General features: G+C 51.3%; 51 protein-coding genes and 1 pseudogene. 1 reads left to right on the top strand and 51 read right to left on the bottom strand.

Annotated elements, in window-relative coordinates:
* Window positions 1-1319: 1319 nt before the first annotated feature.
* The 51 genes and pseudogenes from IPG22_17005 to IPG22_17255 form a co-directional block, all read right to left on the bottom strand.
* Window positions 1320-1517 (bottom strand): hypothetical protein, encoded by a 198-nt coding sequence (locus IPG22_17005; GenBank protein MBK6589986.1) that lies wholly within the window; start codon window positions 1515-1517, stop codon window positions 1320-1322.
* Complete coding sequence (locus tag IPG22_17010) at window positions 1517-1708, bottom strand: hypothetical protein (protein MBK6589987.1); 192 nt, start codon at window positions 1706-1708, stop codon at window positions 1517-1519. The genes IPG22_17005 and IPG22_17010 overlap by 1 nt, the downstream gene beginning before the upstream one ends.
* Before the next feature lie 387 nt (window positions 1709-2095).
* The gene (locus IPG22_17015; protein ID MBK6589988.1) at window positions 2096-2350 is read right to left on the bottom strand and encodes an efflux RND transporter permease subunit; all 255 of its coding nucleotides are present in this window, start codon (window positions 2348-2350) and stop codon (window positions 2096-2098) included.
* The gene (locus tag IPG22_17020; protein ID MBK6589989.1) at window positions 2347-2637 is read right to left on the bottom strand and encodes an efflux RND transporter permease subunit; all 291 of its coding nucleotides are present in this window, start codon (window positions 2635-2637) and stop codon (window positions 2347-2349) included. The genes IPG22_17015 and IPG22_17020 overlap by 4 nt, the downstream gene beginning before the upstream one ends.
* Window positions 2638-2720: 83 nt before the next feature.
* The gene (locus IPG22_17025) at window positions 2721-2930 is read right to left on the bottom strand and encodes a hypothetical protein (protein ID MBK6589990.1); all 210 of its coding nucleotides are present in this window, start codon (window positions 2928-2930) and stop codon (window positions 2721-2723) included.
* Window positions 2897-3085, bottom strand: coding sequence for an efflux RND transporter permease subunit (locus IPG22_17030; protein MBK6589991.1), 189 nt, complete (start codon window positions 3083-3085; stop codon window positions 2897-2899). Before IPG22_17030 ends, IPG22_17025 begins: the two co-directional genes overlap by 34 nt.
* Before the next feature lie 235 nt (window positions 3086-3320).
* Window positions 3321-3533, bottom strand: coding sequence for a DUF305 domain-containing protein (locus tag IPG22_17035; GenBank protein MBK6589992.1), 213 nt, complete (start codon window positions 3531-3533; stop codon window positions 3321-3323).
* Between the two features lie 8 nt (window positions 3534-3541).
* Window positions 3542-3715 (bottom strand): DUF305 domain-containing protein, encoded by a 174-nt coding sequence (locus IPG22_17040; GenBank protein MBK6589993.1) that lies wholly within the window; start codon window positions 3713-3715, stop codon window positions 3542-3544.
* The gene (locus IPG22_17045; GenBank protein MBK6589994.1) at window positions 3699-3893 is read right to left on the bottom strand and encodes a hypothetical protein; all 195 of its coding nucleotides are present in this window, start codon (window positions 3891-3893) and stop codon (window positions 3699-3701) included. The genes IPG22_17040 and IPG22_17045 overlap by 17 nt, the downstream gene beginning before the upstream one ends.
* A 129-nt stretch (window positions 3894-4022) precedes the next feature.
* The gene (locus IPG22_17050) at window positions 4023-4241 is read right to left on the bottom strand and encodes a cupredoxin domain-containing protein (GenBank protein MBK6589995.1); all 219 of its coding nucleotides are present in this window, start codon (window positions 4239-4241) and stop codon (window positions 4023-4025) included.
* Window positions 4219-4377: a hypothetical protein gene (locus IPG22_17055; GenBank protein MBK6589996.1), complete on the bottom strand. Its 159-nt coding sequence runs from the start codon at window positions 4375-4377 to the stop codon at window positions 4219-4221. Before IPG22_17055 ends, IPG22_17050 begins: the two co-directional genes overlap by 23 nt.
* 248 nt (window positions 4378-4625) lie before the next feature.
* Window positions 4626-5885 (bottom strand): cupredoxin domain-containing protein, encoded by a 1260-nt coding sequence (locus tag IPG22_17060; protein ID MBK6589997.1) that lies wholly within the window; start codon window positions 5883-5885, stop codon window positions 4626-4628.
* 45 nt (window positions 5886-5930) lie between these two features.
* Complete coding sequence (locus IPG22_17065) at window positions 5931-7814, bottom strand: efflux RND transporter periplasmic adaptor subunit (protein MBK6589998.1); 1884 nt, start codon at window positions 7812-7814, stop codon at window positions 5931-5933.
* A 110-nt stretch (window positions 7815-7924) separates the two neighbouring features.
* Window positions 7925-8539: a hypothetical protein gene (locus IPG22_17070; protein MBK6589999.1), complete on the bottom strand. Its 615-nt coding sequence runs from the start codon at window positions 8537-8539 to the stop codon at window positions 7925-7927.
* Window positions 8536-10062 carry a TolC family protein gene (locus IPG22_17075; GenBank protein MBK6590000.1) on the bottom strand — a complete coding sequence of 509 codons (1527 nt, stop codon included), beginning with the start codon at window positions 10060-10062 and terminating at the stop codon, window positions 8536-8538. Before IPG22_17075 ends, IPG22_17070 begins: the two co-directional genes overlap by 4 nt.
* Before the next feature lie 31 nt (window positions 10063-10093).
* Window positions 10094-10750, bottom strand: coding sequence for a hypothetical protein (locus IPG22_17080; protein MBK6590001.1), 657 nt, complete (start codon window positions 10748-10750; stop codon window positions 10094-10096).
* Between the two features lie 295 nt (window positions 10751-11045).
* On the bottom strand, window positions 11046-11396 hold the full coding sequence (locus IPG22_17085) for a DUF3703 domain-containing protein (protein MBK6590002.1): 351 nt from the start codon (window positions 11394-11396) through the stop codon (window positions 11046-11048).
* A 156-nt stretch (window positions 11397-11552) separates the two neighbouring features.
* Entirely contained in the window at window positions 11553-12449 is an 897-nt protein-coding gene (locus IPG22_17090; GenBank protein MBK6590003.1) for a cation transporter, read from the bottom strand.
* 24 nt (window positions 12450-12473) lie between these two features.
* The gene (locus IPG22_17095; protein MBK6590004.1) at window positions 12474-12938 is read right to left on the bottom strand and encodes an MgtC/SapB family protein; all 465 of its coding nucleotides are present in this window, start codon (window positions 12936-12938) and stop codon (window positions 12474-12476) included.
* A gap of 809 nt (window positions 12939-13747) precedes the next feature.
* A complete protein-coding gene (locus IPG22_17100) occupies window positions 13748-14434 on the bottom strand; it encodes a thioredoxin domain-containing protein (protein ID MBK6590005.1) in 687 nt (228 codons plus the stop codon).
* A 3-nt stretch (window positions 14435-14437) separates the two neighbouring features.
* Window positions 14438-14845 carry a disulfide bond formation protein B gene (locus IPG22_17105; GenBank protein MBK6590006.1) on the bottom strand — a complete coding sequence of 136 codons (408 nt, stop codon included), beginning with the start codon at window positions 14843-14845 and terminating at the stop codon, window positions 14438-14440.
* Window positions 14845-15096, bottom strand: coding sequence for a zf-TFIIB domain-containing protein (locus IPG22_17110; GenBank protein ID MBK6590007.1), 252 nt, complete (start codon window positions 15094-15096; stop codon window positions 14845-14847). The genes IPG22_17105 and IPG22_17110 overlap by 1 nt, the downstream gene beginning before the upstream one ends.
* A 315-nt stretch (window positions 15097-15411) precedes the next feature.
* Window positions 15412-15606, bottom strand: a complete 195-nt coding sequence (locus IPG22_17115) for a hypothetical protein (GenBank protein ID MBK6590008.1) — start codon at window positions 15604-15606, stop codon at window positions 15412-15414.
* A gap of 65 nt (window positions 15607-15671) precedes the next feature.
* Window positions 15672-17529: pseudogene (locus tag IPG22_17120) on the bottom strand (cation-translocating P-type ATPase).
* 131 nt (window positions 17530-17660) lie between these two features.
* Window positions 17661-18023 (bottom strand): hypothetical protein, encoded by a 363-nt coding sequence (locus IPG22_17125; GenBank protein ID MBK6590009.1) that lies wholly within the window; start codon window positions 18021-18023, stop codon window positions 17661-17663.
* A gap of 138 nt (window positions 18024-18161) precedes the next feature.
* Window positions 18162-19127 (bottom strand): hypothetical protein, encoded by a 966-nt coding sequence (locus tag IPG22_17130; GenBank protein MBK6590010.1) that lies wholly within the window; start codon window positions 19125-19127, stop codon window positions 18162-18164.
* Window positions 19128-19157: 30 nt separating this feature from the next.
* Window positions 19158-19556 (bottom strand): hypothetical protein, encoded by a 399-nt coding sequence (locus IPG22_17135; GenBank protein MBK6590011.1) that lies wholly within the window; start codon window positions 19554-19556, stop codon window positions 19158-19160.
* Between the two features lie 87 nt (window positions 19557-19643).
* Window positions 19644-19943, bottom strand: a complete 300-nt coding sequence (locus IPG22_17140; GenBank protein ID MBK6590012.1) for a P-II family nitrogen regulator — start codon at window positions 19941-19943, stop codon at window positions 19644-19646.
* Window positions 19940-23059 (bottom strand): efflux RND transporter permease subunit, encoded by a 3120-nt coding sequence (locus IPG22_17145; protein MBK6590013.1) that lies wholly within the window; start codon window positions 23057-23059, stop codon window positions 19940-19942. Before IPG22_17145 ends, IPG22_17140 begins: the two co-directional genes overlap by 4 nt.
* A 79-nt stretch (window positions 23060-23138) precedes the next feature.
* Window positions 23139-24641 carry an efflux RND transporter periplasmic adaptor subunit gene (locus tag IPG22_17150; GenBank protein ID MBK6590014.1) on the bottom strand — a complete coding sequence of 501 codons (1503 nt, stop codon included), beginning with the start codon at window positions 24639-24641 and terminating at the stop codon, window positions 23139-23141.
* A gap of 13 nt (window positions 24642-24654) precedes the next feature.
* A complete protein-coding gene (locus IPG22_17155; GenBank protein ID MBK6590015.1) occupies window positions 24655-26043 on the bottom strand; it encodes a TolC family protein in 1389 nt (462 codons plus the stop codon).
* A 744-nt stretch (window positions 26044-26787) separates the two neighbouring features.
* The gene (locus IPG22_17160; GenBank protein ID MBK6590016.1) at window positions 26788-27432 is read right to left on the bottom strand and encodes a 4Fe-4S cluster-binding domain-containing protein; all 645 of its coding nucleotides are present in this window, start codon (window positions 27430-27432) and stop codon (window positions 26788-26790) included.
* Window positions 27429-27620 (bottom strand): DUF2997 domain-containing protein, encoded by a 192-nt coding sequence (locus IPG22_17165; protein MBK6590017.1) that lies wholly within the window; start codon window positions 27618-27620, stop codon window positions 27429-27431. The genes IPG22_17160 and IPG22_17165 overlap by 4 nt, the downstream gene beginning before the upstream one ends.
* Before the next feature lie 14 nt (window positions 27621-27634).
* On the bottom strand, window positions 27635-28033 hold the full coding sequence (locus IPG22_17170; GenBank protein MBK6590018.1) for a DUF1257 domain-containing protein: 399 nt from the start codon (window positions 28031-28033) through the stop codon (window positions 27635-27637).
* 14 nt (window positions 28034-28047) lie between these two features.
* Complete coding sequence (locus IPG22_17175; GenBank protein ID MBK6590019.1) at window positions 28048-29304, bottom strand: AAA family ATPase; 1257 nt, start codon at window positions 29302-29304, stop codon at window positions 28048-28050.
* A 131-nt stretch (window positions 29305-29435) separates the two neighbouring features.
* Complete coding sequence (locus IPG22_17180) at window positions 29436-29666, bottom strand: hypothetical protein (GenBank protein MBK6590020.1); 231 nt, start codon at window positions 29664-29666, stop codon at window positions 29436-29438.
* A gap of 21 nt (window positions 29667-29687) precedes the next feature.
* Window positions 29688-30104 carry a hypothetical protein gene (locus IPG22_17185; GenBank protein MBK6590021.1) on the bottom strand — a complete coding sequence of 139 codons (417 nt, stop codon included), beginning with the start codon at window positions 30102-30104 and terminating at the stop codon, window positions 29688-29690.
* 24 nt (window positions 30105-30128) lie between these two features.
* Window positions 30129-31505 carry a hypothetical protein gene (locus IPG22_17190; GenBank protein ID MBK6590022.1) on the bottom strand — a complete coding sequence of 459 codons (1377 nt, stop codon included), beginning with the start codon at window positions 31503-31505 and terminating at the stop codon, window positions 30129-30131.
* Between the two features lie 475 nt (window positions 31506-31980).
* Window positions 31981-32415 (bottom strand): hypothetical protein, encoded by a 435-nt coding sequence (locus IPG22_17195; GenBank protein MBK6590023.1) that lies wholly within the window; start codon window positions 32413-32415, stop codon window positions 31981-31983.
* An 803-nt stretch (window positions 32416-33218) separates the two neighbouring features.
* Entirely contained in the window at window positions 33219-33428 is a 210-nt protein-coding gene (locus IPG22_17200) for a hypothetical protein (protein ID MBK6590024.1), read from the bottom strand.
* Between the two features lie 226 nt (window positions 33429-33654).
* Window positions 33655-34146 (bottom strand): hypothetical protein, encoded by a 492-nt coding sequence (locus tag IPG22_17205; GenBank protein ID MBK6590025.1) that lies wholly within the window; start codon window positions 34144-34146, stop codon window positions 33655-33657.
* A gap of 28 nt (window positions 34147-34174) precedes the next feature.
* On the bottom strand, window positions 34175-34738 hold the full coding sequence (locus IPG22_17210; protein MBK6590026.1) for an SWF/SNF helicase family protein: 564 nt from the start codon (window positions 34736-34738) through the stop codon (window positions 34175-34177).
* The gene (locus tag IPG22_17215) at window positions 34642-35538 is read right to left on the bottom strand and encodes a hypothetical protein (protein ID MBK6590027.1); all 897 of its coding nucleotides are present in this window, start codon (window positions 35536-35538) and stop codon (window positions 34642-34644) included. The genes IPG22_17210 and IPG22_17215 overlap by 97 nt, the downstream gene beginning before the upstream one ends.
* Window positions 35502-35957, bottom strand: coding sequence for a DEAD/DEAH box helicase family protein (locus tag IPG22_17220; GenBank protein ID MBK6590028.1), 456 nt, complete (start codon window positions 35955-35957; stop codon window positions 35502-35504). The genes IPG22_17215 and IPG22_17220 overlap by 37 nt, the downstream gene beginning before the upstream one ends.
* 38 nt (window positions 35958-35995) lie before the next feature.
* Complete coding sequence (locus IPG22_17225; GenBank protein ID MBK6590029.1) at window positions 35996-36334, bottom strand: hypothetical protein; 339 nt, start codon at window positions 36332-36334, stop codon at window positions 35996-35998.
* A gap of 279 nt (window positions 36335-36613) precedes the next feature.
* The gene (locus tag IPG22_17230; GenBank protein ID MBK6590030.1) at window positions 36614-36976 is read right to left on the bottom strand and encodes a hypothetical protein; all 363 of its coding nucleotides are present in this window, start codon (window positions 36974-36976) and stop codon (window positions 36614-36616) included.
* Between the two features lie 56 nt (window positions 36977-37032).
* Window positions 37033-37278, bottom strand: a complete 246-nt coding sequence (locus IPG22_17235; protein ID MBK6590031.1) for a hypothetical protein — start codon at window positions 37276-37278, stop codon at window positions 37033-37035.
* Window positions 37278-37778, bottom strand: a complete 501-nt coding sequence (locus IPG22_17240) for a Mov34/MPN/PAD-1 family protein (GenBank protein ID MBK6590032.1) — start codon at window positions 37776-37778, stop codon at window positions 37278-37280. Before IPG22_17240 ends, IPG22_17235 begins: the two co-directional genes overlap by 1 nt.
* A gap of 817 nt (window positions 37779-38595) precedes the next feature.
* Entirely contained in the window at window positions 38596-39048 is a 453-nt protein-coding gene (locus IPG22_17245; protein MBK6590033.1) for a hypothetical protein, read from the bottom strand.
* Window positions 39023-39415: a hypothetical protein gene (locus IPG22_17250; GenBank protein ID MBK6590034.1), complete on the bottom strand. Its 393-nt coding sequence runs from the start codon at window positions 39413-39415 to the stop codon at window positions 39023-39025. The genes IPG22_17245 and IPG22_17250 overlap by 26 nt, the downstream gene beginning before the upstream one ends.
* Window positions 39416-39662: 247 nt before the next feature.
* A complete protein-coding gene (locus IPG22_17255; protein ID MBK6590035.1) occupies window positions 39663-39944 on the bottom strand; it encodes a hypothetical protein in 282 nt (93 codons plus the stop codon).
* A gap of 517 nt (window positions 39945-40461) precedes the next feature.
* Between IPG22_17255 and IPG22_17260 the strand changes: the two genes are divergently transcribed.
* Entirely contained in the window at window positions 40462-40821 is a 360-nt protein-coding gene (locus IPG22_17260; GenBank protein ID MBK6590036.1) for a hypothetical protein, read from the top strand.
* Window positions 40822-41569 lie beyond the last annotated feature (748 nt).

The raw sequence follows: 41569 nt of genomic DNA on the forward strand, positions 1-41569 counted from the left end.
GTGTTAGCCTGATTTTCTTATCAATATTCTATTTTCCTTTTAATTAAGATCGTGCGTCCGCGTCCCGAACGGCGGAAGATCGTTATTTTCGCCGAAGTCTTTGTCGCTTGGGCGCGTTTCCGCGATGACTCGCTCACCTGCAGGCCGTCCGAATTTATTGAAGATTGCCGGCGTAACAATTTGGTCCGAGCAGAGTCGAGGTCGGGATGCCGCCTAAAACGACGACCGCGAGTGGATGCGGGATCTCTTTGCCCGGGGGCCTCGGCAAGAATGAAGGGTATTAACGAGAGCCCCGCGGTCAGAGCCAGTCATCAAGACGAGGACGAGCCTTTCCAATGAACCGCGTACGATCATGTGTTCAGGTAAAATCCTCGCCCTCCTCTTTCATCAAGTGCAGATAATGCGAGATCATCATGATCCCGTTTCGCGATGTGATCCCAACCAGAGACGAATCCACCATCGTCGCGATGGAAAACGCGCATACTCCCGAGAGTTGCAAGGCCCGAACGGCTCCGATCAACGCTAGGGGATGTTTATCATCACCTGGGGGCTACTCGCCAGTCGCCAAGGCTTTTATCAGGAAAAAAGATCGCGACAGAGTGAGGAAGATCGAAAGCAGGATAAAGTTCTGTTAGCCTCCTGCGATGCCTGAAACTGCCTCCATATTCGAGAGTAGCCGGTCGGCAGTTGTACCTGTGTTGCGACGCTTACGGCTTTGAATGTCACTGGAGGCCAAAGATCACGTCCAGCGACGTTGCTCAATTACAATTCGGCGTTTTGTGTCTTCGCGTAAGATCTGGATTCCGGACCAGAAAATTCTCAACGGCAGCCACCGCCGAAATAGAATTTGCAGGTTCCTGCGGTGTATCGATCGTGACATTTTGGAAACATCCAGACTATGTTGCGAGACGCTTCATCAAAACGAACCACCACGTCATAACGCCGGGCTCCATCAATGGCTTGCGAGACGGTTCGCCCGTTCAATGCCGTTTCAATGTCTGCGTAACCTCGCCCGGCGAGCCCATATTAAGCCGCCTTGACGCGGTCAACATTAAATCGCACCTGCGGGATCAGCACCTGTCGTTCAACTGAAACGTCCGTTGCTCCTGACGGTTTGGATCGTATTGCGAATCTCCTCAGCCTTTGAACGCAGTGCCTCATCGTCGCCGAACAACCGGACGCGATCTGTGCCTAACACCAGACTGCAAATGATCCAACCGATGAGAGATCGGCTGTCCCTACGTTAGATAACTCCGGGAACGACCCGCGAGTTTATCTCGGATCGCCGAAAGGATCTCCTCACGCGAACGGACCGATTTTTAGATCAACATCGATCTCGGTGTAGTGAACACCCTCCCGGCATGTTCGTCGGAGCTCCGGCGGCCCTTCCCGTCCTTCGGCCGGGTCGAGATAACTTCGGGCACCTCTAAGTAGTTTCTCGGAAATTTGGCCGATGCGATTGGATTCAGCCAGAGAAGTACCGGGCGGGCCTGAACATTGACGGTACGTTCCTTCATTAAACTCCGGCAAGAATGATGTTTGGCCAACAAACGGGAAAGTCGCCATCGTCAGGATGAACACCTAGAGCCACCCCGACGATGACTTTGTAAGGATGACGGAGCGTCCAATGTAGAAGTCGTGTCGTATTTTTAACCAGCGAACTATGAAGCTGTCCTGGTGTTCCCTCGCCGACGAAGGTCGAAAACACCGCCACATTCTCGAGAAAATGGGAGGCACCATTCTCATCTTCGCGATCGATCTCAACCGGACCATCGACCGTCTTTGTCTCCTTTTCGCCTAAATGTTTGGGGCAACAGATACGACGCCAAGACGGGCGTTAAGGTTAAACCTTTACGAACAGAGATGCCACGAGTGCAGTAATGTACGCGAGGCCCAGGAGCGAGCAATCTGCCTTCGACACCCGATAAGGCGAAAAGCGGAATAAACACGAGGCGACGATCACCGTGGCATAAATGATGGATGAGCGCACCTCGAGCGAGGCGTGATAGATCACTTCAATAGAAGGACGCGGATTTTCAAGGTTCCGGTTTTCGCCGAGTCGACGGAAGATATTCTCAATGTCGACGATGCATCGTCAACCAACTCGCCGATCGCAACCGCCAAGCCGCCGAGGGTCATTGTTAACACTGATCCCGAACGCGTAGAGAATAAGAAAGGTAACGATGAAAGAAAGCGGGATTGCCGTGAGGTTATAAACGTGGTGCGAAAAATTCAGCAAAAACAGAAACAATACGATCGCGACAAGGATCGCACCGTCACGCAATCCTTCGGTAACATTGCCGATTGAAGCGTTGATAAAGTTGGCTTGCCGGAAGAGATTAGGGTTTATCTCAACGTCGGGGGCAGTGTCTTTTGCAGTTCCTTTACCGCTTCGTCAACCTGTTCTGTCAGATCTTGAGTGCTTGCCCCGGGCTGTTTTTGAACAGAAACAATGACGGCGGGCTTGCCGTTCGTTCCGGCCTCGCCCCCGCTTAATTTTGCGCCAAACTGTACTTCGGCTACATCACCTAAACGAATAGGGGTGTTGTTACGATACGCAACAACCGTTTGCTTCAGTTCGTCGATCGAATAAAACCTGCCAAGGTTCCGAACAAGAGTACTCCTGCGATTAAGCATCTACAAAGCCACCGGTGGAGTTGATATTGATTTCTCCAGCGACCGAAACATCCTCAATGGTGATGCCAAACTGCCTCAGCTTTTCAGGTGAAACAAGAGCCCGATACTGTTTGACGCCCTCCCCGATGGGAATAACCTGAGAAAACCCCGGTGATAGTCAATAGCCGAGGACGGATGGTCCAGTCTGCCAAGGTTCGCAGTTCTAAAGGGTCGGTCGTTCCGTCCTTGCTCGACACCGCGATCAGCATGATCTCGCCCATTATTGACGAGATGGGAGCGAGAAATGGTGACACTCCTTCCGGCAACTGCTCGCGAGCTTCGTTATCTTTTCCGAAACAAGCTGCCGGTTTCGGTAAATATCCGTTCCCCATTCAAACTCAACGTAAACGATGGACAACCCGACGCCGCTTACCGAGCGAACTCGGGACACGCCGGGGACACCATTCATCACGGTCTCGATCGGAAAGACACCTGCGTCTCGACCTCTTCCGGTGCAAGGCCGTTGGCTTCGGTAAGGACGGTGATCGTCGGTTTATTTAGATCCGAAAGACATCAACCGGCAAATTCAACGCCACGTAACTGCCCCAGACAAGCAAAGGGCAGAGATCGCGACGACGATCAACCGGTTCTGAAGGGACCATTTGATAACACCATTTAGCATTTTGAATCAGGTGCGGGGATTTCTATTTACTCCACTTCGCCTTCCACTCGCTCATCATCTTTATCTCAGCTTCTTGAGCTTTGATAATCTGACTGGCGAACGTTTTGATCTCTGCCTTTTCGCTCTTCTGCAACGCTTCTTTCGCCATCGCAACAGCTCCCTCGTGGTGCGGAGTCATCATGTCGATAAACGCAAGGTCAAATTCCTTCTCCTTGGAGTTTGTAAGCTTCGCCATATCCATATTCATGGGAATCCATCATGCCGGGCATTTCCATGTTCATGGCCGCTGGCTTTCCGCGAACCACTGCTCCGCCATCCTTTCATCTGACCGATCTCTTTTTCCTGATCGGCAATGATCTGCGCGGCGAACTTCTTGATGTCGGGATTTTGAGTTTTACCGTCAACCATCTTCGCCATATCGACGGCCCCTGTGATGGGCAGTCATCGTATCTATAAACTGCAGATCGTAAGGCTGACTCGCTGCATTCGGCGAGCTTTTCATCGACGAATGATCCATCGACATGTTCGAGTTCATCGGCATTGAATTGTAATCCATGCCGTTCATATTCATTGATGAATTTGAATTCTTCATCATCGAGTTATGATTCATGGAACTCGAGTTGCCCCCGCCTGACCGCACGCGGCCAAACCTACGGCGGCCAGCCCCAACGTGGCCGTTAACAATAGTGTTTTCATTTTCTTCCCCCTTTTAACTTAGGCGGTCTCAGCCCTCGCTAACGACGATGCTTCCCTTGTACATTCCCATTCCGCAGGCAAATGATATTTGTCCCGCCTCGGTCGGCGTGATGCTAACGACAACATCTTTGCCCACCGGCAGATTTTTGGTAATACCCAGCTTTGCAAATACGACCTTGCTGCCGCAGTTGTTCTTGTCAGCGCGGTTAAACACAAGATTTAGCTTATGTCCCGCCTCGGCGTCGATCGACGACGGCGAAAAGCCGCTTCTCCGAGACGCTAATTTTGACCGTTCTGGTGTGAGCCTCGACGTTCACCGCAACAACCCCGACGCCAACCACGCCGGTAACCAGTAAAAACAGGGCAATCAGTGATCTTTTCATATTTATCTCCTCTAATATTCGTCAATTTTTCTCAATTCTTTTCCAATTTACGTCGCTTAATCTACGATTAATGTCGTTTCTCTGCCCACAGACATCGCTTATTTAGCGTCCGATGTCACTTATTTCTCGTCCGACATCATTAATTTCCCGTCCGATGTCTCTTAACTAACGCCCGACATCGCTTATTTCTTGTCCGATGTCATGTAATTTGCAGCTGACATCAGCAGTTGTTCAATTGATGTCATCTCTCATTGCTCAACGACGATCAGCTTTCCTCGCAACATGTCCATCCCGCAGGCGAATGCGATCTCGCCGGCTTCGGTTGGCGTGAATTCGACCAGGACTGTCTCGCCGACGGGTAGTTTCTTTCGTATCTTTTGCTTGGCAAAGACGACCTCGTCGCCACAATTCTCCGAATCGGCTCGATAGAAAGCTAACTTAACAGGTTGTCCTTTGACGAACGAAACGGATGACGGCTCGTAGCCTTTAGATGAAACAGTGATCTTCGTCGCTCCCGCAGGAACGTTCGCGGCCTTCACCTGTTTAGCCGAACCTGCCGGAACATTCACGATAAACGGAACGCTGATAACCTTCCCGCCACGTTGAAACTGGGCCCAAAGCTTGTAAAGCCCCGCCCGTGGGAACGCGGTATGAGCCGAAACCTCGTAAGCACTTGGTTTTTTCGGGTCTTTCGAATCTGCCCCGTGCGAATGGCCGTCGGCGTTGTGATCTTTTTCCTTCTTATCGCCGTCCATCTTCATCCCGTCCATCTTTTCGCCCTTTGCCATCGGGTGTGCATGGACGAAATCGACCAGGTCTTCGCTGATAATGACGAAGTGCGCCAATTCGCCCAGGTAATTTTGCAGATCGGTCGCGGGCTTTCCGGTTTTCGCGTCAAAGACCGCGAAATCAAGCGTCAGTTCCTGTCCCGCCTCGATCTTCGCACTCGGCTTCATCGTCACCTTCACGCCATCAACCGATTTTTCCAGCTTTGTATCCGCAACGAGAGCGACCTTTGCCCTTTCAGTTCCCGAGACCTTCACATCAATGCGTTCGACCACTTGCTTCGCATTAGGCGGAGTGAAGTCTGCATAAAGTTTGAAATCGCCGCCGTTCGGAAACGTGTGCTGGACTCGATAGGACCCATCTGCGGATGGCTCGGGGTGCACATGATAGAACTCTGCGAGATCCTTCGACACGATCAGTAAATGCATTGGCTTTTCATGAACGATCTGCAGATCCTTCACGACCGAGCTCTTACTGTCTTTTACGGTAAAAACCAGCGTTGCCGGAGCACCGGCCTGAATCTGGCCCGGCTCCGTTTTGAAATCAACCTTAAAGGCCGAATCCGAAGCGGTCGTATTCGCAGAATTTGTTTCGCTGACAACCGTATTCGCGGCATTTGCGTTGTTAACGCCTAGCGAATCTGCCCCGACATTACATGCCGTTAAAAAAATGCCAAATGATGAAATTACTAAAACGGTTCCCAAAATCATTTTCTTTGTCATTATTCTTTCTCTCGATTATTTTCCTCGGCGATCACTCATCTTGATCTATTCACCAGCCTGCGTAGTGCGAAGCTGATAAACTCCTTCAATCACGATCCGCTCGCCCTCTTTCAATCCTGATACGATCTCGTAGAAATCCGCACCTTCGGCCCCCAGTGCGACTTGACGCCGCTCGAATGTCTCACCGCCGTCAAAGACGAACACAAAAGTCTCGCCTAGCTCGCGAACTACCGCCGATTTTGGCACTGCGAGCACCTTACGGTCTCCGCTGGTGTCAATCGTGATCTCAATAAAATTACCGTCCTTAAGCCGGTTGAATGGATTCTTGACCTCGTATATTACCGGCACGGTTCGGGTCTGCTCATTCACGGTTTGTCCAACCGAAACAAGTCTTCCGTCACCGTCAGCAGTACCAATTGTGTAGACCTCGCCGGCTAGGGCCGAAGATGTAAAACTTGCCCGTGTGGATTCTCGAACCGTCGTGAGGTCTTTCTCAAAAACCTGAGCTTCTAAAAGGACGGTGGACAAGTTGACGATGTTGAGTAATTCCGCCCCGCTCGCGACTTGCTGGCCGCTCGTGGCTTTGATCTGGTCGATTATTCCCGTTATGGGCGATATTAGCGGAAAATTCCGCATGGGCTGCCTGACCGTAGGCGAGCGGAAAATACTTTGTCCGGCCTGGGCGGATTTGATCTGCTCGCCCAATAAAACGACCTGCTTCTCGGCCGAAGTTACTTCATCGTCGATAACCCTTACGGCGGTTTGCGCTTCCTCGACACGTTTTCGCGGTACTGCCCCGACTTCCAAAAGGTTCTGCGATCTTCGAAGTTCACGCTGCGCCTGCGCGAGACGCGTCCTTGCTTGCCCGGCCGCAGCTCGTGACTGTGCCTGTTGCGACTGGAGCGAAAGGACAGTATTTCGGAGTTCCAACTTCCGCGCTTCAACCTCCCGCTGCTGCGCTTCGACATCCAGTCTTTGCGACTCGAGCCCGGTCTGTCCCGATACATCTAGCACTTGTTCGACGTATCCAATCTGTTCGCCGCGACCAACAGCAGAACCTAAAGATACCGCCTGATTAAGAACGATCCTTCCCGGCACCTGAGCCGTCACAACTCCTTTAGCGTCCGGTCGAGCCCTGACTACTCCCGTGGTTTTCAAACCGCTCGTAATTTGTCTCGTGTCGATCAACTGAGTCTTTATCCCAAACAGTAGCTGCGATTCTTTCGGCACGGTGATCGTCGTTCCCTTTGACAACTCGTTAACCGCTGCAGTTGAAAAGGCGTCTGGAGGAATCGCAGCCGTTTCGCGCGTCTGAGAAGGCGGAATAAGATACGCCAGTACAACCGTGCTCAATAGAAACACCGTTAGAACAATCGCACCTACCGGTGCAAGTCGCCGAAAAGACGTATCCCCTTTTCTTTTCAAGGCATAAAAGACAACCGCGAACGAAACGCCCGAAAGCAGAAGCAGGATCAGAAGACCGACCCAAAAAGATGTCCGGATCGGTGCTCGTGAAACTGTGACAGGGAAATCAGCCGAAAACGTCCTTTTGTCGTCGGTGGTTATCGAAAAAACTATTTTGTAGTCGCCCGCGCTGTCAAAAACATAAGTTCCCCGGTACAAACCGCCCGGCTCTTCCGTCGCCGCGATATTACCGGCAACCGCCGCACCGTCAGGTCTCGTTGTGCTAAACACGACGGCGGCCTTTTCGACCGGCAACGGCCCCGACCCGAACCCGCCCTGAACCGTCTCGCTCAGTGAGATAAGTACATGTCCAGTTTCACCGGAGCGCGGATCGCCGGGAAGACGTTTCATAATGACAGTCAGCTCGCCGCTGTCATTTTTCACATTCCGTTCGGAGGTAATCGTCGAGATCGCACCTGCCGCCGTCCCTGCAGGAGCTTGTCCGTTCGCAACGAAGGCTGTCACGAGACTTAACGCGATTACCCAGACGGAGGCTAAGAACGATATCTGAGATCGTCTCCCCCTTGGACAAACTGAACGAGCCCTGAGGATTAAGTTTTTGATGGACCTATACATTAATGTGCGTGTGCCTTACCGTACAGAGCCTGCATTGACAAAACATCGATCCTCACGGCGTCCGTGATCGCTTTAGCCAGATCATCCTTCGCACCGTTCGCCTTGATATCAGCCCCTAGCAGCAGATCGTCATCATGGCCCTTTCCGGCAAACTGGCTGAGAAAACCGGCCGGCACGCCCTCGGCCTTGATCTCTTTAATTGACGGCGACCCTTCCTTGTTCTCATAAATAACTATGATCTCCTTGCCTGCCGCCTTGACGATCGTGACCGATCCGATCTGCGTTTTTGTACCATTCGCAGTGGAAAATCCCGGATAGGAATGATGATTTTTTTCGGAGACTTTCCCGCCCGTGTCTTTTTCAATAGATGAGATCTGAGCATCGGTCAGCTCTTTGTGCATGGCCGAAAATGTCTGCGCTCCGGGAAGTGCCGCCTTGACGGAGGCCGGAATCTCATCGGTTTTTGCTGGTGCGGCGGCGTTATTTACTGTATTCGCGTTCGCAGGCGCTTTATTCGCGGAAGCTGTGTTGGCAGCAGGCGTTGTTGTTCCGCCCGAACACGCTAGTGATAATAGGCTCACGGTAATCAAAGTTACGAATATGAGTGTTTTCATTTTTTCTCCTCTTCTATTTTCCTTTTGGTCGTCTCTAACGAACCGATCCGTTCGGTTTTATTCTCGTTATTCGACTTCAAAAATTCTTCCCTGGTAAACTGTCTCGGCACTATCCTGGTATCGGGAAGGACCGATGTCGATCCCGGCATGAATGCGGATGGCGGCAGGGCCGCACCGACTGCTGCCTCGAGTGCTGTCAGGGTCGTGTAGTATTCTTCCAAAACCCGGTTGTAATTCGTGACGTTCTCATTCAAGCGACGCTGTTCGTTAACGACCTCGAACACCGAAAACTCGCCGGCATTATACGCCGCCCGAACGGTCTGTAGATTTGTCTCAGATCTCGGCAGGATTTGAGTTGTGTACAACACCAGCTTTTCCGCGGCGGCCCGATACTGGCCGTAAGCAACTGCGACATCACGCCGTATTGTTGCCTCTAAAAATTCCCGTGTCCGCACCGCTTGAACCTGCTCACCGACAGCGGCTGCAATTCCGCCTTGGTTGCGGTTGGACACCGGAAGATCTATCGACACGCCGAATGTCAGCTCGTTGTCTAAATTATTGGCACGCCCGCCGCCGGCCGATGCGGGCAGATCGGTAAATGCTTTGGTACGCGAAAAACGCACTGATGGCGTGATATCTGGAGCCGCCTGAGCCCGTGCCAAGCTTAGCTTAGCGGTTCCAAGGCGTTCGCCGATCCGAGCGGCCTGTAAGTCGGAGCGATCGCTCAGAGCCTTTTGGGTAAGTTCGCCAAGTCCCAGATCGAGGCGCGGCGGCCGGTCGGACTGAGGCGCCAAGCGAATCGGTTCAGCGACATCGGCTCCGATCAGCGTTCGAATTCTTAATAAGGCAGTTTCCAATTCGTTTCTTGCTTCGATTCTTTGAATTTTCAGGCGGTCGCTTTCAACCTTGACTAAATTCAGGTCGAGCGGTGCCACATCGCCCTCATTTAAGCGTGCTTCCGTCACCCGAACCAGTTCCGCGTCAGCCGCCAGGAGTCTTTCCAATACATCGAGCTGCCGCGCGGCCGATATGGCCCGAGCGTAATCCCGGCGAATTTCGACGGCGATATTCCGTTCGATAGCCGCGACCTCGGCCCGAACCTGTTGGAGCTCAAGTTCCGCGACGGCCCGTCGCTTTCCACGTTTCCCTCCAAGCTCGAAAGGTTGAGCCAACCCTGCCGAAAAGTCATATTCGCTTTCGCCGCCCAGAAAACGGGGGCTGCCGAATTCGGTACTAAAGACCGGATTTGGCCGAAGTCCGGCTTGAACTAGACGTCCTTCGGCGATCACGAGTCGCTGCCGCGCCGCAAGCAGATCCGCCCGACGGCTGCCCGCGCTCTCTACAAGCTGCTCGACACTCATGCCATCCTGACCAATGTATTGAAGCGACGGTGCCGGAGTCGGCACGGGCGAGGGATCAGTTTGCTGGGCCAATGCCGAATGAAAGCTGCCAAAAAGGAGGACGGCTAAACCGAGCTTTGCTGAATACTCAACTACGATCGCTAAAATATTCCTTATGCCCATGGAGTGTCGGTAAACGATGTTCGCTAGAATCTTACGCAGAAAGTGCTTCCTCGTTAACTCCGGGGCCAGCGGCGAAACGCCACACGAAAAACACAAGCCCGAAAAGCAAAATAATTACAATCAAAAAGACAACGCCGATCACCAATTGGGTGAACCAAGACGTTCCGCCCTCGGCCGTAACCGCGGGCGGCTTTACTTCGATTCCGGAAAAAGTGGCGGTGTCGGTTTCGCCATCGTGCGAGACGTTAGCCCGCATCTTGTAAACGCCGGACGGCATCGCCGGAAAGGTCACGCTGTATGTGCCCGCCTGTTCGCCAGCCGCAACCGTCGCATTAAAGACCGTACCGCTCGCCGATTCGACCTCGACCTTTGCATCGGCAAGCTTAAAAGGTTCATTGGTCTCAAATTTCGTAATAAAAAGAACCCCGGTCGTAGGCGTGTCCGGCTCCATCGAAGGGTGCTTTACCATTAGCTCGAGTTCGCCCAAACGAGTCGAATGGGATACAACGCCCTTCGCGTTCGCCGTGGACTTTGGCTTCGCGTCACCATGATCCTCACCGCCATGGGCGAGTATCGCAACAGGCGAGACAAATGTGAACAGGATGCTACCCAGAACGATAAATCCAAACAATCGCGCGATCTGACCTTTCATATACCAGAGACCAATTGCAATGGCTATGCCACTCATTTTTTCCGCACTTTATTGAATTTACTGGGAGTATTCTAGAAGACGATGCCGCTACCATGTATAAAAAGAGACAGGAGCTGTCTGTTTTCAAACAGCAACGGCGGGGCGGGGGACTTGTTTACACCAGCTAGCTGATTTCAAGAATGGAAGGTCGTGCTCATCGGTCAAAAAGTGAAGCACCGATCGGTCATGCCATACGTAGAAATTCTCGACCGGTAGTTCGGCGTCGACTAAACGGCAAAGTCTTGGCCGGATTCTGCGATCTCATACACGTCGTCCTATCTGAATAATCAGATCACTTTCTAATAAGAATCTTTGCTAAGTCTTCGGGAACAGGCATTGACTTGAAAAACCACACGTTCGCCCCGCCGGTGTTGCCAGTCGGATAGATACCCAAAGGCGTTTTTGTCGAGGCTCCGATAAGTCGAACGATCTGTCCCCATATCTCGCGGGGCGAACGCTGCCTGACCGCTAGCTTAAACATCCGCCAATGTATGCAAGTGTGTTGATAGGTCGATGCCTGACCTAGAACGTGAGCGCGTTCGAGGTGATGAAAGGCTAAATTCAAGTCGCCGCTTTCAACAAGCGATTCAGCCAATGCTAACTCTTGAGAAATTGCGGTTGCCAATACTTGATCGGGTTTCATTTTGAGCCTCCCTTCGAACGTCTCTCTGATCGCTTATTGAAAATAATGCCTATTCCTAATAACAGGATAATAATCAGCAAACTCGCACCTACGAAAATTATGAGCTGATGCTCCGTAAGAACATGAAAAAAGTTTGTTTCTTGTTCCATTGCGTTCTTAAATATGCGTCTCGTGACTCGCAAAGCCCTCGCGTTCGGTCTGCACTGTCACCTGTGTGATCTTTAGTTCCTCGACGCAGTGCTCATGAACACTTGTCAGGACGTCGTCATGTTCAGCGCCGTCCGCGAGCACGGCGTGAACGCTGAGGGCATTTACCCCCGATGTGAGCGACCAAACGTGTAGGTCGTGAATCTCGGCGACGCCTTCTAGGGCGGACAAGCTTTCGCGGAGTTTAACGATATTTACGTCAGACGGCGTGCCTTCGAGGAGAACGCCGACCGCATCTTTGAGCAAGATCCACGTTCGCGGCAAGATGAAGAGACCGATTCCAGCGGAAATAAGCGGGTCGGCATAGTACCAACCTGTCGTCAGCATGATGACACCCGCTATGATCACGCCGATGGAGGTGAGCATGTCCGAGAGCACTTCGAAATAGGCTCCCTTCATGTTAAGGCTTTCCTTCGAACCGGCACGCAAGATCATGACGCCCACGATGTTGATCACCAGTCCGACCGACGCCACCCCGAGCATCCAGCCGCTTTCCACTTCGGGCGGATTTTTAAACCGCTGGTAGGCCTCGTAGAGAATGTACAGCGAGATTAAGATCAGCACAACGGCATTGGTGAGCGCCGCGAGTATCTCGACGCGGTAGTATCCGTAAGTGCGCTCGGGCGAAGCGGGCCGCTCGGCAAACTTGATCGCGAGCAGGGCAAGCCCGACGCCCGCAACATCCGTCAACATATGCCCCGCGTCGGCGAGCAACGCCAAACTTCCGGTCCAAAATCCCCCGATCACCTCGACGACGAGGTAAAAGAACGTCATGAAAAAGACGATCGTCAGTTGTCGCTTATTCTTACCGGCCGCCGAAACCCCGTGTGCGTGTCCGCTTCCCATAATTTCTCCTTATAACGCTTGGGCTTATTTTTCCTCTGCTTTGTGATTAGCCCGCCCAATGAAGGAAAGGATAACAACAGTTAAAACCGTGGCGATCAATGCCAGGCCGAGCGTTCCTAAACCGACAGTGACGCCGATGGCTGAGGTCATCCAAATTCCGGCTGCCGTGGTCAATCCTTGAATATCGCGTTCTTCATTTAATTTGAGAATCGAACCCGCGCCGAGAAAGCCGATGCCGGTGACAATTCCCTGAATGACACGCGACAAACCGTCCGAGGACATCCCGTAACCGGAGCAAGCCAACACAAAGACGCAAGTGCCCAGAGCCACCAGAATGTGCGTTCGCAAGCCTGCCTCTTTGCCGGCCTTTTCACGCTCGAAACCGATGACCGCACCGAGTATTACGGCGGCGATCATACGAATAACGACGTGCGCCAACTGCCGCATATCGGGCAATCCATAGGTTAGCTCCTGCCAAAAAATGTCCATTCTCGTTCCTAATCGTTCCTTGTTGCGTTTCGGAAATGAGGTTGACTCAAATGTTCACGTGCATGAATAAAGTTCATAGAGCCCCAGCGGCCGGCGAACTTTGTGTCCCTGTCCTTGTCCCATAGGTTTTTGTCCTAGCTTCCTTTCTTCGCCAATAACCGCCATCGTCTCTGTCGAAATCTGTAGAATAACTGCGCAAATAACCAAACAAATGGCGTCAGGAGGCCCGCCTTGATTTCAACTTTGTCCGAATATCTGCAACTGACCGACGATTCTTCTTCGACCTCGATCAAATGGTTCCAGACTGAGATCACTCCACCACTTTCGCTCGTCGCTAGCTCCATTCGGACATCATCAATTCGCTCAAACTTCAAAGAGTGCATCCAAAGCGGCACTAGTCCAAAAGCGTATAATCGGGTCGTGACCAACTGTCCTTCCTGCCAGACCGCTGGAAAATCACCCGACCGGAAACCCAGGATTCCACGTGTGACAAATACTAGCGTCTGACTTCGCTTCACTAGCTGCCAGGCTATCTCAGCTGGAATGGGCAGGTTACTCTTAACTAAAACTGTCATATTTCAGATCGCATATATCGAAGATCGTCGTGATGCTGAAAGCGGCAACTGGTCAATTTCGATTATCTTCTCTACCAATGCTTTTCTTTCTTTCGGATCAAAACTGCTTTCTCGACCGGCGATACAAGAATGATGCCGTTCTATTCATATTTCTGCTCCTCAGAAACCCATCAAAGTATTTGGAGTTGCGATACACCCGCATGAGCTCAGCTGTAACTTCAACTTAATGCGTCATTACTTTGCCATCTCCTCGGCGATGAGGGATCTTAGTTCAGGCTCGCCGAAGCGGGCGAGCGGGCGGCCGTTGACGAAGAATGTCGGTGTTTGCCGAATGCCGAGGCCTTGGGCGTCTTTTTTGTCGCGTTCGATCTTGGCCGAGTACTGGTTTTGGGTCATCGCGGTCTTCATTTTTTGCAGATCCATGCCTAACGCCATCCCATATTTTTCAAACAACGCGTCAATATCAGATGGCGCCGCGGCGGGCTGTCCGTGTTTCTGGCCCCATTCAGACTGCTTTTGGAAAAGCAATTCCTGAGCCTGCCAGTATTTGCCCTGTTCGCCCGCTACTTCGGTGAAAATTGCCGCCTTCATCGAGTTTGGATGAAGCGGCAGATATCGCATGACCAGTCGGGCTTTGCCCTCGTTCTCGTTGAGGATCTTCTTAACGATCGGCCCAAACGCGGCACAGGCTTCGCATTCCGGGTCATAGAATTCGACGAGCGTTACCTTTGCATCAGCCGGGCCGAGAGTAGGACTGTCAGGTCGAACGAGAGCTTCGGTATTGACCGTGGCTTTGTTTGAATTACTGTTAGTCGCTACCGGTTTGTTTTGAATCGAACTTCGGTAATAGTTTGAGCCGAGCACAAAGGCGACTATCGCTACCAGTATGACCGCAGCCAAAATAATGATTTCTTTTCGCATAAGCTATTTTTCCTCTGATCTATAAAACAGCAAACATAAGGCGATGCTGACAAACGACACTAGCGCCATCAATGGGATGGTAATAAATCCGAACCATTCGATCTGGCGCGATGTGCAGGAAATACCCTGCGTGCACGGCGTGATGCTCTCGGGGATAAACCCGTAATAAAGCAGGTTGTGATATACGGCTATCGCGAGGCCGATGAGGGCGAACGGCAGGGCGTACGCCTTCATCCTGCGATCGTTCAGAATTATTCCTACACCGATTATCAAAACGAGCGGATACATCGCTATACGCTGGTACCAACACAACACGCACGGCGGCAATTCCATTACTTCGCTAAAAAAGAAGCTGCCGCCCATAGACGACAACGAAATCAACCAAGCAGCATAAACAAGAAATCTGTTCATCAGTCAAAGAGTTCCGAGAGAAAGCCTTTACGCTTTTTGTACCCGCCGTGACGCGAGTCCTCACGGTCGGAATAACCGCGCTGATCGCGTTCGGTGTCCCTCGCAGGCTCACCACCTACTGACCGCTCGATTATCTTGTCTAATTCGCCCCGGTCGAGCCATACTCCGCGACACTTGGAACAATAATCGATCTCTATGCCCTGTCTTTCGGACATAACCAAACTCTCACTCACACATGCTGGACAATTCATATTTTCTTCTCCTGTTCACAATAAAATGTATGTCAGCAACTCCAGGCTTCCTATCGCATCTGTTTACAGCCGTTGCGGTCAAAAGCGTACTTTCTTTCGCCGCCGTTTCTTTCTCTGTTCTGCCAACATCCGCCGACTCCCTTTGCGATTTAGACCCGCGGCCTTAGTATCGGACCTGGTAAACCTAAATCTGCGTAATCCTTTCTTGGAAGCCAAGTAAAGAATCGAGGTCAAAACGACTGCGACAATCAGGCCCAACCAGAACTGAGTTGATCTCGACATTCAAGCAAAAAGAACAAATGAAAATTCCGCCGTTCATTCGGAAGTTTGCCGTTCCGAAGGCTCTTTATCTTGAGAGCTTTTACCGGACTCCTTGTCAGCCTTGTCTTCTGGCTTGCCGAAATGCTCCGCGATATCGGCAGGGCTAATACGATGGATGCCCGGAAGTTCATCGTTGGCTTCGGGTTTGGTGCGACTGCTCCCCGGTGTTGTTTGTTTTTTCTGTTTCATTTCGCGTATCGATTATCCGAGCGGCCGGTCGTCGATATGAAGCACGTCTCTGCAACGGCAGAGACCTAACTAAACTTAAGGAGCCTCAGGCTGTTCAAAATAACGAGTACAGTCACTCCCACATCGGCGAATATCGCCATTGCCAGGCTGCTCAGGCCCAGGATCGCCAGCACGACGAAGACGAGTTTGGTCAGCACGGCGGCGGCGGTGTTGAGCCGGATGGTCGATATCGTTTTGCGGCCTAGGCGAACTAGATACGGGATCAGTTCGAGGCGGTCGTTGAGAATGGCTATCGACGCGGCTTCGATGGCCGTGTCGCTGCCCGCCGCCCCATGGCAATACCAACGTTCGATAATGCCAGGGCCGGAGCGTCATTGACGCCGTCGCCGACCATTGCCACGGTGCCGTACTTTTTGAGAAGTTCGCGAATGGCGTCGGCCTTGTCCTCAGGCATCATATCGGCTTTTACTTCGGTTATCCCGACGATGGCGGCGACCGCCTCGGCCGGAGCACGGTTATCGCCGGTCAGCATTATCGTCTCGATACCCAACTCCCGCAGATCGGTCACGGCCTGCCTGCTTTCCGGTTTCAGCTCGTCGGTGAGGGCGATGATCCCTTCGACGCCGCCATTGCTGCTGACCACGATCGAGGTTTTACCTTGCTGCTGCAACTCTTCGACCTTATTGACGACCTCTTGCTGAACCGAATGCTCCTCGGTAATGAATGGCAATTTGCCGATGCAGTGATGTTTGTCGTAACAGATCACACAGTCGGCCTGTGCGCCCTTGCCCATCACGGCCTGAAAGTTCTCGACGCCGTGGATCTCGATCTTCTCGTCGCGCGCGGCGTCAACAATCGCCTGCGCCAGTGGATGTTCGGAATACGTCTCGATACCGGCGGCACACGCGAGGAGATGTTCCCTTTGCCGCCTTTGACAAGTGCCCCTCGGGCCGACGCGTTCCCGATGGACGCATAGATAGAGATCGGCGTGCTGATGACCAGGGCACACGGGCACGCGATGACCAAAATCGTGATCGCCTGTTCGAACCAGACGTTGAACGGCTGAGCAAACAAAAGCGTCGGAACCGCTACAAGCAGCACCGCGATAAAGATGATCGACGGGGTATAGTAACCGGCGAACGTCTCTATAAACTTCTGCGTCTCCGCCTTGGTCTTGGTCGCCGCGAATGTGGTTTCGATGATCTTGGCGAGCGTCGAATCCTTTGCCAGCTTTGTCACACGAGCTTCGAGATAGCCCTGCATATTCAAAGTTCCGGCGAAAACGTTATCGCCAGTGTGCTTGTCCCGCGGCAGCGGCTCACCGGTAATGGTCGATTCGTCCACGGACGAAGCCCCGCTAATGACCTCCGCATCCATAGCGACCATATCGGATGGCTTGAGGACCAGAATGTCGCCGAGTTTGATGTCGGCAAGTGGCGTGTCGGTGATTTGACCGTCTGCCGCTTTGATCGCCGCCGTCTTTGGCGCCCGGTCGACCAATGCCTGTAAAGCCGATTTACTTGTGGCGATCCCAAACTTCTCCAGCGTCTCACCAAGCGTGAACAGAACGACGACAACGGCGGCCTCCTCATACTCGCCGAGATAGAACGCACCGATGATCGCGATCGTCATCAGCAGATTTATGCTCTTGAAATTGAGCTTCGCGAGAGCCGTCAGCCCGCTTAAAAGCGTGCCCCTACCTATCGCGAGGATGATAACCGCAAAAAATACCGCCGCGACCCATCGCGAATACGGCTGCCAGGCCGGAACCGGGGCGAGCAGGAACTTGAAGACATCAATATCCGCCAGCGAAAAGAATTCGAAAACAGCGACCAGTGCGACACTAAAAACAAGCCACTGAAATTTGCGGTCGCCCAATACCGAGGGGGTTTTCACGTTCGCTACGGTTTCTGTTGCAGACATCTTTTATCGCTCCATTAAAGCCTGTTCAAATCAAAGTTGCCCGGCGGCTTTCGACGCAGAGCCGCACGGAGGACAGTTTGCGACTGCCCCACGCCCGTCATTGGTTATCCGCTCCATTGCGGCCAACCTCATCAACGGTGACGGCGACGGTAATGGCTGCTCGTGCGGCCTCCGCCTAGGATCACCCTGAAGATGCTGCCGACCGTCGAACGGCGCTGCTGCGGATAATACGTCTCGCGGCCATAATTACTTTTGTTGCCGTATCCACTGTTTCCATAGTAGCCGCCGTTGTTGCCGTATCGAGTATTACCGTAATACACAGGCGTGCGGACAACCGGCTGCCGATAGGTTGGGCGATGATGTACGTCGCGCCGCCCTTGAGATCGACCCCCATGGTGTTGAGCGCTGGCCGCAACGCTTCCCAGCCCGACCAGCGTCAGGCCAAGAAACAGCATCGATGCTCCACGTTTCAGATCTAGTATCTTCCTTATCATATTTTCTCCTTGCCTTTTCAGGCTGTAACCCACGGCACACAAAACGTGCCGATCAACCTCGTCGAGGAGAGGATTTGTGCAGGCTTGCTCCCGCACTGAGCTATCGGGCGTGGAGCCCGAAACTATTAATATGGGCGACTAATGTCGCCGCCCGCCTTTATGCACAACGCGGACAACCGGGCGATGAACTACTCTGTGACTGCCAACTCCGAATCCAATATTTCGCCGCCCGAAAAGGCTGAAGCCCGAATTTGAGAATCCGAAATGGCGGTGATACCCAAACCCGTAAGGTGACGACCAGCCGGAATGGTATGGCAGAAACGTACGGGTGCCGAATAACGACGAGGAGAGCCAATAGCCGGAGAGACCTCGACGACCGAACGGGTCGTTTCGGTAGCTGGACGAAAGCCGTCCAAGGGTCTGCTTGGACAACTTGCCGTTCAACGACGCGAGGGTCTCCGCCCGCGACGAACTCCACAGGTCGAAATCATCCCTTTGCTTAGTATCGAACTTCGCTGTCGTGAACTCGCCGTTTCGTAACACCGAGATCTCTCTGCCATCCTTGACCTCTTCGCCGTTCACCCGTGCTTTTCCCTTGAAGACACGGACAGTCACCGAATCCGTCGCCGACGGGGCCTGAACTCGATAGACGCCCTTGCGATCGAGCACAATAACGCTCAGACCTGAGCGAAGAGTGACCGGTGCGAGCGAGTCACCCGAGCCGGCAATTTCGATGATCGCCGTTCCTTTTGAAAATGCCACGCTTAACGAATCGAGCGAGGCATCGACCATCTCAATCTCCGAATCTCCCGAGAGCCTTAGAAAGCCCCCGGGATTTAATAAAAGTTCGACGCGTCCGTCCGGGCTGGTCATCAACCTGTCGCCAGACGAGATCGTGTCGGTGTTTGTCACGCTCCGGATTTGCGATTCTCCTTTGGCCAAATAGCTTGCTTCGCCGCTGACAAAGTTAATGCCGCCAGCCTTCGCAGATATCACGTAGCTATTTTGATCCTGCGCTTTTAAGGCGGTGACGCCAGCGGTGATAAATAAGATCGAGAGAACAAAAATGTTCGCGCGATTGATTCTTGATAAATATATATTCACGGTAAAACCTCCTAACCGATCATCTGTCTCCTAATACCCATACCGCCTGTTCCTTCGCCCGTACTTATAAGACAGAAAGGTCACCGCGGCCACGACGGCCAACGTTAACGCGATCTTGACGCCGCCCGACAAGTTGTTACCTTTCGCTTTTCTGACCTGCGGATAGGCAACGGTCGTGCTAGTTTTGGTATTCGGATTAACTACAACAAAATCGTTATCATTCGCTTCGCTGACGTAGCCTTTGACCTTTGTTTTATCCCGTAATTCGAGTTCGATTTTGGCGTCCGTCCCGGTACCGAGCTTACGGATCTCGGCCCTCGTCTTTTCGGCCTGCTTTTCATCATCGTTTGACGGGACTGCCGCCGATACGACAATAGAGCTACCGCAGATGGCCGTCACTAATGCCAGAGATATAAGTTTCTTCAACATAATAGTTCACTCTCCTTACCTGCCCGGCGAAAGGGTGTGAGCGCGGACAAGCCGGTTCGCTCAGCCCTTGAGACAACATTTGCCTCGTCAGATCATCATTGAGTCCTCGATAGGCAGCACAAGGATAAAACCGTCACCTTTGCGGCCCGTATGAGCATTCCGCTTGATCGCGTCAACGATTGTCGGCACCATCGTGTCCTGACAAACGATCTCGATCTTTCTGCTGCGGCGAAACGGATCGAGTACATCGACTTCCGCCGATCTCGGCCCCTTGCCAAAACCTGCCGCGTCCGTCATTGTCACGCCCGGGAAGTTCTCGATGTTCTCAAAAGCTACTACCAGCTTCTCAACAGTAAATGGTCGTACGATCGCAATGATCATTTTCATACATTTTCCTCCTCAAACTCACCTACTGCATCCTTCTCAAGCCAACCGTAGAGCGTCGGCAAGATCAACAGCGTCAGCAGTGTCGACGTTATCAGGCCGCCGATGACAACAGTCGCGAGCGGACGCTGCACCTCCGCTCCGGCTGATGTCGCGAGGGCCATTGGGATAAAGCCGAGACTTGCAACAAGGGCTGTCATCAGGACGGGTCGTAAGCGTGTCTCCGCGCCTTCCTTAACGGCTTCGAGCACCGTCTTGCCTTCTTCGCGCAGATGGTTGATAAAGCTGATCATAACCACGCCGTTCAGAACTGCCACACCAAAAAGGGCGATAAATCCGACACCCGCCGAGATCGAAAAGGGCATTCCGCGCAACGCGAGAGCAATGATCCCGCCGACAATTGCAAACGGAATTCCGGTATAGATCAAGGCGGCCTGCTTTACCGAATTAAAGGTGGTATACAGCAGGACGAAAATCAGAAATAACGCAATCGGAACGACGATCAGCAGCCGCTCTGATGCACGCTGCAGATTCTCGAACGTGCCGCCCCATTTCAAGTAATAACCAGGCGGAAGCTGGACATCCTTTTCAATCTTCGCCTGAGCTTCAGCTACAAAAGAACCGATATCGCGCCCGCGCACATTCAGCTCAACTCCGATACGCCGACGTGTATCCTCGCGGGTGATCTGGGCAGCGTCCTCGACAAGTTTAATATCGGCGATCTGCGAAAGGGCGACGCGTGATCCATTAGGGGCTGTCAGAATCAAACCTCTTATTGAATCTACATCCTTCCCGGATTCTTGGTTTAATCGGACGACCAAATTGAATCGCTGCTCTCCCTGATAGACCTGGCCGGCCTCTTTTCCGGCGACTACCGACTCAACCAGATTATTTACATCTTCGACGTTAAGGCCATAACGCGCGATCGCAGCCCGGTCGGGCTTAATTTGCAACTGTGGCAAACCGCTTGTCGCTTCGGCTTTTACGTCCTCGGCCCCTTTTACTGCTTGAACGGACCGAACGATCTCGTCGGCCTTCTCTTTCAGCACGGCGAGGTCGTCGCCGTACAATTTTATGGCAACGTCCGAGCGTACACCCGATATAAGCTCGGCTACACGCAACTCAATCGGTTGCGAGAAGCTTATAGTTGCGTTTGGAACCCCGTCCTCCAAAGCTTTCGACATCTTTTCGACGAGTTCAGTCTTATCCTTCGTGACCCATTCGTCGTGCGGTTTTAAAGCTACATAGAGATCCGAAAAATCAACGCTCATCGGGTCCGTAGCGACTTCGGCCCTGCCAGTTTTGGAAATCACGGTCTTGACTTCGGGGAATTTCATCAGGACCTTTTCGATCGCCGTCGTCGTTTGAACCGACTGTTCCAACGAGACACTCGGCAACTGTTGAACCTGTACGGCCAGATCGCCTTCATCCAGACGCGGGATAAATTCCGCACCTAAATACGGGAATATCGCAAATGAAATAGCCACCAGGCCGACGGCAAGCGCCAGTGCCTGGGATCGCCAACGACCGACGAATGCCAAAGAGGGTTCGTATATCTTCTTCGCCCAGCGAATCAGGAAACTTTCCTTCTCCGACACTTTACCGACCAAAACAATGGTCATCATTGCGGGAACATAGGTCAACGAAAGGAGCAGCGAGCCTACCAGAGCAAACACGACCGTTAGAGCCATCGGCACAAACATTTTCCCTTCAATGCCCCGCAAGGAGAGAATTGGAAGATAAACGATGGCGATAATGGCGACGGCGAATACGACGGGGCGAGCCACTTCCAGACAAGATTCCAGAATCGTCCGCTGCGCAACTTCTCGGTGTCCTGAAAGTTCGGCTTCATGTTGTGCCTCAGCCCTTCGCCGAATCGTGTTTTCAACCATCACCACCGCCCCGTCAACGATCAGCCCGAAGTCAAGAGCACCGAGACTCATCAGGTTTCCGGATACGTTAAAAATCCGCATCAGGATTGCCGCAAACAACATTGAGAGCGGGATGATCGTGGCCACAAGCAATGCACCGCGCCAGTTACCAAGCAGGAGCATCAACACGACGATGACCAGGATGGCACCTTCGATCAAATTCTTTTCGACTGTGGCAATGGCCCGGTCGATCAGTTCCGTGCGGTCGTAGAATGGCACGAGTTCCACGCCTTTTGGCAGTGATTTCTTTACCGTCTCGACGCGCTCCTTTACGTTATTCACAACGGTGCGCGAGTTTTCGCCCTTGAGCATCAAGACAATACCGGCAACGATCTCACCCCCCCCGTTTGAGGTGACGGCTCCCTGCCTAACCGTCGAGCCTTCGACGATCTCGCCTACATCTTTAACGTAAACCGGAACGCCTTCCTTGCCAGTTTTGACAACGATGTTGCCGATGTCTTCCGGGTTTTCGACGAGTCCTATGCCTCGCAAAAGATACTGCTCCGAACCTTTTTGAATATATGCCCCGCCAACATTCGCATTATTACGCGAAATCGACTCATAAACATCGCGTAAGGTCAGGCCGTAAGACTGAAGCTTTGCCGGATCAAGCTGCACTTGAAATTGTTTCTCAAACCCGCCAAAGCTGTTTATTTCCGTCGCACCCGCCACGCCCAGCAGCTGCCGACGCACATTCCAATCCTGGACCGTTCGAAGCGATTTTGCATCGTAACCGGAATCGGGCGCCGCTCTCAGTTCATACTGGTAGATCTCGCCGAGACCCGTGGAGATCGGCCCCATTTCCGGTGAGCCAATGCTGTCCGGAATTTGTTCGCGAGCGGCGGCAAGGCGTTCGAGTACTAGCTGTCGTGCAAAATAGGTGTCTACCGAATCGTCGAAAACGATCGTGACCGCCGATAGTCCAAATTTCGATACCGAACGGATTTCCTCAACATCGGGCAATCCCGACATCGCAACTTCTACCGGAAAAGTCACCTGCCTCTCCATCTCAAGCGGTGCGAGCGATGGTGCGCTGGTCAAAACCTGCACCTGCACGTTGGTGACATCGGGCACCGCATCGATCGGCAAATTTATCAGACTATAAGCTCCCGCCGCCGACATAATTGCGACGAGGAGCAAAACAACAAGGCGGTTCTCCACCGAAAAACGAATTAGACCGTTGATCATATTAGCTATTTATCGAGTTCAGACGGCCACACGCCGCTTTGAATAAAAAATCACCGAAGTCCGGGGCTGACGAAGCAAACTAATGCTCGCCCATTTCGCCTTTCTGCATCTGCGTTTTTAAAGTAAAACTTCCCTTGGTCACGATCTTCTCGCCAAGCTTGAGCCCGCTAATGACGCGGGTATAGCCTTCTATGTCGCCGCCCACCTCGACCTCACGCACCTCAAAGGCTCCCGGCTCGTCGTTCTTAGGGACGAAAACGATCGTCTTTTCGCCTTCTCGCTGGATAGCGTCGCTAGGAACGACCAGCTCCTCACCATCGGTTGTGTTCGTGCCGGTTTGAAATCCGACTTCCGTAAACATTCCGGCTCGCAGTTTACCGTTCGTATTTGGAACCTCAAGCCTTACCCGGGCGGTCCGTGATGTTTCATCGAGACGCGGATCTATGTAACCAACTCGCCCGTTGATCGTTCCGATTGACGGAGACGTAATTTCCGCGATTGCACCCACAAAAAGCTTGCCAACGTTTGCTTCGGGCACATTAGCAATAACGTAAACCGTCGAAAGATTAGAGATAGCAAAAATCGGCATTGCCGCTTCGACCCCGGCGCCGGAATTAAATTTTCGTTCCGTAATGACGCCGGAGAGCGGAGCACGTACCGCAACCTGCGAATTATTTTCGTTTCTGTGATCGGTAGATTGTATTTTAGTTTCACTAACGCCAAGGGTACGCAGTTGATTTTGAAGTTCCGCGAAATCGATTCGAGCTGTTTCGACTTCTGCCTTTGCCGTTTGGATCTCCTTGTTCAAGCCGATGTTACTCTGAAAATCGTAATCGGCCTTGGCGGTCCTATAATTCGTATCCGCTGCGATCGAGTCTTTCCCCGCGCCGGCGCCAAGCTCGATGAGACGTTTCGTGCGTCGCAGAGTCGCCTCTGCTTCATCCAGTTTTGCTTTTGCCTGCAAGATAGAAACGCGATTTTCGGCTTTTTGAACCCGGGCCAAATTTGCATTCGCCAGATTAAGACGGGTCCTGGCCTCGTTCGTCTTACCATGCATCTCAGCAAGCTGCGGACTCGAGATCAGAGCCAGAGTTGCACCCTTCTGAACATAGTCTCCGACACCGTAGAAAACCTGTTCCAGGCGGCCGCCGACGAGCGGTGTAGCCATTTCCGTAGTTTCGGGATTCAGTTCAACCGCTCCCGTAACGTAGAGTTTTGCGATCGCCGGCCGCTGGGTCACCGTCTCAGTCTGGATTCCCGCTGATTCGAGCATTTCGGGGTCGAGCTTTACCTCTTCCCCTTCCTCGCCCTCGGTATGGCCCGGCTCCTCTTTTTTCTCTTCTTTAACGGCAACATTGACGTCAGTGGACGAGCTTCTACTGGCAATCCAGATGATACCCAGGACAGCAATCACGCCGGCAATAACCGCAGTGATAATCCAAGCCCTAGCTGATTTAGCTAGACCTGGTCGGGTAGTCTCGACTTGGACATCGTCCCGATCAAAATTGTTCTCGAGACGTTCAAGCTCTGCTTCGTCGTTTCTTTCGTGCTCGTTTGGTTCTGCGATATTCTTATTTGACATAACTTCCTCAGATTTACAGTGTTATTCCTAGTGCAATAAATAGATCGGCCTGCGCTCGGTAGCGTTCCGTCAGAGTCTCGGTCAGATCACGGTTGGCATCCAACAATCTGCGCTGTTCCGCAATCAGATCAGTGATCTTGAGTTCTCCCAGTTCATAAACTCTTCTAATGGTTTCAATGTTTTGACGCGAGCGCGGCAGCACGGCGGTTTCGAGGGTCATCAGCGACCGGTTGGCCGCTTCGATCCGTTGAAATGCAACAGTGATCTCGTTCTTAATAAACTGCTCGGCAAACGCTCGGCGTTCCTGAGCCTGGCGTATCGTGATCGCCGCTTCCGCCTTTGCTCCCTGGTTCTTGTTGAATAGCGGCAGGGTAATTGCAACACCAAAGGTTAGCGATCGATCGCGATCCTGCGGAAACGGGCCGGTCGGTAGATCGATGGATGAACGTCCCTGAGTGTAACGGGTATAAGCGGTTAGATCCGGCCTGCTCTGAGAATTGATCAGCCGAAGACCGGCGCTTGCAAGCTGCTCGTCCAGCTCGGCAAGCCGAATCTCCGGCCGGTTGCGCAACCCGACGGCAATACCTGTATCGATGGAGGGTGGAAGTGACGGGAGAGTCGCCGTTGATATATCTTCGCGAAGTTTGAAAGGCGCTTGCGGCTCGACTCCGGCGTAGAATCTCAACCGTGTCAGTGCGGCCTGCAGCCGTCCCTCAACTAACTGCCGGCGGGCCCGCAGCCGCTCAACCTCGGTTTGCAGAAGGCTAAGTTCGAGCGGCGGTGTCTCGCCTTCGTTTACGCGGATCTGCACAAACTCGACGGTCCGCACGTCAAGACTTAGCAGTTCCTCTGACACCTGTAGCTCACGCAATGCCGCGAGGGCTTCGGTGTAAGACACAAATATCTGACTCGCCAGAGTTCGCTGCCGGGCAGTGATCTCAGCCTCTCGCAAGGTGATTTCGGCATTTGCCACATCAATGCGCCGCTGCCGTCGCCCGAATAGTTCGAGTGGAACCGCGATCCCGGCGCTGAACTCGCTGTCACCGGGCGAACCGGCCAGACGGCCGGAGCTTTGTTCAACCTCAAGCGTCGGATTTGGCCGCAGCCCAGCCTGGGTCAGGCGAGCCCTGGCTTTATCGACTTCGAGACGGGCGATCTTTATCTCGCCGTTTGTTTCAAACGCAAGTCTGATAATCTCAGCCAGCGACATACCGTCCGTCTGGCTATAATAATTTGGCACCAACAAAACCGTGAAAGCGTTGGTTTTGATGGGAACGCCCGTCGAAGGAGCGGACTCTTTTCCGACTATTGCTACCTGCGACTGACCAAAACTTGTACTTGTTAAGATGGCAACTGCCAAAAGTAACGCGCCAACGGCACGTCTACCAAAAAGAACATACATAAACCTGATCCTTAATTAGAAACTGGAAAATCTCGCTTGTCTCCCGGCATTAAGCTGGGATAAAAAGCGCAGTCGTTTCGATTGAAAGAATTAGGCTGTTCTAGGCGGACGGAAGAGTTGAGTTAGGCTTGAATTAGAATACCGTCCTACGTACGTATCGGACTGTGAAAACTCTATTTTATTCGTAGACTTGGTGGATGGAATTGCGAAATATCCCGTGACGACATGGGAACAGCAGCAAAAGCAGGTATCGTCGTCGCAATCCTGAGTCGGGTCGTTTCCTTGTCGCGGTTCCCCGTCTGACTGCAGACGAGTTTGAATGGATTTAGTAGCGGAGCGGCTGTCAGGATCGCGGGCAGTCTTTGAAAGATGGTGGGCGGGTGGAATGCCGACTGCCTCGTTTCCACAATAGGCTTGAAGAACAGTAATGTCAGCCAAAGCATAAACCACAAATAGTAGTGCAACGAGACTGATAAGTCCGCGTTTTATACTGTTTTTGGTAATTCTTGGGCTATTCATACTAAATTTTAGACCATACATTGGCAACAAAAATAAGTCAATGCTCAATTGAAACAAATGGGTATTTTTGGTAACGGTCGAGACTTTTTCGTCAAGGGTTCGCCCCTAGGTTTAGAGGTATTGTCAGCGTGAAGTAGTGGAGCCAACAGTAAATTTTGCGGTCAAGCGCCTCCGTGCTGGTCGCGATATTATGGAATTGAATGGATAGAAAAAAATTAGCCTTGGCTATCTCTGTTGTAATAAACGCTGATTTGATGACCCTCGGTACTCCCCAGCCTGGAAAATCAGGGATGAGTCAAAAGGACCGTCAATGAGCGTGTCAATGTGGGATAGTATGAAGCGGATGTCAAAGTCGCTTTTCGCAATTAATTTTTCACTTGTATAGCCCGTATAGACGACAATGTGGAAGTTGTAGCTCTTCAGTCTCAACACAAGCTCCGCAACGGAATTAGATTGATCAAAGGGCTCGCCTCCGAGAATTGTTACACCGTCGTTCTCGTGGCGTTTTGATAGAATCTCCTCGAGAATTGAGGAAATGGAGACCTGTTTGCCGTTATGGCGACTATGGGTTTCGGGAACGTAGCAACCTGGACATCGAATTGAACAACCGGCAACTTGAATTACGCTCCGACGACCCGGGCCATCAACCACAGAGTTGTGATATATGCGATGAAGCCAGATGTAGTGGCGATCATCCTTAAGATAGCTCGGTTCCCAAGACTCGCCTCCGATCGGCTTTCCGCAATTCAGATTCTGAGAAGTGCCAAGGTCGTCTCTCAAATCGATCAATAAATCAGTGGGAATGCCTGAGACTTCGGTCGTGAGCTTCCCATTGTCGTGTTCAAGAATGAAGGTGATCTCTTTTTTCATTTTCGTTTTGAAGTCTGTTTTGACTCCAGCGTGATGAAATACTCTTGCTTTTTAGTTTCAATAGAGGGATCACCTAAGATCTCCTTCAGCTGTCTCGCGGCGTTCTCGCACGCAGTCCCCTGATACCCTTTTATCTCGGTTTCGCACGTTCCGCTTTCGATATCGATCTTGAATTCAACTTCGGGCATTGGCGGTATTCTCCTCAGTATTTGATTCTTATTTTGAGAGTTTTTCCAATTCGTTCTTTGATAAGCCTGCCGCCAAGTTTCTTAGCCATCTTCCGGGCCGCTGCTTCGTGGTACCTGTTCTGTAGCCTGATTACAAAGTCTTTTCCAAGCCGGTAAGCAAGATCCAAATCATCGATGATGGCTACATACCCTTTGGCGGTTTTCTGGAACCCGATATCGCCTAATAGTGCTTGGCCTTTTACATCTCGACGACGGATCACGATATCGGCCGTCTGAGGATTTCTTTTGTCCCAACCATCAAGAGAGAGATTGGAGCCCGCTGTCGGAGTCGCGAATCCGCATTCTGCCAAGGCTTCGAGTAGCAACTCTCGATTCGGGAATGCCTGAGAGTCAAATGTCATGTATTTACTCATCGAAATTCTCCTATTTAGAGTTCATAGATTCGATCGGTGCGGTTTCCGGCGAGGCCGGTATTCTCTATCCGGGAGCCGACGCCTTTGATGTTGTTCCGGGCCCACTTTCGGATCTCTTCGATCTTCTCGCTCATCATCTGGGCTGTAGGAGTAATGTTCTCGGCGGCTTTAATAATGTCGCGAGTCTCGGCCTGCCGGTCGCCGTCAATGAAGGCTTCAAGAACTCCGTCTTGCACTGCACCTTCGATCTCCGCCCCGGAGAAGTCCTTGCTCTTATCTACCAGCTTATCGAGATCAAAGTGCTCCGCATCGAGTGCTCTTTTCTTCAGGTGAACCCGAAATATTTCCTTACGGTCCTCAATCTCCGGAAGATCGACGAAGTGTATATATGAGAAACGGCCGATCCTGAATTGTTCGGACTCGAGTTCGCGTACGTCGTTCGCGGTCGCGAAAACGAGAACGTCCTTGTTGTCCTGCATCCAGTTGAGGAGGTACGAGATCGTTCTCGCCGTTTCTCCTCCGTCCGTCTTGTTGGAAGACTTCATTCCTGAGACGGCCTTTTCGAACTCACTGATACCGAGAATGCCTTTGATCGTCCCGGCGATAGATAGCGCCCGCTTTATCGACATCGCTGACGAACCGATCACGCCTCCTCCCTCACCCATGATCGAACCGAAGTCCAGATCAAGCAAAGCTCGATTCGTAATGCTTGAAGCGACACGTTTACAGAGATCTTTTCCGCATCCGGGAAGGCCGACGAGCAAGATTCCTTTACAGGGTTCGACATGTCGGGCCTTCGCTCTCGGACTGAACGTGTAGGCTGCACGTTCGAGGATTGCTCGAAGCGATTGGTAACCTCCGAGGTTGCTTGCCGGTTCGGGATGAACATAGGTCAAAGAGCCGCTACCGCGTATAACATTCTTCTTTTCTTCAAGAATGACATTGATCGAGTCCTGATTCAGACCGTTGCAACTGATGACCGCTTTCGCAACCACGTTGCTGATCTCGACTGCCGTCAGACCAAGGAGAGACTGTTGCAGCGCGTCTTGCGTCTCCTTGGTAAGGCTAATGTCGAGACCATTGGAACGCAGGTTCTCAAACTGTAGCTCGATCGAGTCTTCGATCTCGGACTCCCTCGGAAGGTCGAGTTCTATCTGCGTGACTTCCTTTTCGAGTGTTTTTAGTTCGGGAAAGTTCGGTCCGACAAAGAGAACTGTGGCTTTCGTGGATTTCAACTTCCAAGCGATCTCACGAAGCCTTCGAACCAGCAAAGCGTCTTCCTGCCCATATGGTGAGATATAAGGAGCGTAATCACACAGCAGGAAAATACCTGTCTTCTGCTCGCTGATAAAGCCAAGAAGACTTTCGGGATCTTCCGTATCGCCGATCGTTTGAGGCGAACTTAGCAGTCCCTCTTTTGGATCGACACCTTCTGAAGGCCGCTTGGACGGCTCCAGAAATAGAGAGGCTTTTCCTTATGCCGATCCTGAAAGACGAGATCGATCAACGCCTCTCTTACGCGGTCTTCCTCGAATGTATTGATAGCTATGAGCGGGTATCGGGCTCTGATCCTAATATCGAGCTCATGCAGAAACTTCCGGATGCTGTCAGCACCGGTTTCTAATTCAGACATTTTTTGTTTACTGGAAAGTGTTTAAGAAACTGATTGTGTGGCAAGACGCCCGTTATGGCCATTTCGTCCATTGTTTCCGGTCGGTTTAGGTGCCTCGGTCATTCTTTCGACCTTCTGCATCTCTTCTCTTGATGCGATGCCGTTGTCGATCTTGAACCCTAGATTAGCTAAAGCCCTGCCTACAGCACTTGTTTCACCGTTTTCGATAAACGATGTTGTGTTTACGTATCCCTGGCCGCGGATCTCGAAGGCATGTCCGGTAGAACTGGGTTCTGCATCATCTCTGCTCCGATACGCACCTGCCTTTATACACACGAAGCCGCTGTCTTCGTTAAGCCTTATGATCTCGGTAACGATACGGCCGTCTGGGTACTTCTCATAGAACTCTGCTATCCGTGCATGAACCGGAATGTATTTGCTCAGGTCGAAGTTTGCCATTTTCAAGACCTCGTCTTCGTTGATCTAGAGTTCAAGAGCGGTTAGCCGGTCTTCGTCGAGCAGCTTCTTTGAATGAACGGATGTCATCCTCAGAAGGTCGCTTAGAGCGGTTCGCATCTCTTCCGGCGAGCGCTGTTTCGCTTCCCGGCCGGCAGCGGTCTGCAATTGTTCGAGTACGTTTTCGAGAGATGTATCGCCCGTGAAGTTCATCAGCTGATACCATTCGCACATCTGACGTGCGCGTTTAGCCAATGAACCCGATACGAACTCCGCATCCTTCATTCGTTCTGCCATTTCCGAAGCGGAATCGAAGATCTTCGCTGTTATCTGGGCAAAGCCTTCCTTGATCGGAGAAACGGCTTCTTCAGCTTCGCGTCTTGCCGCCTCGATCTTCATCTCGCGGATACGCTCCTTAACTTCGCGTTCTCGCCGAGTTTCAGCAGTCACCTCATCGACCTTTATTTCTTCGATTCGGCGTTTTGCATCGATCTCAAGATCGATCTTCGTCTGCTCTGAATTGATACGGGTCGTTTCGAGTGCGAGAGATTTTGCGAGGTTTCGCTCGGCGATCATCTCCGATCCTAGAATGATCACCTTCGGCTTCATCGTTATCACGAGACCATCGCGTATCATCTCGCGTGTCGGAACCATTCCGATGGCTTGTGCCGCGACCGCATTGACGAACTCCTCGCGATCAAAGGCTTCGTCGCTCGTTGCCTCGAACCTGTCGGCAGAATCTCTCGCAAGCTGATAGAAACTGTCCTGAAGGATATTGAGGATCTCGTCGTATTTAGAAAGAACTTCACTCTTTGCTGCGGCGAGAGTTTCGCAGGCTTGAAGATATGCTTTTTCAAAAGACTCAAACGCGGTCCAGGGAATCCACTTGTATTCGCTCGTTCCCCAGACGGTCTCGCAGAGAGTGAATCTGAATCCGAATTTGTTGAGAGCGTTATGAGCCTGGGCCGCTCCTCGCATCAGGCGATTCCGATAGACATCAGGCAGCAACCCAGCTCGCGGCGGACTCACTCTGACAGCCGCATTCTCAGGCAACTGAACTCCGAGAGTTTTCCATTCCAGTTGCCGAACAAGACTACCGAACCCTCGACAATCGATGTTCATGAAGATTCCTTCACTTTCCAGCGTCGATAGATCGAATGGAAGAGACTCGACCTCTTGAGCACTGATACCCAACTCCGTCGCAGCTCGGTACTTTCTGGTTTCAAGATGAGCCAGCGCTTCTCTGGCAATTTCAGATGGCTGTTCCACCATAGAATCTCGGTAAATTTCTTCGGTCGATGTGTCCGGAGCGTGTGAACCACCGAACACGTTTCGGAGCACCGAAGATGCTAACGATGGCAATGCCTGCGTGCCGGAAATTCCGGCAGATGTTTGTGTGTCCATTCGCATCCTGCCCACCGCTCAATTTTCATCGATTCTGTATTGCTGTAAACACTCGGATAACGGTCTCGGCATGTGATCTTCGTCACGACAAACTTTGATCCCGTTGATGTCAACGGATTCCAGTTCACTGAGACAGAAATATCCCCATTCGCACTCGAGCCCCACGACATAACCAAAGAATAGGAAGTCGCCCCTAACAGCCTTGCCTTCAGTAGCGAACCATGTCCAACCGATCAGTGGGACCCTGTAAAGCGCAAAGACAATTGGATCTTTAATACCCTCTTGTTCGACGCGCTGAAGCAAACTGATTCTTAGCGTTTCCGGTAATAAAGTAGACATACGAGGAACAACCGTACGGACGTTACGCGAATTGTCTGCAGCCTATTTTCTTGAATTCGTCCTGCGCTGAACACGCCTGATGTTGAGGAGGAGTTAGACCTGTCTTATGTTTATCGATTCTTAAACGACGAGTATCCTAGTCGCCATATATTTCGTCATGGTTTGGCAAAGAACCAGTAGCATGATTTTTTACTTTCTGAACCTGATTCGGCCTTTCAGCCGCCGGAACGGCCTGTGAAATCTGAGCGAGTCCGTAAGCCACTGATGTGAACACAATATCTTCCGGTCTCGCGGATGAACCATCGGTGCGCACCAAATCGGACGGAACGGTAAGGTCAAGACGTTCCAATGACGTTTCTCTAAAGTTCGTCATCGGGTGGGGTATCATCGCCTCGCACAAATCGACGTCGAATGCTCCGCCGCCTAAAATAATTAATTTCGGATCGCTCCATTGGTTTACGCTAACGTGATTACCAGAAATCCGACCGTAGGCTTTTTGCGCTGCGTGGACAAGCCCGTTGCGAATTTGCTGACAGCCTTCCTCCTTTTCACGTTTGGACAAAGCGTCCATAGCAAAGGGTGCGAATGAGCCCCGAAAAAGACAATGGAGTCTTTCACCCACTGTCCGTCGATATGCTCATCTTTGATTAAGAAGAAGCAAGAATCCGTAGTTCCGGCTCCAACATCAATGCAAAAGGAGGTAGAGCTCGGGGTTGCCGGCGATCGAAATGACCAGAACATTGAGGCTTCGGTTTCCGATCTTAGCCAGTTTCGTACATTTGCTTCCGGCACGGGCGGTTTTTTGCCGACTGCGAAATAAGCCTCGTCAAGGAGCTCCCGTGCCGTTGTCAATCCAACCGTGTCTGACCCGATGGGTCCATAGTTGGTATACATGTGATAGGCAACTCTCGCAACATACAAGTAGCTCTCCCGTAGTACCTTGTCCTCCAGAAAACTCATCGGAATTCCCAGGCTCATTCCCATCTTAAATTCTAGACTCCCAACTATTTTCACTGCGTGCAAATGTCCAATTGAGAGAAGTCGCCAAACAGTCAGGGTTACGAGATCTCCACTCGAAAAGCGGTCTGGAAGATTCTTCAATTCTCCGTAAAAATGTTGTCGGAGACTACCTGTCACATCTCCCGCAAATCTCATCTTTATACTTTTCAACGCATCCTGAAGGTCCCGAGTTGAGTCGAATGGTTTTTCTCCATCAAAAGATACGGCTGAAGGTATCCGAAAACGGTCGTTCGGTTCGAGGAGGTAAGCCCTCTCGCCTCCAGCCGCCTCGAAATGGCGCAATACTAGTTTCGAAGCACTCGTCCCGTAATCGATTCCTAGATGCAGACGGTTCATATTCTAAAGATTCATATTCTAAATAGGTGTGCCTACCTTTAGGTATCCGACTGCGATATCGGTCCAGCCGCTTACACCAACTCGCATACCTTGAGATTCAATGGCTCGGACAGCGGCCAGAGTTTCTTCTGCTTTCCTTATTTTTAGAGTTCCCATTTTGATCGCAAATTCCTTCGCCCCACCCTCGACCATTCTCGATACCTGATCCACTGCTCTCCTTAGTTTCATTTCCGCCATTCGCACGGAAATTGCTTTCCGCTGGGCGAGTCTGTCAACTGCGAGCTGCTTTTCCCGGTTGTCCAAGTCATTACGGGAGATGTCCAGAATCCGATTCAGATGTAGTTCAACCTGCTCCGATTTTTCAGCCAGTGTAAACGCGAGCTTATAACTAGCTCCATGGTCAAGTATTTCCAAGAGAACGGGAACCGTACTGGCGGGATCAGACCATTGTCTGTCACCCTGGGAAATCGACTATAGCAATGTGGAGTTTATTCTTCGGAATCGGCCCATCGAGCTCGAGAATTCGAGCCGCAAATGCATACAGTCCGGGTTCGAGGATCTCAGACCCGCTAAGGGCCAAACAGAATGTCTCATTTCCGAAGCGGCCCGCCCATTTCCACACCGCAAACTTTACGAGTGGGTGAGTAAAATGTAGCAAATCCGCGTTCGCATGACGGTAAGCGACCTCGCGGGAAAGGGTTGCCGTGACCTCAGTAGAAGCGATTCTCCTACCAAACGCTATTACGTCGCTTCCAAACTCTAGTGATGAGTCATCAATGTCCCGGGCCAATTGCGGCGAAAGCCTAAATCGCTGAACACTTGAAAGTGTATTTTCGGGAATAAGATATCCGGGATAGAATGTCGCTAAAAACCGGTTGAGAAAACGTAAGAGGTCTGCCTCGCCGGGAACTTGCTTCTCGCCTGATAATGCAGCTATTTCGTCCAACAGACTCTGATCTGATGTAAAGAGATTTTCAGCCTGCCCACGGACTTTTTGCAACGACGGTCCGGTTCGCAATTGCCCGTTCTTCGATACGCAGTTTCTTTTCTAACTCGTCATGCGTTAGGCTGCCACTAACTGCCTCGCGAGTTAGTTTCTCGATCTGGTCCCCAACAATTGGATCAATCTCACCAATCGAAGTTTCGAAAATCCCGATCTTTCTTAGAAGCCTTTCCAGAATTCTTTCTTCGATCGAATCTTGTACGACAAAATTGATGACCACAATTCGCTCAGCTTGTTGGCCGATTCGGTCGACGCGACCAATGCGTTGCTCCACAACCATTGGATTCCAAGGCAGATCGTAATTCAGAACGACGGACGCACTTTGCAGATCGATACCTTCTCCACCGACTTCGGAGGTTAGAAGGACGTCATTTTCAGAAAGCGTTAAGAAGTCTTCGATTGCCCTATCCCGATCCAAAAGTGGAATTTTCCCATGGATCATCCGAACGCCGATACTTTTCGCCTCAAGGGATCTACGAAGATACTCGAGCGTCTTTCGAAAGAACGAAAAGACCACAATTTTGCGACGTGGCATTTTAGCTTTTCATCTTCGTCCCAAATCGTACTTAAAGTTTCGTAGAAATCCTCAAATTTTGTATCGGCCCCACCATTTTGAGACCAATCGGTCACAAGAGCGGCGAGTCTCTCCTTTTGCGAACCAAACCAACTGCTAATTTCGCTCGTCACACTTTGTCCGAATACTTCATCGTCAGGCATCAGAACCCAAATCGTTAGCCATAGTTCTGGCCTCAGACATACTCGATGACTCCAATTCGTTCCTGAAAGTATGCGATTGCGGCCGGAATACAACTCGCGGTGGCCCTGGTAAGCCATAAGCGTAGCCATCTGATATCCCCAACTTTGAGACAACTCGTGATCAGGTCGAACTCGACAGAGTTGTTCGACACTTTCATAAATTCGCCGCTCAGGCTCGGATAAATTGACATGCTTCCAATAGGCGATCCGCTGGGCGCATCCCGGCATCGCTTCAGACTTGCGTGTTCTGGAAACTATATTCCCAAGTGTATTCAGTTGTGATAGGTCGAAATGGAGACCGGCAACATCCTCATTTTCAAGGTGTTTCTGCTCAAGTCGCCCAATAATTGATTCCAGAAAGCCCTTGGCGACCGGAGCTCCGAAACCATCCGTAGACCTGATAGCTGAGAGAGCTTCAATTGCGCTATCGATACGTCGAGGATGAGACGATAGATGACGTTGGCATTCCAATATCTTTCGGTTGGCCTCCATCTGGCGACTGAAAATTTCCCGATCTGGAAATTCATCCTCGGACAGTAGCCTCAATAGATTCCACAGATCATCCAACGTGTTCTGCACAGGTGTCGCGGTAAGGAAGACACGATGATCGGCAAGATCGCATAAAAAAGTCTTCCAAGCCTGTGCTGCAACGTTTCAGGGTTCCTAAGCCTGTGAGCCTCGTCAACAATAATAAGGTCCAATCCAGGTTGCGCAGCCTCTAACGCATTCTGCACGTCCTTATGTCGGGCCCCTTCATAGGATATTATCCACTTAAAAGGTCCGACGTCTCGGCCTTTTTCCAAAGAATTGGATAGGTCGATAAGGTCACTTCCTTTTGCTATCTCGAACGGCTCTTCAAATCTCTGCGCCATCTCACGCTTCCACTTGGTAGCGAGTCTTGCGGGAGCGAGTACTAGAACCCGTTCTAATTTCTTGCGAGCATCCAGCTCGCGGAGAATGTATCCTGCCTCAATAGTTTTGCCGAGGCCAGACATCATCGGCAATAAGCAAACCGTTTCCCCCCCGTCCAGAAATTTCAGGAGGGCTTAAACTGGTGTGGGTAGAACATCGTTCTCGCTGACGAGTACGCGTGTGCAACCGGAGCCGTGGGAGATTGGACCTTTTGAAATGTTAACGTATCGCGAAAGTGATCGATTCCAGAGAACTCATGATCGCGCAGTTTTTCCCACGCTGTCTTCACCCGAGTCCAACCCCGAATTGAGGTTTCCGGAACGGCGGCAACGGTCCCGCTAAATTGAACCTTGTAGATCCAACTTTCGGTCTGATCATCCCAACAAGGCTCCAGCACCACACCATTTACCTCAGGCTGGTTAATGCGCTGTACAATGTCGCTTGTCTTAAACTTTGCCTCCATTAGATTTATTTATAGCATCATGTGGTTTTATTCGCGAGGTTGGTGATTAGAACGGGAGTCCGACAACATAAATGTTGTCGTTTGGGAGGTTTGCGGCTCAGAAAAAACTATAGTCTGGTTCCTTCGGTGATGGAGTCTTTGGTGCAATAGCGGGATTTACCACTTCCGCTCTCCAGATCAAAATAGACCGCAAATCGCTTGAGGGTACGTGTCAAAAGCATTGACGAAAGCATCTCCGCCATCTCGACCGCCACTCGCTGATTCACGTTAAGCCCCTGCTCACCTAGTCGAACGCTCGGGACACGACGCATCGCTCTTAGCTTCAACTTTTTCCGGCTTAAGAAGATCGGAATGTTGAAGCGATGGTGCCGGGAGTGCCCGACAGATACTCGTTCCCGTAAAGTACTGCTCGGGTTTGAGTGCCTTTGTCGTCGAGCCCAGCAGCACCTGGCCCGATGTCTTGCCGTTTCCGCCGTCTATCCACCAGACCCTCGACGATTCACCATAACTTCGAAACTCATCAAGTGCTCGATGCATCTCTCGGCGAGCTCGGTAATTATCGACGCAGCCGACGATGATGCTCAGACTCCTGTAGTCGCTGTTCGAGTTTTGAAATGTTTCTCCGGATCGAAACTCTCGCACGAGAAGTTTGTTTCAATTCCCCATGCCGTTGTAACCGCTCTGCAAGGGTCTGGCCTTTATCGCCCGACCTCTGCAAAACAGAAATTGCTTCGCGGAATGTTATTGGCTTCGACTATATCTGGATCGACGATCAGCATTTCTGCCGATTTGTTCTGCTGTTCCCTTAGTTCGAAGATCAGTCGGGCTAAAGCAGGAACGACAAAAGAACCTGTTCCACCGGCGCCGACAACCACGAAGCGAAGAGTGTTGTATTCAACGGGCATTACAACCGCGGCCTGCGAGAAACTAAGATCTATATCCATTACAACATCATCTGAAGCAAAGCTTCGACCTCATTCAGATCGACAACTCCGCTTGGCAGGTGCCCGATCCAGGAAAATGGAACTGGGGTAAGGTGGTCGTAAATGCCGCAACGGAATCTGAACTTCGGCTTGTCGTGGACGTCAGCAATGATACCGAATATCCGGAACTTGCCTGATTCATCTCGATCATCAGCAGAACTGAACTGGTATGCCCCATCAGGGTGCGTATGGATCTCGATGCAGGCCTCAGAGTATTCGGGAAGGCTGTCATCCGCGATCGTTGAAGCATATGTCCTGTCCCTGCTCGACGTACTCCACTGCCAGGAGTTTCGATCATTATTCCAGTAGATAAGATAGAGCTCTTCTCTGAAACTCTCCTTCGAGTTGGAGGTCCGAGCGTGTAGGCAAATCTCGTCCCAAATACGGCTTGGGACTTTCGGCTTGTGCCAGTTGATACCTACGAATACGGTTGGAAGGCCCTTTATCTCTCTAAATACCAGAGGAACTGAAACCGTAAATTCCTCTCACGCTGAGCCCTGAGAATTACTCCGTTTCCGGCAAGGAGGTACTCGTAGAGAATGCTTTCTACGGGCTCGAATCGTTCTTTTGCGATCCGATGACCGATGAACTCCTTTTCTCCTTCATTTCGTTATTCAGAACCGGGAGTCGTACCGTCGCTGTTCAACGATCGTTTCCACGCGTCGTCGATCGTAGTGCTTTGATAAGATCAGTTCGGACTTGGAAACTTCTTCGCCTTGTCAGCCGCCAGTTTCCAAGAAGTCTACGTACATCTTGTGGTTCAGAGTGGCATCGCTCGCTGGCGTGGTCCGCATTGAATGGAGTGTCAAACATTAGTTTCCAAACTTCGCTGAGTGTAGAAGGATGGGTCTCAGGAACCGTTTTTTCCAAAGCAGATCTTGCCGGAAACCGACATTCGGCAGCGGAGCGACGGCAAGGTGGGTGTTAGCCGAAATATGAGATGAGGCAGCGGCCCAAAGATATATTCTCGTCCTTTACCAAGAAGGATGAGGGGGCATCAGGACTGAGATCTCAACAGTGCCTTGTCAGAAAAGCGATGGTTATCTTTCGTATTGCGGCTGGTTCATACGATAAGATTGCATTGCCTTCGAGCCTCACGGTAACGCATAACCCGCTTATCCAGCCATCCCGTATCTGTGGAACTTTCTAAATGCTCTCGCCACCTGGTCCCCTGGAGAGCCTTCAACGACACAGATGATTCTTTAAGATCGGCAAAGAGATATTGGCCCGGCAGAAAATAGAGAGCAGCTGAAGCATCGGCAGGTATTTGCAGGGGTGTTATTCGCGGCTTACCTTTGCCTCCGGCCTGACCTTTCCGGTGTTCCAGAATGAAATAAGCTCACTAAAGAATGTCTGTGGATCTTCTTCGATCCTTTTATCTAACTGTTCGAGATTCTTGAAGTACAGGTTTGCGGCCTTATAAGCCTCGGTCAACCATTCAACAGTCTCTTTGTCCCATTCAAACAAATCCGGATATGGGCAGTTAGTAGTGTCCAGCCACGGGTTACCGGTGGAGTGATCCACAAGGCGGATCAGATCGCTGAAAGGTTTTGCTTTTGCACCGTGCTTTTCCTTCCAGATATTTTGATGTGCAGCCTTGATCGGAGGTAATGACTCCCTATCGACAGTGTACTTTTCTGAAAAGTAATTCCAGATATCATCATCCTCAAGAAAATAGAACATCAGGCCGGCCAGATAGCTGTCTCTAAGGTGCGAAGTCAACTTCTTCACAGCAAAGGTCGAAATTCATCGGCGGTATCGCAAATCGTTCGAGTTCTAGCTCGGGATCATCATGCCAGTATTCGAGTAATGGAAAGCACTTATCATTTACAAGCTGAAAGAACTCATTCGTCCGTTCGCTGTACGCCTTAAAATAACCTGCTCGATACAGGCTCTTTGTTGACTGTTTCCAGGCCTTCGGAAACATTTCAATATAGAGCCGGTATTTGTCTTCCGATACGACTCTGGATACGGTTTCCGCATGCATATATGGCGCCAGGCCCTTGATTTGAATCGCAGGTATTCGAGAGAGTCGGTTTAAACGGTCGCCAACCCCGGGCATTCCGTTCCCGATCGTCGCCAATCCTAATCCGGTCATAGAGTCTAAATACCTCAGAACCCAATCGGAAGATAGTCGATCGCTGACGCCGGGCTCTTCTGAAACGCCTTTCGGTGCGATTCGACTGCTTCGATCTCCTGAGTGCCGATATCAAGAATATTCTCGGCGTCGTTTACCTCTCGACGGTCAAAAGTTCCGATGCCTCCGCCGCATTAGTTGATCGGCAAGAATAATCGCCGGATTGATCTGCTCGATCTCCGCTCGCAATAATTCGAGTGGCGATTCATCAGGCTGCATACCCTTTATGCTGCGCTCGCTTGACGATAGTGACGCTAAGTTTTCCGTCCTTAACCTCGCGAGTGATATTCGCATTTTCGATCGAAGCGAAGTGCGGCTGAAGTACGACCTTCAGGGTCTTGTCTTCCTGTGCCAGCGACGCATCCAGTTCAAACGTCTGGCCCTCGATCTTTATCGTCGCCTTCGGATCGGTCACAGGAGCTGTCGCATCCGTACTTTCCGTCGATTCAGTTTCGCCGTTGTTCGATTTTGCCGGGTGCATCTTCTTCATGCTGACGTGTTAGTTTCGTTTTCCGTGATGTTCTATGCGCGCAAAGAGACTGTTGATCTTTCGCTGGTTCCTGCGGTATCGCAATTGAGGTTGAAGATTCGTCGGATTTCGAATCTGATTTTTCGGAAGTATTGTTGGGATTTTTTGATGCCGCCTTGGGTGTTCGCTTTTTGGTTGCGGCCTGTTCCTTCTTCATCTTCTCGGCGGCCCATAGAGGAAGTGAGTTTCTGTACCGTTCGAGAGCCGCCGATAACGGATGGATAGATTTAGCTCACCAAGTTCGCTACACCGGTTAATAAATGTAACTTCGGGAGCAAAGTCGTGCGAACGCACACTTACGATGCAATCTCGTTCCGTTGGATTCGGGCAGCAACTGGATCACAGCCGTGACGGTACATGCTTCAAAGTTGTACGGTTCTTTTTCCAGACAGAAAGACCGACCTTACGAACCGTTCAGTACCGATTATGTCGGCTGGGACGGCTTCACGGAGTGAGTTCATCAACGGAGCAGTTTCTAATGACTACCTCGACACCAGTAGCCGAGAGAATCGGAATCCTGTTCTTTGGCTTCCCGGTGGTGATACCCGTGTCCGAAGGCGGAATGAAATTCTGTTTCTCACACTTTCGGCTCACCCGCTGGCTCCAACGATTCCAAATGGCTCCGAAGGCTCAACATCGAGACGATCTCTTCCTCGCATTCCGGCTTGCATTCGTTCGCGCAAGATGGTCGCTCGGGCCTGATTCTTCTGAATGGACGATACTGAGAAACATGCCCTTTTCCTCGACGAATTCAGTCTTCACATCGGTGTTCGGTTCGGCAGATATCGCTGCTACGTTTGCGGACGTGTTTTTCACCGTACGCGGAATCGCTTGCTGAATTGGAGCGGATGTCCAGAATGGTTTTCGCGTTCGATATCTCGGGAGCCTCTCCAGAAACTTGCTCAGGAAAATGTTCCGAATGGTTACTTCTTCGGCGACCGAGTCATGTACTCAGCACCTTTCCAGAGCCCAACCCGAACTGCTGATTGTCCCCGCTACCTTGAAATCCCGCGATCTGATGCACTCAAACGCTATATTTGGGCAGTAAAGATCACAGTTGTTCGAATTTCTCCGTGATTATCAAAAGAATAAACAACCATGTTTGGTTATTATCCTTATCCTTATCCATATAAGTGTTAGCTATAAAATGCACAGTCTGAAATAAATAAAGCCGCAAACTCCGCAAACGCCTGCGTTTGGCTTTGAAACGCTATCCCGCAGCCGCAAATGAAATCCATTTAAAAAATCACGAAGCGTTTATGTTACGAGAAATCAAAATAAGTCGATGAAGTAGTAATAATCAAACCTGCTTGCTACCAGATTTCAGCCAAGACGCTTTGGGGCGTGTTCTACAAACGTTGCGGCGGCCTTGATGTACACTATCAAAGATCGTCTGTCGCCGGAGTCGAGGGTGACGGTCAGGTAATTGTTTTCCTTTTTCGTCAGCTAGTTCTAGTTCGGAACGGGAGTTGGTCTCTCCACTAAGCATACTGTTTGGCCTGAAGAGTGATCGCCGGTTCGTCAATGGTTTCGACTGCAAGGCGGAGTTGTAAATTTCTAATCTCTCGATAGTTCCCCTTCCATTC

The sequence above is a fragment of the Acidobacteriota bacterium genome, assembly GCA_016703965.1.
Lineage (GTDB): Bacteria > Acidobacteriota > Blastocatellia > Pyrinomonadales > Pyrinomonadaceae > OLB17.

What these genes read in the sequence shown, in the direction of transcription:
- IPG22_17070 (MBK6589999.1), bottom strand. Translation starts at nt 8,539, where the DNA reads ATGAAAACACTCATATTCGTAACTTTGATTACCGTGAGCCTATTATCA.
- IPG22_17105 (MBK6590006.1), bottom strand. Translation starts at nt 14,845, where the DNA reads ATGAACAGATTTCTTGTTTATGCTGCTTGGTTGATTTCGTTGTCGTCT.
- IPG22_17110 (MBK6590007.1), bottom strand. Translation starts at nt 15,096, where the DNA reads ATGAATTGTCCAGCATGTGTGAGTGAGAGTTTGGTTATGTCCGAAAGA.
- IPG22_17035 (MBK6589992.1), bottom strand. Translation starts at nt 3,533, where the DNA reads ATGGCGAAGCTTACAAACTCCAAGGAGAAGGAATTTGACCTTGCGTTT.
- IPG22_17150 (MBK6590014.1), bottom strand. Translation starts at nt 24,641, where the DNA reads ATGTCAAATAAGAATATCGCAGAACCAAACGAGCACGAAAGAAACGAC.
- IPG22_17090 (MBK6590003.1), bottom strand. Translation starts at nt 12,449, where the DNA reads ATGGGAAGCGGACACGCACACGGGGTTTCGGCGGCCGGTAAGAATAAG.
- IPG22_17140 (MBK6590012.1), bottom strand. Translation starts at nt 19,943, where the DNA reads ATGAAAATGATCATTGCGATCGTACGACCATTTACTGTTGAGAAGCTG.
- IPG22_17085 (MBK6590002.1), bottom strand. Translation starts at nt 11,396, where the DNA reads ATGAAACCCGATCAAGTATTGGCAACCGCAATTTCTCAAGAGTTAGCA.
- IPG22_17250 (MBK6590034.1), bottom strand. Translation starts at nt 39,415, where the DNA reads ATGACCGGATTAGGATTGGCGACGATCGGGAACGGAATGCCCGGGGTT.
- IPG22_17005 (MBK6589986.1), bottom strand. Translation starts at nt 1,517, where the DNA reads ATGAAGGAACGTACCGTCAATGTTCAGGCCCGCCCGGTACTTCTCTGG.
- IPG22_17045 (MBK6589994.1), bottom strand. Translation starts at nt 3,893, where the DNA reads ATGATGAAGAATTCAAATTCATCAATGAATATGAACGGCATGGATTAC.
- IPG22_17115 (MBK6590008.1), bottom strand. Translation starts at nt 15,606, where the DNA reads ATGAAACAGAAAAAACAAACAACACCGGGGAGCAGTCGCACCAAACCC.
- IPG22_17260 (MBK6590036.1), top strand. Translation starts at nt 40,462, where the DNA reads ATGACTACCTCGACACCAGTAGCCGAGAGAATCGGAATCCTGTTCTTT.
- IPG22_17080 (MBK6590001.1), bottom strand. Translation starts at nt 10,750, where the DNA reads ATGAGTGGCATAGCCATTGCAATTGGTCTCTGGTATATGAAAGGTCAG.
- IPG22_17055 (MBK6589996.1), bottom strand. Translation starts at nt 4,377, where the DNA reads ATGAAAAGATCACTGATTGCCCTGTTTTTACTGGTTACCGGCGTGGTT.
- IPG22_17030 (MBK6589991.1), bottom strand. Translation starts at nt 3,085, where the DNA reads ATGAATGGTGTCCCCGGCGTGTCCCGAGTTCGCTCGGTAAGCGGCGTC.
- IPG22_17160 (MBK6590016.1), bottom strand. Translation starts at nt 27,432, where the DNA reads ATGAAAAAAGAGATCACCTTCATTCTTGAACACGACAATGGGAAGCTC.
- IPG22_17170 (MBK6590018.1), bottom strand. Translation starts at nt 28,033, where the DNA reads ATGAGTAAATACATGACATTTGACTCTCAGGCATTCCCGAATCGAGAG.
- IPG22_17185 (MBK6590021.1), bottom strand. Translation starts at nt 30,104, where the DNA reads ATGGCAAACTTCGACCTGAGCAAATACATTCCGGTTCATGCACGGATA.
- IPG22_17145 (MBK6590013.1), bottom strand. Translation starts at nt 23,059, where the DNA reads ATGATCAACGGTCTAATTCGTTTTTCGGTGGAGAACCGCCTTGTTGTT.
- IPG22_17075 (MBK6590000.1), bottom strand. Translation starts at nt 10,062, where the DNA reads ATGGGCATAAGGAATATTTTAGCGATCGTAGTTGAGTATTCAGCAAAG.
- IPG22_17095 (MBK6590004.1), bottom strand. Translation starts at nt 12,938, where the DNA reads ATGGACATTTTTTGGCAGGAGCTAACCTATGGATTGCCCGATATGCGG.
- IPG22_17220 (MBK6590028.1), bottom strand. Translation starts at nt 35,957, where the DNA reads ATGATGTCTGGCCTCGGCAAAACTATTGAGGCAGGATACATTCTCCGC.
- IPG22_17125 (MBK6590009.1), bottom strand. Translation starts at nt 18,023, where the DNA reads ATGATAAGGAAGATACTAGATCTGAAACGTGGAGCATCGATGCTGTTT.
- IPG22_17100 (MBK6590005.1), bottom strand. Translation starts at nt 14,434, where the DNA reads ATGCGAAAAGAAATCATTATTTTGGCTGCGGTCATACTGGTAGCGATA.
- IPG22_17135 (MBK6590011.1), bottom strand. Translation starts at nt 19,556, where the DNA reads ATGTTGAAGAAACTTATATCTCTGGCATTAGTGACGGCCATCTGCGGT.
- IPG22_17060 (MBK6589997.1), bottom strand. Translation starts at nt 5,885, where the DNA reads ATGACAAAGAAAATGATTTTGGGAACCGTTTTAGTAATTTCATCATTT.
- IPG22_17155 (MBK6590015.1), bottom strand. Translation starts at nt 26,043, where the DNA reads ATGTATGTTCTTTTTGGTAGACGTGCCGTTGGCGCGTTACTTTTGGCA.
- IPG22_17225 (MBK6590029.1), bottom strand. Translation starts at nt 36,334, where the DNA reads ATGGAGGCAAAGTTTAAGACAAGCGACATTGTACAGCGCATTAACCAG.
- IPG22_17210 (MBK6590026.1), bottom strand. Translation starts at nt 34,738, where the DNA reads ATGCCACGTCGCAAAATTGTGGTCTTTTCGTTCTTTCGAAAGACGCTC.
- IPG22_17180 (MBK6590020.1), bottom strand. Translation starts at nt 29,666, where the DNA reads ATGTCTGAATTAGAAACCGGTGCTGACAGCATCCGGAAGTTTCTGCAT.
- IPG22_17255 (MBK6590035.1), bottom strand. Translation starts at nt 39,944, where the DNA reads ATGAAGAAGATGCACCCGGCAAAATCGAACAACGGCGAAACTGAATCG.
- IPG22_17235 (MBK6590031.1), bottom strand. Translation starts at nt 37,278, where the DNA reads ATGGATATAGATCTTAGTTTCTCGCAGGCCGCGGTTGTAATGCCCGTT.
- IPG22_17190 (MBK6590022.1), bottom strand. Translation starts at nt 31,505, where the DNA reads ATGGACACACAAACATCTGCCGGAATTTCCGGCACGCAGGCATTGCCA.
- IPG22_17195 (MBK6590023.1), bottom strand. Translation starts at nt 32,415, where the DNA reads ATGGACGCTTTGTCCAAACGTGAAAAGGAGGAAGGCTGTCAGCAAATT.
- IPG22_17200 (MBK6590024.1), bottom strand. Translation starts at nt 33,428, where the DNA reads ATGAAACTAAGGAGAGCAGTGGATCAGGTATCGAGAATGGTCGAGGGT.
- IPG22_17165 (MBK6590017.1), bottom strand. Translation starts at nt 27,620, where the DNA reads ATGCCCGAAGTTGAATTCAAGATCGATATCGAAAGCGGAACGTGCGAA.
- IPG22_17020 (MBK6589989.1), bottom strand. Translation starts at nt 2,637, where the DNA reads ATGCTTAATCGCAGGAGTACTCTTGTTCGGAACCTTGGCAGGTTTTAT.
- IPG22_17040 (MBK6589993.1), bottom strand. Translation starts at nt 3,715, where the DNA reads ATGGCGAAGATGGTTGACGGTAAAACTCAAAATCCCGACATCAAGAAG.